Source organism: Streptomyces sp. NRRL F-6492 (genome assembly GCF_001280125.1).
Taxonomy (GTDB): domain Bacteria; phylum Actinomycetota; class Actinomycetes; order Streptomycetales; family Streptomycetaceae; genus Streptomyces.
Window position 1 is genome coordinate 1 of sequence record NZ_LGEG01000224.1, and the last position, 57,671, is coordinate 57,671.

Sequence of the window (57,671 nt, forward strand, 5' to 3'; positions counted from 1 at the left end):
GTCGCCCAGCTCATCCACGCCCACCCCACGCAGAACGAGGCACTCGGCGAGGCCCACCTGGCCCTGGCCGGCAAGCCCCTGCACTCCCACGACTGACGCCCGCACGCACGACGGCGCCCCCGCCCCGCACCGGGACGGGGGCGCCCCCGCACCCACCGGCCGGGATCGGCCGAGGACCGGCGTACTAGGGTCGGCGGCATGACCACACCCCTTGTCGGCAGTGCCTTCGACTCGCTCCGCCTCGACGCCGTGCCCGACCAGGAGGCGCTGCGCCGGGTCTACGAACTGCCCAAGGAAGCGGCCGTCCGGAAGGAGATGACCGAACTGACCGATCAGACCAAGCAGTTGATCGGCTGCTCCTCGCTGGTCCTGGTCGCCAGTGTGGACGCCGAGGGCAACTGCGACGTGTCCCCGCGCGGCGGCCCCGCCGGGTTCGTCGCCGTCCTGGACGCGCGAACCGTGGCGATACCGGACGCGACCGGCAACAAGCGCCTGGACACCCTGCGGAACGTCGTCGCCACCGGACGGGCCGGGCTGCTGTTCGTCGTTCCCGGACGCACCACGACGCTCCGGGTGAACGGCCGGGCCTGCGTCTCCACCCGCCCGGAACTGCTGTCACGACTGACCGCCGTGGGCAAGCCGCCGGCCGGCGCACTGGTGGTGGGGATCGAGGAGGTCTACCCGCACTGCCCCAAGTCGCTCCTGCGCGGCGGCGCCTGGAAGCCGGAGCAGTGGCTCCCGGCGGACGCCCAGCCGACCTCGGCCGAGGTGACCCTGGCCCAGCTGCGGATGCCGGAGCTGACGATCGCCGACATCGAGCGGGCGGAGGCGGATTCGCTGAAGTACCGGTACGAGTGACGCACCGGTCCCGCGACCGCCGGACCACCGGCCCGCCGGACCACCGGCCCCACACGTCTCAAGGTCGGTCCCGGGCCCGGTGCGCGGGTTGGCGAAGCGGGTGGTCTCCGAGGCGAGCGCGAAGCCGTCCGCCGTCCCGACGACGGCCTCCCGGAGCCCGAGGACGTCCAGGACCGAGGTGCGAACCGTACGCGGGGGCCCTCCGCGGCGAGAGGACGCTTTCGGTGAGCGACCCACCGCGCGGAGGTTCCTCCGCAAGAGCGAGGCCCCGACTCACGGAGGAGTCGGGGCCTCGCAGCGATCAGAGGGCCGGTTCACCCTCTGCGGTTAGCCGGTCAGTCGGTCAGCCGGTCAGCCGGTCAGTCGGTGAAGACGTGGACGCGGGGACGGGCGCTGGGCACGTCACGCGGGAGCCCCCGTCGCTCGACGGTGCCGTCGATCAGGCCGACCAGAAAGGCGATCAGCCCTCCCTCGAACTCCCACCAGTCTCCGTTGCGTCCTCCCACGACCACGGGCCACCGGTCCCCGTCGTCCGCCGTCACCTTCCAGAAGAAGGTGTCCCCGGACAGGGACGTCCCCCAGGGCAGGAGGCCGTTCTCGGCCGGATGAGGCGCGTAGCCGCCGCTCAGGTCGTCACCGCTCTCGTACAAGTCCCCGAGGATCTCCAGCTCCTCGCGGATCTCATCGACGAACCCCTCCTCCAGGCCGGGCACAGGAGCGAACACCCGGAGGAATCCGTCCAGCTCGATCGCGGGATACGCGAGGACGAACTCCCGGTAGTCGGACGGCAGGCGAACACCCAGCAGGCGGTCGATCATTTCGATGTCGACCGGCCTGGGACCTTCCGGCTTGGAGTCCTCAAGGCCGGGAACGACAGCTTCCAGACTTTCGATTCTCAACACGTTGTCTGCCAATCGGGGGTGTTTTGGATGACCGTATCGAACAACGGACCTTCCTTTGTGCGCGCCATCATGCGGATCGCATCCACGCCGCCGGGCCCGTTCCCCGGAATGATCTGGCCCGAATATTGCACCGGGTTCTGCGCCCTGAGCTGCTGCTCCATCTTGATTTCACAGCGCCGCATACCGCTCTTGTTCATCCGCGCGTAGCCGGTGAAGAGGTTTTCTTCCTTCCAGGCACCACCGACCTTGTCGCCGATGATGTGCGTGCGGTCGTAAATCGTACCGCGCCCACTCGGCTTCCTGTTTCCGTCGGAATCCGGGAATCCGTGGACGTCCACGGCACCACCGTCGTCGCGCTCCGCGCCGAGCGGCTTGAGGTCGCTCGGGCAGAGCAGTGCGGATGCGCCGGTCGCCCGCCCGTTCTGGAGGGGCTGGTAGTGGAACCGCTGCTCCTTCGATGCGCCGCAGGGGTTGTTGTCCCACCCCTGCCCGCCCTCACGGAACTCGTCGGCGGCGGGGTCGACCTGCGTGCCCGCCGCGTCGTTCGGCACGAACTGGGCGTCCCCGAGAAGCAGCGCCAGCAGGCTGCTCGCGTCGAAGGTCGCCTGCCAACCGTCGATCCGCGTCCATTCCGCCGCGCGGACCGCGTCCATCGCGACTTCGGGCTTGCGGTTCGGAACGACGACCGGCGGCGGTGCCCACGGGGTGATGTTGACGTCGACGCCGTCGTCGTCGACGGAGGACGGACCGGGGAAGTTGCCCCAGCTCGTGCGGCACCAGGAACGGCATCCGCCGCCGCCACCGCTGCCGGAGCTGCTGCCCTTCTTCGGCGGCGCGCCCTTCTTCCCTCCGCCGCACACGGCCAGCCACGGGTTGCGCTGGCAGTAGGTGCTCTTCGGCTGGGTCTGCGCCTGGGGCTGCGGCTGCTTCTTCCGCTGGTCCCGCATGTACCTCTTCTCGTCCCAGATGTCGAAGGGGCGAGGGCGGGGCTGCGGGTTCCAGCGGTCCTTCTGCTTGTCGTCCCGGCGCCAGTCCCAGTCCGTGTCGGTGTTCCAGTCGGCCTTGATCGCCGTATCGGCTGCCGCTCCGACCGCCACGGCGGCGGTCAGGGCGACGGCCACCTTCCACGCCGGGATGGCGAGGAACCAGACGAAGTGACCGTTCGGGTCCGTGCCGTTGAGCGGACTCGCGTTCGCGTAGGTGTAGCGGTTGGACTGGACCGACGGGTTCGGGTCGAGCTGCCAGGTGTCGCGGCTCGTGAAACCGCCGATGCCCGGCTGGTACCAGCGGGAGGCCATGTTGACCTCGCCGGTGGAGCTGTCCGTCCACCCGGACTGGTAGCCCACGGCCGGGTTGCCGCCGCTGGAGGCGGTGACGTTGCCGAACGGGTCGTAGGCACGCGACGACGCCACCGACTTGCCGTCCGGTGTCAGGCCGGCCACCAGGTCGGTGTGCCGGTCGGCGACGGTCAGGCGCGCCGAGCCCGCGGTGCCGGAGGCGGCACTGGCGAGCAGGGCTCCCCCGGGATCGCGGCTGTAGGTCGTCGTGCCGTCCTTGACCAGGTCGTTGGAGCCGCCGTCATAGGCGAACGACGCGCCGTTGTGGGTCATGACCCGGTCGAGCGAGTCGTACGTGAAGGTGCTCGTGCCGTTGGTGACCGTGCGCTCGAACGCGTCCGATCCGATCTGTCGGGTGACGCCTCCCTCGGTCACCGACTTCTCGGTGCCGCGGGCGCTGTAGGAGAAGGTCTGGGCTCCCCACGTCTCCAGCCGGTTGCGGGAGTCGTAGGTCGCGGTGATGTCCCCCTTCCTGGTCAGGTTCCCGGACTTGTCCCACTCGTACGGGGTGGTGGTGCCGCCCGCGGCCATCGAGATCATGCGGCCGGACTTGTCGTAGGCGTAGGTCTGCTCGCCCGCGCCCGCGGTGCCCGCCGTGGTCTTCTTCACCAGCAGGTCGGCCTGGTCGTACTCGTACGCCATGCTCTCGACCTCGGCACCGGTGTCGGTACGGGTCACCGCGTCCTTGGTCATCCGGCCGAGGCCGTCGTACGCGTACGAGCGCTTCGCGCCGACCGTGTACTGGCCTCCCCCGGTCGGCCTGGCGAACTCCCGCAGGGTCGGGCGGCCCGCGGCGTCGTAGTCGCTGCGGACCTGCGTGCCGGTCAGCGGGTCGGTCGTGGTGTCGAGCCGGCCGGCCTGGTCGTAGGAGAAGGCCGTCACGCCGGCGGCGTCCGTGCGGGAGGTCATGCGACCGTCCGCGTCGTACGCGTAGGACGCGCTCCCGCCGGGACCGTCGGCCGTCAGCAGCTGACCGCGGTCGTTGTACGTGTACGCGTTGCCGGCGAGGACCCCGTCCCCGCCCGCGCCGGTCAGACGGCCGGCGAGGTCGTACGACAGGGTGCGGGGCCGGGTGGCCACGGCGGTGCCGGACCCGGTCTCACCGGTCGGCCGGCCCAGGGCGTCGTACGTCTTCTGACGCTTGACGTTGCCCGGCAGCAGCTCGGTGACGAGCCGGCCGGCCGCGTCGTAGACGTTCGTCCAGGTGCGGACGTCCGCGGTCCAGTGCTGGCTGGTGGCCGGTTCGATCGTGGCCTCGGGCAGCCCCCAGGTGTTGAAGGTGTAGTAGGTCGCCTTTCCGCGGCCGTCGGTGAGGCGCGTGCGGTTGCCCGCGGCGTCGTAGCCGAAGGTCGTCGTGATCGAGTCCGTCGCGGTGACCGGCTCGACCTGCTTGGTCATCCGGCCGACGGCGTCGTAGGTGTGGGTACGGCGCGCGCCGGTGGGCGAGACGGACGCGGTGACGTTACCGTCCGCGTCGTACTCGGTGGCGGTCGACCGCAGGGCGGTCGCGCCCGTGCCGTAGTCCGTCGACGAGGTCGGGTTGCCGAGGACGTCGTAGGCCGTGACCGTTCTGCGGCCGGTGGCGTCCTTGGACTCGGTCAGGCGTCCGAGGCCGTCGTAGGAGGCCCGGGTGACGCCTCCGAGGGGGTCGGTGACCGTGAGCACCTGGCCCGCCGTGTCGTAGGACGCGGTGGTCCGGAGGCCTCCCGGAGTGACCGAGACGGTCCGGTTGTCCGCGTCGTCCCACGTGTAGCGGGAGACGAGGTTCTGGAGCGCGGGCCTGCGTTCGACGGTGGTGGCCGTGAGCCGGCGGCCCAGTTGGTCGTAGGTGGACTCGGTGCGTGCTCCTGTCGGGTCGGTCGCGGAGAGCGGCAGACCGGTCGGGGTCCAGGTGTAGGTGGAGACACCGCGGCCGGACAGGTCCGTGGACGTGCCGCCGAAGGTCGTGGCACCGGGGGCCCGGAGGCCCTGCGCGCCGGTGACCGCGGGGTCGGTCCTGCGGGTCGGGTTGCCCAGCTGGTCGTAGGCGTAGTGGGTCGTACGGCCCAGCGGGTCGGTCGTGGAGGCCGTGTTGCCGAGCTGGTCGTACGTGGTCCGCGTGATGGCCGTGACGGCCGTCGTCGCGCCCGGCGGGGTGTAGTCGGGCAGCGTGACCGCCGTCGGGCGGCCCAGCTTGTCGGTCTCCAGGCGGGTCACCAGACCGCGCGGGTCACGCGCCTCGGTGGCCTCGCCGAAGGTGTTGTAGCCCGTGGCCGCCTTCGGCGTGGCCGCCGTGGCCGCACCGCCGTTCTCCTCGACCTGGACCTGCGGCGCCGTCGTCTCGACCAGGCGGCCGAGCACGTCGTAGCGGCTGATCGAGGTGTGGCCACGGGGAGTGACCTGCGTCAGGGCGAGGCCCCGCTGGTCGAACGTCGCCGACGAGGTGCGGGTGCCGGTGCCGTCGGTGACGGTCGACTTCTTCGGGTTGCCGGCCGCGTCGTACTCGGTGGTCGAGGTGAGCTTCCTGCCGGATCCGTCGATCGACTGCGTCTGCTCGGTGACCCGGTCGTCGCCGTCGTAGGCGAGGGTGGTGACCCGGTTGAGGCCGTTCGGATCGAAGGCCGACCGCGTCGGGCGGCCCGTGGCGTCCACGGTCCTGACGGTCGTACGACCGCCGCTCGCCGTCTGCGAGGTGACGTTGCCCGCACCGTCGTAGACCAGCGACTCCCGCAGGACGTCCCGCCGGGAACCGTCCGCCTGCGTCACCTGCTTCGCCGTCGTCGTGGCGCTCAGGCCGTCGTCGAAGTAGGTGAACGCCGTCGTGGCCCCCAGGGCGTCCGTCGTCGAGGCCAGGCGGCCCGCCGGGTCGTACGCGTGGGAGACCATGACCAGGTCACGGGTCTGACCGGACGGGTCGCCCGTCCAGTCCTTCAGCACCGACTCGGCCAACTGCCCGCGCCTGGTGAACGCGTGCGTGACGACGTTGCCCGCGGGGTCCGTCTCGCGGACCACCCGGCCCAGCGCGTCGTGGCCGAAGGTCGATTCGTTGCCCGCCGCGTCCGTCACGCTCTCGTTGAGGCCGGCGGCGTCGTACCGGTAGGTCGTGGTGCGGGCGGCGTCGCCGCCGGTGGTGTCCTGTACGGACTCGGTGAGCAGCCGCCCGTCCGCGTCGTAGGTACGGCCGACCCTGGCGGTGTGCGTGACACCGGTGATCTCGTTCTTCACTCCCGGCCCGGTCTCCGACGAGACGCGGGACATCGCGTTGTAGGTGTACGTCGTGGTCACGCCGTCCGGAGTGGCGTCGGAGACCTGGGTCTCGGTCAGCTTCCGGCCGAGGCCGTCGTACGTGTACGAGGTGACGAGCCCGGACGGGGACGTGGACCTGGCCAGGTCGCCGCTCGCGAAGTACGCGTACGAGACGGTCGCGCCGCCGGTGCTCTTCTTGGTGGCGACCAGGCCCTTGGGAGTCGCTCCGCCGCCCACCGCGGGCTCGGCGCCCGTGGTGTAGGTGGTCGACGCCTTGCGGCCGTCCGGCAGGGTGACCGTGTCGGTCAGGCCGAGGGCGGTGTACGAGGTGGTCGTGCGGAACCGGTCGTCCGCCGGCCCGGAGGAACGGCCGTCGCGCACGGCGGTCTGCTTGCCGTTGCGCGGGTCCAGCTTGTCGGCCTCGTTGTAGTGGTGCTCCGCGAACGAGGTCCAGCAGGAGTTCGCGTCCCGGCAGGTCGTCGTGGAGACGGTGTTGCCGCGCTCGTCGTGACCGGTCACGACCGAGTGGCCGTTGGGATCGGTGACGGTGTGCAGGAAGCCGCCGGTGTCGTACGCGTACGTGGTGACGCCGCCGTCCGCGTTCGTCGACGCGACCCGGCGCTGGCCGCGGACCGCGTCGAAGGTGCTGGACGTCTTCGCGCCCGCCGGGTCGGTGACCGTCACCGTGGACGTGAGCGCGGAGACCGACGACGACGCGCGGGCCTCGTACTGCGCCGCCACCTCGTCGGCGGAGAGGCCGCGGCGGAAGACCGCGGCCTCGTCGAGCGCTCCGGTGAAGTAGCTGACGTTGCCGGGGGCGGAGGGCCAGAACTTGGCGAAGCCCGCGCCGAGGAACGTCCGGCTGTTGCCCTGGTGGCCGACCGGGGCGGCGGACTTCGTCGCGACCTGCGCGCCGTCCAGGTAGAGCGTCTGGGTGCCGCCCCTGGCCGTGATGGCGGCGTGGTGCCACTGGTTGTCGGTCACGGTGCCGGGCGACGCGTTGGAGGCCGTCACGCCGGCGGAGTAGTACTCGCCGTGCAGCTTGCCGTCGGCGCCGACGTACAGGACCGGGGTCCAGCTGCCGCTCGCGTCGGCGGCTCCCGCGACGGGTGCCGACTGGTCGGAGAGGATGACACCGGGCTTGTCGGTGCGGAACCACACGCTGGCGGAGACGTCCGTGGTGGCGGTTCCGACCGGCGGCAGCTCGGCGAAGCCGTCACCGCCGAACTGCACCGCGGAGCCGTCACCGGGGCCGAACGCGCCGGTGGTCCCGAGGGCCGCCCTGGTGTACGTGCCGGTGCCGTCGACGGACGCCACCCGGCTCTTCACGGTGGTGCCGGTGCTCTCGTCCAGGCGCCAGTAGCCCGCGGGACGGGCGGCCGTCACGACGCCGCGGTACTGGTCACCGCTGCCGCTGACCGCCTTGCCGCGGGCCTTGTAGTGGTCGGCGACCGTCTGGGCGTCGAGCTCCTCGGCGTAGAACGCGGCCTCGTCGAGCCGGCCGTCGAAGTAGCGGGTGGCACGGGCCTGTCCGTCCCACTCCTCGCTGGAGTAGCCGGCGCCGAGATAGGCGTGGACCAGGGTCTCGGGCTTGACGGCACCGGCCTTGGAGCCGATCTCGGCGCCGTCGAGGTAGAGCGACTGCCCGGTGGGTCCGCCGGTGATGACGACGTGGTGCCACTTGTTGTCGGTGACCTTCACGCCGCCCATGACCGGCCAGCCCGCGGACGGGCCGTCCCACAGGTGACCGCGCAGCCTGCCCTCGCCGTCGACGAGGAGACTCGCGTTCCACATCGTCGGAACGGTGCCGAGCTCGGCGTTCTGCAGACCCAGCAGGACACCGTTGGGCTTGTCGGTCCTGAACCACAGCTCCACCGAGAGCGAGGTGGCGTCGCTGAGGGACTCGGACGGGACGGAGACGACGCCCTTCGAACCGTCGAGGGTGATCGCGGCGTCGTCGCCGTCGAGGAAGGCCCCGACACCGCCGAGGGTGACACCGTCACGGTAGGAGCCGTTGCCACCGGCGGATATCTCGTCGGCCGCGGCCGCGCCGCCGCCGTCGCCCAGGCGCCAGTAGTTCACCGGAGCCGAGGCGTGCACGGCGTCCGCGTACGCCTGGGAACCCGACGCGTAGCGGGGCGCGGAGATCTGCCACGCACCGCCGTTCCCGTCGGTCACCTCGGTGGCGCGCCCGGTGTCGCCGTCGTACCAGGCCGTACCACCGGTCCGGCCCGAGGGCAGGGTCACCTTGGACAGCTTCGAGGTCCCGGTGCGGGCCGCGTAGTGCGCGCGGACCGACCCGGCGTCCAGGGCGCGGTGGTAGACCGCGACCTCGTCCATCGACCCCTTGAAGAAGCGGTTGCCGGTGGCGGCGATTCCGTCCCAGCTGCTGTTTCCGTAGCCCACGCCGAGGTAGGCGTGGGACTTCCCGGCGTGACCGACCGGGCCGGCCAGCGTCCCGACGGCCGTGCCGTCGAGGTAGAGCGTCTGGTTCGTCGCGGTGCTCGTGAGCACCGCGTGGTGCCAGACGTTGTCGTTCACCGCGGTAGCGGAGGTGATGGGCACCAGGCCGCCGTCCGCCTTCTCGAACGCCCCGCGGAGCCTGCCCGCGGCGTCGACGGCGAGCACCGGGTTGTAGCGGACCGGAGCGGTCGGCCCGACCGGCGCGTCCTGGAAGCCGACGAGCGCGCCGCCGGCCTTGTCGGTCTTGAACCACACCTCGACCGACAGGACGGTGGACGACGCGAGGGTCGACTCCGGGAGCTCCACGTAGGAGCTGGTGCCGTCGAAGGACGCCGAACCGTTGCCCGTGCCCGCGAGGACGCCGGCGCCGGAGAGGGTGACGTCGCGGTAGCGCCCGGCGTTCATGCCGGTGCGGGAGACCGCCTCGCTCTGCGCGAGCGACCCCTCGGCCTCGTTCAGCCGCCAGTACGCGACCGGGTTGGCGTCCTGCACCATGCTCCGGTAGTGCGACCCGCCGGTGTACTCGTAGACCGTGCAGGCGGTCGTGGACGCCGGCGGGCAGACCTTCGTCAGCAGGTCGCCCTGGTAGGTGTACGACCAGACGAGGGCCGGCGCGGACGGTCCGACGGCGTCGGTGGAGACGGACGCGACGTGCGCACCGCTCCACGTGAACGTCAACGACCGCTTCGACACGGCGTCGGTGGCCCTGGTCAGCCTGCCGCCCGTGTAGGTCAGCGACTGCTCGCGGTCGTGGCCGTCCTTGACCCTGGTCAGGAGACCGGTCGCGTCGAAGGTGTAGAGGGCCGCGTTCGCGTCCCGCAGGGTCCAGCCCCCGCCGGTGACGGCGGTCAGCAGACCCATCGAGCCGGACGGCGCGCTGTAGGTGCCGTCGTTGTTCCTGCCGAAGCGGACCTGGCTGCCGGTCGCGAGGGTGACCACGACGCTGCCGTCGGGTTCGGCCGTCGCCCGCATGTCCCAGCGGGTGGCCCAGCCGGCACCGAAGGCGCTGGTCGTGCGCGGGTCCTGGGAGTTGTACGTCCGCGTGACCGCGAGCTCGGGGCCGACCACGGGCACGGCGGTGTCCGTGGCGGAGGTGGCGTAGTTGCCGGAGCGCTCGCCGAAGCCGCGACCGCTGTCACCGCCGCCCAGGTGGGAGGTGATGACGGGCTGCGGGACCTGGGTGGTCAGGATCGACGGTGCGGTGCGCGCCGACTGGTCCTTGCCGTCGTTGGCGTACGCGTACCAGGCGTAGGTCTTCGCCCACGAGAGCCAGTCGCCCGGAACCGTCCAGCTCTCCGACGCCGCGTGCGTGTTGCCCCGGCAGTTCTTCCGGAGGTCCTTGCCCTCGACCTCACAGATCTCGAACTGGTACGTCAGCGGGCCCGGGGACTTGTCCACGTCGGTGGCCCGGGCCCACAGCGTCGGGGTGCGGGTGTCGACGACGGTGCCGCTCGGCGGGGCCGCGGAGGTGAGGTACGGCGGCACGTTGACCGCGTCGAACCTGACCGCCGGGCCGGGTACGCCCGCCGCGGTGAAGGAGCTGACGCCGTACTCGTCCATCGTCCACACGAGCGTGTAGGTCGCGGGGGCCAGCGGAGCGATCTTGGCGTCGAGCGTCACCGAGGCGCCCGGTGCGACGTCGTGGGGCATGGGCGTCCACCGGATCTTGCTCCAGTAGTCGCCGCCCACCTGGTTGCCGTTGGCGTCGTACAGGTCGTAGCGCAGCTTGTAGTTGCTGTTCTTGCCCCAGGTCTGCTGGCCCTGGTTCGTGACCGTGACCTTGAAGGTGCCCTCGGTGGTCGCCGTCATCGGCTGGACGAATCCGCCGAGGCCGTAGGTGGCCCCGTACTTCGTCCACGTGACGTCGAGGCTGGGCTTTCCGGTGGCCTCGTCCTCGGAGTGGAACTTCTTCCAGCTCTTGGAGTCGGAGGTGGACGCCTTCACGGCCAGGCCGTAGTTCGGCTTGCGGCCGTGCGTCCAGTCGTCGACGAGCTGCCGGCCCTCGGCCCCGAGGGGAACGGCCTCCCAGGCGGGAGCGCAGGCCCAGTTGGAGGCACCTTCCGGGAGCCAGCCGTGCGCGAAGGACTTCGAGCCCAGGGCCGGGCCGGTGGCCGGGCCGGGGTACGTCTTGGTGGTGCTCTCCGCCCAGTTCGACGTCACCGCGTGGACCGTCACCGGGCGCGCGGTGCACGAGGACGACCACGAGTTGAACAGCGCCAACCTGGCGTCGACGACCCACGCGTTCTTGAGGGTGTTCTCCAGACCGCCGAACTTCAGGAAGCTCGCGGCCTTGTGACCGCCCGCGTCGTACGTGCCCGCCTTGAGCACCTTGTCGCTGGAGAAGTTCTGGTTGTAGGGCGACTCGACGTAGGTGTCGGAGGTCGCGGTGGCGCTCTCGACCGAGGGGTCGACCTTCACCGGGAAGACGCGCTCGGGGGCGGACAGCCACTGCCTGTCCAGCGAGACGACGAGCACCTGGCGGTCGCCCCGGCCTTCGAGGCGGTAGGTCACGCCCGAGGAGATGACGCCCTCGTCGGAGTGGGGCGCCTTCGCGGAGTCCTCCATCCAGCCCGGCGGCATCCCCGCCCGCCGGCGGCCGGAGGCGTCCACGAAGGAGACGCCGCCGTGGCCGTCGAGCTCTGCGGTCAGTCCGTCCAGCGCCAGCGGGAAGCGCCATTCGGACGGCGCCTGCGCGTTCTTCAGGACCAGCGTCTCCTTGACGGAGTCACTGCCCGCGACGAGTTCCAGATCCGCGGAGGGCCGGATCTCGGGGTAGGTGATGACGCTGCCGGTGACACGTCCCCGGGAGCGGGCCGCGCCGTCGACCGCGTAGCCGATGGAGGCGTTCCCGCCGGCCGCGAGGCGCACCAGGACGTCGGCGTCCGCGTACTCGGCGAAGGAGACCGCGTCCTCGGTCGAGCGGGTTTCCCAGCCCGGTCCGGAGGTGCCGGTCATCGTCCGCGGGCCGGAGTCCTCGGCACGCGCCAGCCGCGTGTCGATGTTCTTCCACGTGCCGTCGGCGGCCTTGAAGTTGACCGGCTCGTTGTAGAAGCGCGTGGTGAAGGTGCCGTCCTCGTTGCGGAACGTACGACCCCGCTCGGTGCGCTTCTCCGGAAGCTCGGTGCTGGCCTTGGCGTCGAAACCCTTCGGGGCTTCGGTCTGGGGCGCCGGCACCTTGGTGTAGGGCGGCTTCGCCGGCGGCTCGGGTGCGTCACCGAGCCGGAGGGCGGAGGTACCCGAGTCCGGCGCGAGCTCGCCCGGTGCCTTCAGGGCGCCTCCGCGGCCGCCGGCCGCGGAGGCGTCGGTGGCGTCGCCGGTCGCGCTGTGCCCGCGTCCGCGGGCCGATCCCCAGCCCTGCTCGGGCAGTTCGCCGGCGCCCGGGCCGGCCTTGGCGGCGACCTGGCGGGCCACCGCCAGCGCGGCCCGCTCCGTACCTGCCAGAACAGCCATCATGAATGCCACTAGGAGTACCAGTGGTCGAGCTCTTCGCACGGAATTCCCCCACATAGATGATCAGTGGGGTTTTCCTATACTCCGCACAGCTCGCACACAAAATTCGGCCGAAGAGGGACCAGGACCCGGTGGCCGACAGCTCACCGCAACCTTCGCCCAGACGGGCGCTTAACATGTCAATTCGCCTCTACAGGCGGGGATTTGAGTGAGCCACCTCACGCCGAAACGGTTGCCGTGCGGCATCTTTTCGGCCTCCGCCCTCTCCGGTCCCTACGGCGCGGTCACGGCGGCGATCGGCGCCCTCAAGGCCCGCTGCACGGCGGGGCGCTGGGGTCCGGACGGAGGATCATGGGTTTCGGCCACCGAGTCGACGTGGGGATCCCGCCGACCGGGAGGGCGGCATCGCCGCCGAACGAACCGCGGAAGCGGGTGACGCCCGCGGGTCCGCCCGGCCCCGGCCCGGGCCGACGACGGCCTCTGGTCACCGCGCTGACGCGACCGTACTATTCGTCTGCCCGGCCCGCCCGGGCGAACAACTGAATGGTCGCGTGACCTGGGGGAAGCCGGTGGGAACCCGGCGCTGACCTGCAACCGTGTGGGGCGCTTCCGCGCCCCGAGTCGGACAACCCAGCACGCGGTCGTCCCGCTTCCCACTGTCATGGTCTGCAGCGCGAAGCCCCGAGCCGTCGGCCTGCCGGCAGCCGTTCCCGCCCTGCCGGAGCGGCCGTCGCGCGAGGCGATACGGCGTACAGGGCCGTGCTGCGCACTCGTCCTGTACGAAAGGCAACGCATGCGCCCGAACCTCGTACGTCACGCCCTCGTCACCACGGCCGCCCTGGGCCTCGCGCTCACCACGGCGCCGACCGTCGCCCACGCCAAGCCCCTTCCGCACACCAACGCCCCGGTGAAGGTCGGCCTCACGGTGCAGGGCCCGAACGGACTGCTGTTCAAGGGCAAGATCAAGACCAAGGGGCACGACGTGACCACGGTCACCGGCGGAACCCACAAGTGCGACGGCACCAACGGCTCGGCCAACCCGAGCGCCGTGCCCACCCCGACCGCCGCCCTGGACGACGCCGCCAAGAAGAAGCACTTCACCTGGGACGGCACCTGGTACGCCTCGTTCGACGACTTCTCCGTCGACACGATCAAGAACGTCAGTGGCGGTGGCTCGGCCTACTGGAGCATCTCCGTCAACGGCACCCCCACCCCGGTCGGCGGCTGCCAGTTCAAGCTGAACGCCGGCGACCAGGTGGCCTTCACCTGGACCGCGTTCTAGCGGCCGGGGCCGGGGTCCGGCGGCGGGACGACCGCCGCCGGACCCCGGCCGCCCGGATCAGGCTCCCCAGCGCAGGGCGATGGTGTCGCCCACGTTGATCACCTTCTCGCGCAGGGCTCCGGCGAAGGAGGAGCCGTCGACGCTGACCTTCCAGGTGTTCGAACCGCTGTTGGCCTTGCCGTTGAGGGCGGTGATCGCGCCGGTGCCGGACGAGGGGGTCACGCTCGTGACGCAGCCGGCGGGGGTGGCGCCGCTCGTCGCGGCGGCCAGGACGTCACCGAGGGTCGTCGTCGTGCCCGTCGGCGTGAAGGCCACCGAGCACACCTTGAGGTTCCCGGCACCGTCGTCGACGGTCAGCGCCAGCTTGGTGGCGGTGCCCGACGTGAAGCCGGACTGGGCGACCCACTGCGTGGCCCCGGACGTGACCGGGACCGGCGGGGCGGTCGTGAAGCCGCCGCCGGCCACCGCGCGCAAGGCGTCGATCGAGGAGTAGGCGGAAGGCGTGGTGTCGGCGGGCTTGTACTTGAAACCGCCGGCCGGGTTGTACTGGTTCGCGATCAGGAAGTCGATCGGGGTCTTGCCGAGGCCGGTGAGGAAGTCCCCGGTCTGCGGGTTGATGCCGCAGGCGTTGAGGCCGGAGACCCCCCAGCCGTTGGAGCTGGTGTTCACCCCGTACAGGGAGTTGAAGGCGCCGGAGTTGTTGACCAGCTTGCCCTTGAGGAAGTTCTTCGCCTGGACGACGTCGGCGTCGGTGTTCGGGACGCCGGACACGCACAGGGCGGCCATGGCGGCGCCCGTCATGTCGACGTCGCTCGCGGTGTTGAGGGCGGTGGGGTCGCCCTCGACCTTCTGGTACGTCCAGCCGCCGTCGTTGTGCTGGTTCGCGCGGATGCGGGCGACCACCGCGTCGGTGAGCGACTGGGGGACGCGGACGGCGCCGGCCTGGGTCCTGGCGCCGCGCAGCGCGAGGGCGGCGAAGACCGTGCCGTTGAAGTTCAAGGACGGGCCGAAGTAGCCCGGCTCGGCCGTCTGCCAGTACGAGTAGACGTGCGCGATCAGGTTCCGCGAGGCCGAGACGCGGGCCGGGTCGATGCCCGCCGCGTACGCGTTGAGGGTGCCGCGCTCGTAGTCGGTGACCAGCGGGGTCGCGGACGGCCAGCCGGACGTGGAGAGCAGGTTGCGGTAGACGGTCCGGGCGTTCTTGGTGGTGTCGCCGCCCGGGGCCACGTCGACGACGGCGGTGCCGGCGGCGGCGAAGGCGCTGAACGCCCACTCGTTGGAGAGGCCGGATCCGGCGTAGGAACCGTCGGCCGCCTGGAGGGACTTGAGGTAGGCGACCCCGTTGGTCTTGGACGTGGCCATCTGCGCGGGGGTCGAGGTCGCGAAGGCGGGCAGCGTGGCGAGGGCGAGGGCGCCGAAGGCCGCGGGGACCGCGAGCGCGAGGCGGCGTGACGTGCGGGGACGGGACATGGCCTGCTCCTGGAATCGGCGGACGCCGGCCGCTCCCGCGCATGCCGGGCGTCGCCGTGCGGAAGCACGGCCGGGCATGGCCGGGGGAGCCGCCGTCCGGAACGCGTGGTACGGCTTCCTGTGGTGCGTCGCCGTATGGGCATTCGGGCTCGGAGACGGCTCCGCCGTCCCATACCGCTGCGCGTCAGCTCCGGCTTCGCACCGGATTCCCCCATATGGCAGCCCAGGACGCTACCCGAGTGATCAGGGGTCCGCCAGCCACCCGGAGGCGAGGCCGGCCGTGTGCCGTCACGAGTCCGGGGTGAGACGCACACCATCTTGACGCCCCGCTCGGATCCGTGTTGCACTCCGCCTGATAAGCACTCAGCCCCAGGGGAAGCCGGTCGAATTCCGGCGCTGACCCGCAACCGTAGGCCCGGCTCGTCCCGGGTGAGTCGGAATGCCTGGGGCCGGGATCTCAGTACGAAGGAACGCCGTCGCGGACTACGGCGTGGTCGTCGCCGCCTCCCCACGGCATCGCAACCGTGCGGGGCGCATCACCACGCACGCAGCCGCCCGGCAGAGACGAGGGCCGCGGTGGGGACCGAACAGCAGGCGAAACGGAGGGCGGGAGCGGGGCAGCGGCTGCTGTCCCTCCTGACCGCCTCCTTGGTGACGCTCGGCGCCGGAGTGGCGTTCCTCACGAATGCCGCGCCCGCCGGGGCCGACCCGATCAAGCGGTGCACCCGTACGACCGGCGCCATCGTCGCCGTCGACTTCGGCCGCTGGGGCGGCCCGGTGGCGCGCGGCTGCGACACCACGCCCACGACCGGCTACGAACTGCTGCACACGGCCGGTTTCACCACGAAGGGAACGGGCCACGACGGACCCGCCTTCATCTGCCGCATAGGCACCGGCTCCTTCAACAAGGGCAAGCAGTACCCCACCCCCGCCGAGGAGGACTGCGTCCTCACTCCGCAGGCCACCGCCTACTGGTCGTACTGGATCGCCTCGCCCGGTCAGAAGAAGTGGACCTACAGCCCGCTGGGCGCCATGTCGCGCACCCTCAAGCCGGGCGACGTGGACGCCTGGGTCTTCGGCGCCACGGACATCGGGGGCACCAAGGGCAGGCCCTCGTTCACGCCCGACGAGGTCCGCGCGGAGGGCGGTGACCCGCCGGCCCCGGGCGACCCGGCCCCGCCGAAGGTGCCGCCGGGCACGGTCGACCTGCCCGCCGCGACCCGCTGGCTCGCCGACCGGCTGACGAACGGACAGCGCGTCGTCGACGAAGGCGCCACCGAGCCCGACTACCCCGCCACCACCGAGATCGCCTACGCCCTGGCCGCCGTCGACGGCGAGAACCCCACCGTCCGGCGGATCGCCGAATTCCTCGGCAGGCCCGGACACACCGAGGCGTACGCCTACCGGGCCGGGAAGGACCAGGCCCCGGACGCCACCGCCGCGGCCCGCCTCGCGCTCGTCGCCGAGGCCGCGGGCAAGGACCCCCGTGCCTTCGGCGGTCACGACCTGCTCGGCGACCTCGTGGCGAACGTCTGCCACAGCGGTGCCGACGCGCCGCAGCCCGTCCCCGGCTGCGCGACCAAGGGCGACTTCCGGACGACCGGACAGACCGAGGGCCAGGCCCTCGCCGTCATCGCCCTGTTGGGCGGCGGAGTGACCCCGCCCGCCGACTCCGTCACCCGCCTCGCCCAACTCCAGTGCGACGACGGCGGATTCCCCAGCTTCCTGATCCTCGACGGCCAGGTGTGCGAGAGCGAGCCCAACGTCACCGCCCTCGTCGCACTCGCCCTCCAGCGGGCCGGCGGCCACCTCCCCGTGGTGACCAGGGCCCGGTCCTCGCTCAAGAAGGCCCAGTTCCGGACGGGTGCCTGGCCCGCCGCCTCCTACAGCACCCCGGGCAGCGCCTACGCCACCGGCTGGGTCGCCCAGACGCTGCGGGCCCTGGGCGACCGGGGCCACGCGGACGCGGGCCTCTCCTGGCTCTCCCGGCAGCAACTCCCCGGTGGCGGCTTCGCCTTCGAGGAGGGCACCCCGGACCCGCTGCTCTACGCCACCACCGCGGTCGTCGTCGCGGCCGCGAAGAGCGACCTGGTGACGCTGACCACCAAGGAGCCCGAGCCGCCCGCGCCCACCACCCCGCCCACGACTCCTCCCGCCACGACCCCGCCGACCGGCCCCCCGGCCGGTGAGGGACCGGACCTGAAGAAGGGCTCGGCGTACCTCGCGGGCCGACTGGTCCAGGGCCGCTACTACGAGTCCAGTCCGGGCTTCGCGGAGTACGGCCTGACCATCGACGGCGCCTACGCGCTCGCCGCCACCGGCCACGACAACACCACCCTGCGCAACGTCGTCGACTTCCTCGACAAGGGCGGCAAGGACGGCACGGGCCGCGGTGTCCACGACTGGACCAACATCGGGACGAAGCACGCGGGCGGCGGGTTCATCGGCAAGACGGCCGTGCTCGCCGAAGCCGTGGGCCGAGACCCCCGCGACTTCGGCGGGCAGGACCTGATCGCCGCGCTCACCGAGGGCATCTGCCCGGCCGCGACCCCGACGCAGCCCAGGAAGTGCGCTGCCAGGGGCAACTACTCCCACGCGAACTCCGTCTTCTCCCAGTCCCTGGGCGTCATCGCCCAGGTCCGGGCGGGCGAGACGGCCGCCGCCGCCGAGCCGATCGGCTACCTCAAGAGCCTCCAGGACCCCTCGACGGGCGCCTGGCCCAGCCTGATCGGTGAGAAGAGCGCCCTCGAGGTCGACTCCACCGCCATGGCCGCGATGGCCGTGGACCTGCTCCCCGACGCCGCCTCGCAGGCGGCCGTGGACAAGGCCCTCGCCTGGCTGGCCGCTCAGCAGCTCCCCGACGGCGGCTTCCCCGGTGCCTCCGGCAACTCCGTCAACTCCGCGGCGCTCGCGATCCAGGGGCTGTCGCTGGACGCCGCCACGTACGCGGCCCCTCTCGCGAAGGCCCGCGCGTTCCTGCTCTCGCAGCAGAACAAGGACGGCGGCTTCAACGTCGCCAGGGGCGGCCAGCCCGGGTCCGACGTGCGCGCCTCCGCCCAGGCCGTCGGCGGAGCCACCGGGATCTCCTTCGGCGTGCTGACCCGCGACCTGAGCGGCACCACGGCCCAGCCGATCCCGAGCTCCTCCGCCGAGCCGACCGGATCCCCCTCCACCCCCGTCATCATCACCACGGGCGAGGAGGCCGGCGGCTCCGCCTCCACCGGTGGCGGCGGCTCGGCCTCCGGTACCGGCGGTGGCAGTCTCGCCGCCACCGGGTCCCGGGTCACCGGCCTCGCCGCCGCGGCCCTGGCGCTCGTCCTCGGCGGCTGGGGCACGGTCCGCCTCGCCCGCCGTCACCGCGAGACGACGGGAGGCCGGGCGTGAGCGTCCGCCGATTCGCCCGCGCCCTCGGCCGCGCGGCGGCCGCGCTGGGGCTGACGGTGGCGGCCCTCGCCGCCACCGCGGCCCCGGCCGGGGCCGCGCCGCAGCCGATGGGGCAGTGCACCACCTCCTCCGGGGTGGTCCTCGCCGTGGACTTCAGCCGCTGGAGCGGACCCGTCTACCGCTCGTGCGGCACGACGCCCACCACCGGGTACGAGCTCCTCAACCAGGGCGGCTGGGCCACGACCGGCACCGGACACGACGGTCCCGCCTTCATCTGCCGCATCGGCTACAGCGGTTACCAGGGCGGCAAGCAGTACCCGACGCCCCAGCAGGACGACTGCGTCCTCACCCCGCCGGCCTCCGCGTACTGGTCGTACTGGCACGCGGACCCGGGGCAGAACACCTGGACGTACAGCCAGCTCGGCGCGATGCTCTACAAGCCGAGGCCGGGCAGCGTCGACCTGTGGACCTTCGGCGCGACGAACATCGAGGGCACCCAGGGGCGCCCCACCGTCACCCCGGACCAGCTGCGCGCCCACAACGCCCGGCCGAAGGGCGGACCCGCCCCGAAGGACACCCGGACCGCGGCGCCGCTGCCGCCGGGCACCGACACGGGCCCCGCACCCGAGAACCCGCCCGCCCCCGACCCGGCGCCGCCCACGACGAGGGCACCGGCCGTCCCCCCGGTGTCGAAGAGCCCCACCGCTTCCAAGGCCCCCTCGCCGAGCGCGTCGCCGAGTGCGTCGAAGAGCGCCTCTCCGACACCCTCGACGACGACCGGTGCTCCGGCCGCGGCCGCCTCCGGGCCCGAGGTGGTCGACGCGGTGCCCGCCGCACCGGCCGCCCACGACGCCGGCTCGTACGTGCCCGCCGTCGTCACCGGAGTCCTGGGCCTGCTGATCGGCGCCGCCGCCGTGTTCGCGGCCAAGCGCCGCCGTCGTACGGAGTAGCCGCGTGTCCCGCACCACCGCGGCGGCGGCCCGGCCGCCCGCCTCCGGCACCGCGCCGGACGCGGGCGGCCGCCGCCTGCCCCGCACCCTGCACCCCGTCGCCTGGTGGATCTGGGCGCTCGCCCTGGCCACCGCCGTCAGCCGCACCAACAACCCGCTGCTGCTCTTCCTCGTCCTCGCGGTCCTCGGCTACGTCATCACCGTGCGCCGCACCGAGGCCCCCTGGGCGCGCGGCTTCAAGTACTACCTGTACCTCGCCCTGACCGTGGTGGCGATCCGGGTCACCTTCCGGGCGGTCTTCGCCACCGGCATCACGCCCCGCGACCACTTCCTCTTCTCCCTGCCGCACATCCCCACGCCCGACTGGTACGCGGGCATCCAGATCGGCGGCCCGGTCTCGCTGGAGGCGCTGCTCTCGGCCGCCACCGACGGACTGCGCCTCGCGTGCATGCTGTGCTGCATCGGCGCCGCCAACACCCTCGCCAATCCCAAACGGGCCCTGCGCGTGCTGCCGGGCGCCCTCCACGAACTCGGTGTGGCCGTCACCGTCTCCCTGAGCGTCGCGCCCCAACTGGTGCAGAGCGTCCAGCGCGTGCACCGGGCGCGCCGGCTGCGGGCCGGACGGTCCAAGGGCCTGCGCGCCCTGCGGGGCATCATCGTCCCCGTCCTCGAAGACGCCCTGGAACGCTCCCTGCGCCTCGCGTCCGCCATGGACTCCCGCGGCTACGGGCGCGCCGGAACGGCCACCCGCCGCTCGCGCCGCGTCACCGGCGCCCTGATGCTGCTCGGCATGTGCGGCCTGTGCGCGGGGGCGTACGGGCTCCTCGACGCCACGGCCCCCGTCCTGCTCGGCTTCCCGGCGCTGGCGGCCGGCGGTCTGCTGTGCGTGGCCGGCCTCCGCCTCGGCGGGCGCCGCGTCGTCCGCACCACCTACCGGCCCGACCCCTGGCGGGCCGCCGAGTGGGCGGTCGCCGGCTGCGGAGTCCTCTCGGCCGTGCTCCTCTTCAGCAACGCGGGCTTCGACGCGGCCGAACTCAACCCCTCCATCTACCCGCTGAGCTGGCCCACCCTGCCCCCGGTGCCGGCCGCCGCGATCCTCCTGGCGGGAACCGCGGGGTTCCTGTCCCCGCCCCCGGGCCGGCCCGTCCGCCCGGCCGTCCCGGCACAGCGCACCAAGGAAACCGAGTGATCACCTTCGACCAGGTCACCGTCCGGTACGAGGACACGGACGAGCCCGTCCTGCGGGACGTGGACCTCACCGTGGAGGAGGGCGAGCTCTGCCTCGTCGTCGGCCACACCGGTGTCGGCAAGTCGACCCTCCTCGGCGCGGTCAACGGCCTCGTCCCGCACTTCACCGGCGGCACCCTCCACGGCCGGGTGACGGTCGACGGCCGGGACACCGCCGACCACCCGCCGCGCGAACTCGCCGATGTGGTCGGCGTCGTCGGGCAGGACCCCCTCGACGGCTTCGTCACCGACACCGTCGAGGAGGAACTCGCCTACACGATGGAGCAGTTGGCGGTTCCTCCGGCGACCATGCGCAAGCGGGTGGAGGAGACCCTCGACCTGCTCGGCCTGGCCGATCTGCGCCACCGCGCCCTGCACGAGCTCTCCGGCGGACAGCAGCAGCGCGTCGCCATCGGCTCCGTCCTCACCGCCCACCCCCGCGTCCTCGTCCTCGACGAGCCCACCTCCGCGCTCGACCCGACCGCCGCCGAGGAGGTGCTCGCCGCCGTCACCCGGCTCGTCCACGACCTCGGCGTCACCGTGCTGCTCGCCGAACACCGCCTGGAGCGGGTGGTGCAGTACGCCGACCGGGTCCTCCACCTGCCCGGCGACGGACGGGTGGTCTCCGGGTCGCCCGCCGAGGTCTTCCGCACCACGTCCGTCGCCCCGCCCGTCGTCGAGCTCGGCCGCGCCGCCGGCTGGTCCCCGCTGCCCCTCTCCGTCCGCGACGCCCGCCGGGCGGCGGCTCCCCTCCGCACCCGGCTGAGCGGCGCCACCCCTCCGCCGGTGAGGCCCGCCCCCGGCGCCGACCGCGCCACCCTCCTCGCCGCTCGCGGCATCACCGTGACGTACCAGGGCGTCCCGGCCGTCCGCGAGGTCGACCTCGACCTGCGCGGCGGGGAGGTCACGGCGCTGATGGGCCGCAACGGCTCCGGGAAGTCCTCGCTGCTCTGGGCCCTGCAGGGCTCCGGACCCCGCAAGGCCGGCTCCGTCTCCGTCGGGGAGCCGGACGGAGACGCGAAGCGGGATCCCCGCAAGCTCCCGCCGGCCGAGGCCCGGCGGCTCGTCGGCCTGGTGCCGCAGACCCCCACGGACCTGCTCTACCTGGAAAGCGTCGAGCAGGAGCTCGACCAGGCCGACGCCGAGTCCGGGGTCGCGGCCGACGGCGTCCCGGCCCGGGCCCTCCTGGACCGGCTGGCGCCCGGCATCCCCGACACCACGCACCCCCGCGACCTGTCCGAGGGGCAGAAGCTGGCCCTCGTCCTGGCGATCCAGCTCGCCGCCGCCCCACGGGTGCTGCTGCTCGACGAGCCCACGCGCGGTCTCGACTACCGGGCCAAGGGCGAACTGGTCGACATCGTGGACGCCCTCGCGGCCGAGGGCCGCTCCGTCGTCGTCTCCACGCACGACGTGGAGTTCGTCGCCCGCGCCGCCGACCGGGTCGTCGTCATGGCCGAGGGCGACGTCGTCGCCGACGGCCCCACCACCGAGGTGATCGTGGCCTCGCCCGTCTTCGCCCCCCAGACCGCGAAGATCCTGGCCCCGCTGCCCTTCCTCACCGTGGGCCAGCTGACCGCCGTACTCGACGCCGACGGAACGGACCAGGACTCGTGAGCACGTACACCGCCGCCATCCGCATCCGCGCCCGGGCCGGAGTCGTCATCGCCATGGCGGCCCTCCTCGGCGTCGTCGCGTTCTTCTGGCCGTTCCTCGTCGCACCCGGGAAATTCGGCTCGAACTACGCGCCGCCCCTGATCTTCGGCGTGCTCCTGGTGATCGTGCTCTGCGTGGTGATCTCCGAGATCGCCGAGGGCGGCATCGACTCCAAGGCGCTGGCCATGCTGGGAGTCCTCTCCGCGGTCAACGCCGCCATCCGTCCCCTCGGCGCGGGCACGGCCGGCATCGAGACGGTGTTCTTCATCCTCGTGCTCGCGGGCCGGGTCTACGGCCCGGGCTTCGGCTTCACCCTGGGCTGCACCTCGCTCTTCGCCTCGGCCCTCATCACCGGCGGCGTCGGCCCCTGGATGCCGTACCAGATGTTCGGCTGCGCCTTCGTCGGCATGCTCGCCGGCTTCCTCCCGAAGGCCACGGGGCGCCGCGAGGTCGCTCTGCTCGCGGTGTACGGCTCGCTCTCCGGCTACCTCTTCGGCTTTCTCCTCAACCTCTCCTTCTGGCCTTTCTCGCTCGACCCGAACAGCTCCATCGCCTATCTCCCGGGGCTTCCGTTCACCGAGCAGTTCCAGCGGTACCTCGCCTTCGACCTGGCCACCTCCCTCGGCTGGGACACGGGCCGCGCCGTGACCAACTTCATCTGCGTCACCCTCGCGGGACCGGCGGTCCTCACGGTATTCCGTCGCGCCGCCCGCAAGGCCCGCTTCCACGCCCCGGTCCGTTTCTCCCCCCGGTCTCCCGGAAAGGAGGAGGAGTCCCCGAAGCCGCAGATCGGCAAGGTCCGGGACGCCCGCTAGCCGTCATCCCCCTCCGGCCACGACCGGCCAGTATTCATTGATCGTTTTGCTTCTTCTTTTGATAGGCTTCCGGCAGTCGGTCTGACCAACCGCTGTGTCGTGACGGGGCGTTGTGCTTTCTTCCGTCACGACGATGACCATTCAATGAATCTCGGGGGAATCCGGGCGACGGGACACCCATCTCTTCTCCATGCCGTCCCGTGTGTGACGGCACCCGCAATTCCCTCGTGTTCGCGCGGCCGTTCCGCAGTAACAGGCCGTTTTTCTTTTGTTTTCCCATGGGGGGATGCGCACCATCATGTACAGAGAGAATTCGTCACCCGGGACCCGCCGTGCCGTCACCCGTGCCGTGGTCGGGACCACCGCCATGGCCGCCGTCCTCGCGATGAGCGCCGAGACCACGGCGTCCGCGCTGCCGGCGCCTCCGCACCGGGCGGCGCGCGCGGTCGGCATCGGCACCACCGAGACCCAGCGCGTCGACGCGGCGGCCGTGGTGCGGCTGGACCCGACGCCGGACGTGCTGCTGCTCAGCGACTACGACTTCGTCCACGCCCTCTGGCAGCGGGCCGACGCCGCGGGGGAGAAGCTGGACGCGGTGCGCACGGCGGCCGAGAAGGCCATGGCGAGCACCCTGGAAGCCGACCAGGTCGCCTTCATCGTCACGGGCGTCCACGAGGCGCACCGGCTGGACCAGCAGCGCGAGCGGGACAAGGCGGAGCTCGAACGGGCGGCGCGGCTGGCCAGGCAGCAGACCCTGCAGGTGATCGGCATCCCGAGCACCCCGGAGCTGCTGGCGCTCAGCGACGACAACTTCATCCGGGCGGTCCTGCGGCACGAGGCGTCCGGCCCCGAGGTGCGCGCCGCCGCGACGAGGGCGCTGGTCGCGGACGAGGCGGCCCGGCGGGAGTTCATCGTCAACGGCGCGCGCGAGGCCCATGGGAAGGACGTGGCCAAGGAGCTCGAAGAACTGGAGGAGAAGAACCGCCAGGAGGCGGAGCGCCGCAGGAACCAGGCCGCGCGCAAGAACGTGGCCGCCCTGTTCCGCGTCCCGGTGGCACCGGGACTGCTCGACATGAGCGACGACAACTTCATCCGCGAGATGCTGCGCGTGGCGCCGGCGGACCTGAGGAGCTCCGAGCTGTACCTGGCCGCCCAGAAGGCGGTGCTCAGCTCCAAGGCGTCGGACTGGCTCGACTTCCTGTACACCGGCGCGGACGCGGCCTACAAGCGCGACGACGCGGCCCGGCGCGAGAAGCTCGCACAGGCCAACCGGATGCTGGCCCGGGAGATCCTCGACGCGGCCAGGAAGAGCCCGTTCACCCCCCACCTGGTGACGTCGGCGGAGAAGGCGCTGGCCGCCGGCGACCTGCAGATCGCGGAGTTCCTCTCGGAGGACGGTCAGCGACGGGCCCGGCGCCAGTCGCTGCAGATGAGGGTGCAGAACAGCCCGGAGAAGTGGCTGGTGGTGAGCCACTCGGGGGTGGCGGGCGGAGCCGTCACCGTCGGTCCGGCGCCCTCGCCCCAGAACGTTCCGCTGCGGCACAGCTCCACCTGGCTCGTGGTGCCGTCCCTGTCGGGACAGGCCGGCTGCTACTCGTTCGAGGCGGCCGCCAAACCCGGCCACTACCTCAAGGCCACCACGAGCCAGGGCCTGATCGTCCTGGGGGCGAACAACAACACCAAGGCCTTCAAGGACACCACCTCCTGGTGCCCCGACCTGATGGGCTACGTGCCGGGCAAGCCGGCGGCCGCCTGGTTCTCCTGGTTCGGCGCCGACCGCTACCAGGTGAAGGTGAACGCGCGGAACGAGCTGTTCACCGGCGGCCGGTACACCGAGTGGCGCGACCTGCTCCAGGGCTACCCGGCGTGGGAGGTCATTCCTCCCTACGCGTCGTGACGGGCGCCCGGCCCCGCCCGACGGGCGGGGCGGCCCGCACCGGAGCGGTCGCCTGCGCGATCGTCGCGGTGCTGGCACTGGAGGCCCTCACGGCAGGCACGGCCCACGGCCGGGGCTCCTCACCCGCGTGGACGGCTTCGGCGCCGGGGAGCGACCCGGCCCCGTCGGCACTCGTCGCGGCGGACGGACCGCAGGAGGCCCTGGCCGCGGCGGCGGCCGGTGCGCGCGAGCAGGTGCGGCGGATCGCCCTGTCGGGACTCCCTGCGGAGCTGCGGACCTCGGCGTGGAACGCGCTGCGCAGCACCGGGGGCGACGCGGCGATCGCCGCCTGGCTGGCGCCGGGCGGAGGTTACGACGCGGCCAGACAGCGCCTGCGGGACACCCGTACCCGCAACAGGCTGTTCTGCGAACGGGTCGTACGCACCCACCCGGCCGACTTCGCGCCGGGGACGCGCACCGCGGCGGAACGGGCCCTCAAGGGCACCGACGCCGACCGGGCCGCCTTCGTGAAGACCGGCTACGCCCAGGCGCAGCAGAGCGACCGGACCGCACGCGAGACGGTCGCCGGGGAACAGCGGGCGGTCCTGGAGCGGGACCACGCGTTCGTACGGACGCTGGCCGGGCGCGATCCGGGCGAGCAGGTCCGGGTGGCGGCGGCGTGGGCCGTGCGACCCGGCGCGACCGACGAGGACGTCCGGGAGTTCTACGGGTTCGGCTGGACGTCCGGGGCGGCCCTGGACCTGGAGGGCCACCGGCTGCGCACCGCGGAGTCCGAGGTCCTGCGCCACCGGACGCTGACGCTGCTGCTCAAGGCCGCGACCGGGGCCGAGGAGGCCCTGCGCACGGCGTCCGACGTCGCCGCGGCCCGCGCCGAGGCGGAACGCGCCTGGCAGGCCGTGGCCGCGCACGCCCGCGACTCCGGTACGGCCTGGCGGGCGGAACGGGAGCACGCGGCGCGTCAGGCGGAGGCCTGGCGGGACATCCACGCACTGGCCCTGGGCGCGACCGAGGAGATGTGGAAGCGCATCGCCGACCCGGCGGGCGCCAACCAGCGGTCCTGGACCGAGGAGGAACAGGGCGCGGCCGAGGTCGCCGCCTCCTGGCAGGAGATCCTCCGGCGGGCCCAGGACGGCGAGACCCGCGTGAGGGGCTGACCACCCCTCGCGCGTGACGGACCCGGACCGCCGGCCACTGCGCGGACGGAGGGTTCCGCCACACCACCGGGTGCTCCGCGCTCCTCGTACGCGCGTCGAGGGCGGAGCACCCGTTTCCCTGCTCGCCGTTCAGGCGATCTCACACATTTCGGGGGACAGTCCTCATGGAAAAGATGTTCCGGCCGAGGGCCGGAAGACGGCCCGGTCGTGTCCGGGCCGTCACGGCGAGGGCGGTATCCGGGGCGTTGGCCACGGCGCTGCTCCTCGGTCTGACCGGGCACGCGTCCGCGGCGTCCGCCGCCGGAGGACCGACCGGCGCGGTCCTGGACGCCCGTGCCCTCGACCTCGTACAGCGGGGGAACGCGGCGCTGGCCGCCGTGCGCGCCACGCCGCCGGCCCGGACCGGGCTGGACCGGATCAGCGACGAACGGGACCGGCAACTCGTCGAGGACTACGCGGAGTTCGACGAGGAGGAAGAAGTCCGCGAGGCCGCGCGGAAGGCCCTGGAGAGCACCGATCCGAACGCGATCCGGGACTTCCTGGAGCGGGGCGAGGCCGAGGCCCGCCAGCGGGCCAGGGACAAGCGGAACGCGGCCGACGTCGAGAACAGACAGAAGATCGAGGCGATGCGGGGCACGGGCGGCCCGTACTTCAACGCCGAGGCCGAGCGCGTCCTGAAGGGCACCGCCCGGGACCGCGCGGACTTCCTGGCCTTCGGCGCCGAGATCGCCCGGCAGCGGGACAGGGCCACCGAGCAGAACGAGCAGCAGCGCGCGGCCGAGAACCGCAGACGCGTGGAGATGCTCGCCGCGTTCGGCGGGCCCGAGGTCAAGCGGGCCGCACAGGTGGCGCTGGCCACCGGCGACGCCAAGACGATCGCCGACTTCCTGGAGAAGGGCTACCTGGTCGCGGCCCAGAAGGACGCCGACGACCGGGCCGCGCACGAGAAGGCGCAGAAGGAGGCTCTGGAAGCGGCGGAGCGGCTGCGCGAGCTGGCCGAGAACACCGCCCGTGCCGCCGGGGCCCGCACGAAGCTGATCACCGCGCACGGAGATGCGGTCCGGGCCCTCAAGAACGCCTCCAACGCCATGAGCCTGGCGGCCGCCGCCTCGCGCACCGCCGACCGGATGCTCTCGGCGGACCGGGCGGCCAGACGGACGTCGGACTACACCCAGGTGAAGGAAGACGTCGCCCGCCAGGTGGGCTTCGCCGACACCGCCGCCAAACAGGCCCAGGTCGCGGCGGGCCAGGCGAAGGTGCAGGCCGAGGTCCTGGTGGAGACCGGCCTGACGTACGGCACCCAGTGGGCCGACATCGCCGCCGGCATCCACGCGGCGTCCGACGCCGCGTCACGGGCCGCGCAGACCGCCCGGCACGCCGTCGACGCCACCGCCGCGGACTCCGCCGGCCTGAACTCCCAGAACCGGGCCGAACTGCACGAGAAGCAGGCCAAGGCATGGCGTGCCAACGCCGAACAGCACGCCAAGGCGGCCGCCGGCCTCGCGGCCTCGGCCGCCAAGCAGGCGAAGATCGCGGCGGACGCCGCGACCAGGAGCCGACAGGCCCGCGTCGACGCCGAAGCGGCCGAGAAGTCGGCCTGGACCCACGCGCAGCGCACCCGTGACGCACGGATCGAGGCGCAGCGGCAGGCGAAGGTGGCGGCCGAGCAGCGGGTGGTCGCGGAGCGGGAGCGGCAGGCGGCCGCGGCCGCCCGGGCCCGGGCGGACCAGGAACGGGACAAGGCGACCGCCGCCCGGGCGCGGGCGGAGGCCGAGCAGCGCACCGCGTCGGCCAAGCGCGCCGAGGCCACGGCCGCCGCCGCGACGGCCGCGGAGAAGCGGGCGTACGCGCAGGCCCGGGAAGGAGCGGCGGCCCAGGCGGACCGTCAGGCGCGAGGGGAGGAGACCAAGGCCCGTACCGCCCGCGACAGGGCGGCGGACGCCGAGCGGCTGCACAGGGCCGAAGAGGCCAGGGCCAAGGCCACCGAGGCGCTGGCCGCCGCCTCCGCCGGTACCGACCACGCCGAGACCGCGCGGGCGGCGGCCACCGAGGCCCGCGGCGCCGCCGACGCGGCGGGCACGGCGGCGGCGCGGGCGCGGACCGCCGCGGACGGGGCCTCGGCGGCGGCGACGCGCTCCCGTCAGGCGGCCGTCGAAGCGGACGGCGCGGCCGGCCGCGCCCGCGCGGCGGCACAGACGGCGAGCGCGCACGCCGCGCGGGCGAACGCGGCGGCCGACACCGCCGAAGCGGCCGCGCACGCGGCCGACGCGGCGGCGGACAGGGCCGGGTCGGAGGCGGCGGCCACGCACGCGGCGGCGAACCGGGCCGACGCCAAGGCGTCCGAGGCCACCGCGCAGGAAGCCCGTGCGGGCATCGCCGCACACGAGGCCTCGCGCCTCGCGGGCCTCGCGGCGATCCACGCCCATCAGGCGCTGCAGGCGGCGAACCGCACGCGCGAGGAGGCCGAGGGGGCGACCCGTGAGGCCGGCATGGCCCGGGTGCAGGCGGGCATCGCGCTCCAGGCCGCGGCCTCCGCCCGCAACACCGCCGCGGGCATCGCGGATCCGGCCGACACCGCCATCACCCTCGTCGCACCCTTCGTCGGCACCGACGTGAGCGCCGACTTCGCCGCCGAAGTGGCCAAGGCGGCCTTGCAGACGGGCCTGGAGGAAGCGGCCAAGGCCGAGGCGCGGGCCACCGAGGCCGTCAAGGCGGCCGAAGCCGCCGAGACGGCGGCCAAGAACGCCAACGCCCAGGTCGCCCCCGCCTTCAAGGCCTCCGCCGCGGCCGCGCGGTCCTCGGCCGACGCCGCTCGCTCCGCCGCCGCCGCGATCAGGTCCTCGGCGCAGGCCGCCGAGGACGGTGCCAAGGCCAGGGCCGCCGCCACCCGTGCCCACCAGGCCGACACCCAGGCCCAGGGCGACGCCGGGCTCGCCCGTCAGGCCGCCGACCAGGCCTTCGCGGACGCCGCGGCCGCCCGAACCGCCGCCACGCGGGCGGAGGCCGAGGCCCAGCGGGCGCGCAACGCCGCGACCGAGGCGGAGAACCAGGCCGTCGCGGCCGGCAACGCCGCCGCCCTGGCGGAGAAGGAGGCGGCCACCGCGCGGGCGGCGGCCGAGAAGGCGACCCGGGACGCCGCCGACGCCGCGAGACTCGCGGCGTCGGCGGAGGAGTACGCCACCTCGGCCGAAGCGGCCGCGAAAAACGCCGGCACCTACGCCAAGGAGGCCGGCGAGGCCGCCGAACGGGCCGAGGCGTACCAGCGCGAACAGGAGCGCAAGGCCCGCGAGGAGGCTGCCGGGGGCCGGACTTCGCCCCCGGTCGATGCCGACCCGGACACCATGAGGAAGGCGCTGGCCGAGGCGGGACTGAGCGAGGAGGAGTACCGGGCGGCCCTGGAGCTGTCGAAGCAGGACCTCCTCGACTACCTGATGGAGAACGGCGGCGAGCTGCTGGTCGAGATGTTCGCCGAGGACATCATGGCCTGCATCGACGATCCGGACATCCCCACCTGCCTGTGGGCGATCGTCTCCAGCCTGCCGGCCGGCAAGCTGCTCAAGCTCGGCTCGAAGGTCCCGAAGATCACCAAGGCGATCTGGGGGATCGGCGCGTTCCTCGACAAGGTCGCCGGGGCGAAGAAGAAGATCAAGAAGTTCGACAGGGCACTGGAGCGGATCGAGAAGGCCCCCAAGTGCCTGACCGACGACGGCAAGGGCGACGGCAAGGGCGACGGCAAGGGAGGCAAGACCCTCAGGAACGTCGCGGTCACCGGTGTCACGGGTGCCGGAATGCTGCGCACCGGCAGCGGCAGCTGGCTCCAGTCGGCCGCGGCGGACGACACCGACCTCGGCTGCGGCCCGTACGTGTGGGTGCCGTTCCGTCCGGGCGTCGACAAGGGGGTGCAGGGCGACATCCCGGCGGACATGGGCGAACCGTTCGGCGGGTTCCTGCGCCCCGGCGAGTACCTCTTCGTCGTCCGGCTGGACGGTTCACTGCGCGCCGTGCACGTCGACGACATGCGCGCCGAGAACCCGGACGCGGGCCACACCTCGCTGGGCGAGCGCAAGCCCGTCCTCATGGCGGGCGAGTTCGTCGTGGGCCCCGGCGGCGTGTTCACCCGGATCGAGAACTTCTCCGGTCACTACATGCCTCTGGACAGGGAGGGGTTCACCCCCCTGAAGGAGGTCACCCGCGCGGCCTTCCTGGCGCACGGCTGGGTGTTCCTCGACAAGGCCTGGGTGTACTACCCGGGACCGGGGAAGCACTGACCGTACGCGTGACCGCCGGGGACGGCCTCATGGAGGCCGTCCCCCGGCGGGACCGACCCGACCGCACACCCCTACCGAAGCCGTGGTGCCCATGGAACCCTCGACGTACCCCGAGCCCGACGTACGCCTGGCGCGTCTGGCGGACGCGGTCGGCCTCCCGCCCGTGTGGCCCCCGACCCGGGAGTTCCTCGACGGCCTCGCGGAGCGGACCGGGCTGCGCACCCCCGACCTCCTGCTCGTCGCGGACCTCCCCGTCCCCGGGGACACGTGGCTCTTCGACGAGACGGCCGGCGCCTCCAGCTCCCTGGTGGCGCGTTCCCTCGCCCTGCCCGCGTCCGCCCGGAGCCTGCTGCGCGCCCGCGCACGGTCCATGACCGCACCGGCGCACACGCTCGCCACCCGGGAACTCCGCCCGTACGAGCGGTACCCGCCGGGCTTCGGATCGCTCCTCCTCCGGATGCTCGCGCTCCGCAACCTGAACTGGTCGGGAGCGGCCAAGGCGATGTGTCTGATGTCCGGTGTGTGCAAGGCGGCCTCGACCATCGGCGCGGTGGGCCGGGGCGCCAAGCCGCTCGACGCCGAGATGCTCGACGGCTTCGCCGCCACGCTCGGCGCACCGGTCGCCGTGCTGGCCGGGCTGACCGGCGTCCGCCCGGCGGCCGAAAGCCGCGAACTCGCGCCCGAGGTGATCGACACCGCCGCACTGGTCTGGGAGGTCCGGCACGTGACCCGGGACCAGGAAGGCCGGCTCACCGAGTACGCGGAGGCGCTGGGCGAGGGATGAAACCCCCCGCGTCACACCCCCGACTCCTCACTCGCCGCCGTCGTCGCCGTCGCCGGAGTGGGGGCGCAGCAGGTAGGTGTCCATGATCCAGCCGTGGCGCTCCCTGGCCTCCGCCCGCGCGCGGCGGATCTCGTCGGCGACCTCGGACAGCAGACCCGAGATCAGGATCTCGTCCGGCGTGCCGATGTAGGCGCCCCAGTAGATCCACGTGCTGTCACCGGCGATGTGCCGGAAGGACTCGTGGGCGTCGAGCATCACGACGATGTCGCCGTCGGCGTTGCCGGCGGTCTCGGGGAGCCGTCGCCCGGGTGTGATGTGGACGGGCCGGCCGACCCGGTTCAGACCGATCCGGTGGCGTGCCGCGAGCGCGGAGACGCTGCTGATCCCCGGCACCACGTCATACGTGAACGTCACGTTCCCCCGGGCCGTGAGGTCCTCCAGGATCGCCAGAGTGCTGTCGTACAGGGAGGGGTCGCCCCACACGAGGAAGGCTCCGCGCTGCCCGGGGGCCATCTCGTCGCGGACCAGCCGCTCGCAGACGTCGGCGCGCCGCCGGCGCCAGTCGTGGACGGCGTCCCTGTACCGGACGGACTCGTCCTGCGAGCGGTCGCGCCACGGGTCCTCCGCCTCGACGACCCGGTAGGGCCCGGTGACGTGCTCGTCGAGCATGTCCCGCCGGAGCCGGACGAGGGAGGACTTCTCCCGGCCCTTGTCGAGGACGAAGAACACGTCGGTCTCGCGCATGGCCCTCACCGCCGCGAGTGTCAGCTGGCCGGGATCCCCGGATCCGATGCCGATGACCGTGAGATGCCTGGTCGTGTCGCTCAACGCCGTGATGCTCCTTGATCGTGTCTGTCGTGGAACGGGTCATCCGGGTCCGACGTGTCGAGGCCGGTGCGCGGGGACGCGAAGCCCCTTCCGGCAGGGGTCCGGTGGGTCAGCCCAGCGGGAAGGCCTCGGCCTCCGTCACCGGGTGCCCGGCCCGGACGTCGTGCAGGACGTGCGCGAGGATCTCCGCCCCGCGCACCACGCGGGGGCCGGGCCGGTTGAAGTGGGCGGGTCCGTCGAGCACCCAGACGGCTCCGGCGCGGACGGCGGGCAGGTCGCCCCAGCCGGGAAGGGAGGTGAGCAGTTCCCGCTCCCGGAGGGACCGCTCGGGCGGGAACCCGCACGGCAGTACCAGCAGCACGTCGGGGCGGGCGGCGCGGACGGCCTCCCAGGTCATCGGGCCGGTGTGCTCGCCCGGCGCGGCGAGGAGCGGCTCGCCCCCGGCGGCGTCGATCTGCTCGGGAACCCAGTGTCCGGCGGGCCACAGCGGGTCGAGCCATTCGACGGCCACCACCCGGGGCCGGGCCCGTCCCGCCGTGCGGTGCCGCACCTCCGCCAGCCGGCCCAGCAGTTCCGCACGCCGCCGTTCGGCCCGCTCCCGTACGCCGAGCAGTTCGCCCACCGTGACCAGGCAGTTCAGCACGTCGTCCAGGGTGCGGGGCTCCAGGCTGAGGACCCGGGGCCCGCCGTCGAGGACGCGTACCGCGCGGGAGACGCCCTCGTACGAGACCGCGCACACGTCGCACAGGTCCTGGGTGAGCACGATCTCGGGCGCGAGGGCCCCGAGCGCTTCGGCGTCCAGGGTGTAGAGCGAGGAGCCGCTGTGCGCGGCGCCGCCGACCGCGGCGGAGATCTCACGGCTGGTCAGGGCGTCCGGGGAGAACGCGGCGGAGGTCACCACCGGCACCCCGGCCACGCCCTCCGGAGGCCAGTCGCACTCGTGGGTCCTTCCCACCAGATCGGCGGTCAGGCCGAGTTCGGCCACGATGTCGGTCGCGGCGGGCAACAGGGAGACGATGCGCATGGTCCGAGCCTAGGGGGTGCCCTGCCGGCCGGGCCGCAGGGCGGGTGCCGGCCGTCGGGCGGCACCGTACTGGTGCGTTCCCCGTCCTTCACCGACGCGCCGACGAAGCCGTCCCGTCCACGGCCCCGACCTGTTCCGACGGCCGGGACCGTGGACGGGACGTGAGGTGGGCCGCTGTCCTCGACGGTCCGGTTACGGGCGGACGGGGGCGACGCGCGGCGCCGGGTTGGTCGTGGACGTCTTGTTCAGCGAGAACGACCAGCCCTCGAAGCCGCCCTGCGCGGGCTTGCGACCCGAGGCACCGGACTGCGACGCGGGCCACGGCGAATCCCACCGCGGTCAGCGCGGCCGCGGTGCCGCCGAGGACCAGGGCGCCGCCGCCGGTCGCGGCCAGCAGGCCGCCGCCCTGAGGGGAGGCGTTGTGCGCGGCCGTACCGGCCGGGGGCGGGGGCGTCGAGGCGGTCGGCCCACCGGACGAGGACACATCGTCGCTCGTGTCGATGACGGGTGTGACCGGCGGGGTGGCGCCGGTGGAGAGGGTGTTGGTGTACGTGAATCTGCCGAGTCCGGCCGGGGCGCTGACATCGCCGGGTGTCAGCGTGCCGAAGTCGACGGCCGGCAGGTTCACCGCCAGCGACAGGACATCGGGCGTCTTGGCGACCCGCACCGCCTGCAGTCGACACCGCCGCACCGGGAGAAGGCAGTGGATGCGGGCGTGCGGCCCGCCCGTTCGAACTCCTCGCCCTCGACGCCCGCCCGAACCCGGCCTTCTCCTTGCGCCCGTCGGCATTTCGAGGAGTGAGGGTCGCGCGAGGACGGTGAACGGCAGGGCCGTATCCTGAGGAAGGCGGTGCGGACACCGCCGATGCGTCGCAGCCGCGCACCATCCCATTCCGGGTACCCAGTACCCTTCGAACGACCGGGAGTTGACAGGTGATCAGTCTGGCCGCAGCGGGGGGAGTGGCCCTGGTCGAACTGGGCATGGCCCTGACTCCGGGACCGAACATGATCCACCTCGCCTCTCGCGCGATCACCCAGGGCCGCAGGGCGGGCCTGGTCAGCCTGAGCGGGACCGCGGTGGGATTCCTGTGCTATCTGCTGGCCGCGGCCGCCGGCCTGTCCGCGCTGTTCGCCGCCGTGCCACTGGCGTTCACGGTGGTCAAGCTCGCCGGCGCCGCCTATTTGGCCTACCTGGCCTGGGACATGCTCCGGCCGGGTGGCCGCTCACCCTTCGCTCCGGCTGACGACCTGCCGCCCGTCTCCGACGCCCGCCTGTTCTCGATGGGGCTCCTGACCAACCTCCTCAACCCCAAGATCGCTCTCCTGTACGCCGCCCTTCTGCCCCAGTTCATGGATCCGCAGGCAGGCCCGGAGTGGGCGCAACTGCTGCAACTCGGCGGGGTGCAGATCGTCGTGGGGATCTCCGTGAACGCCCTCGTCATGCTGAGCGCGGCACGGGTGTCGGGGTTCCTGGCCGCCCGCCCCCGCGTGATGGCCGCTCAGCGGTTCGCGTCAGGCGGCATGCTCGGCGTCTTCGCGCTGCGTACGGCCCTGTCCCGCACGCCGGTCTCGGCCTGAGCCACGCCCGCGTGCGGTTGTCACACGCACAACAGGTCGTCCTGCGCGAAGTGGGTGTACTTGAGTGCGCCCCGGTTTCGACCTCTCGACCCCGCCCCGCTCGCGAGTTCCACGCCGCCGAGGGGCCTCCGGCGGGTAGCCGGCGGATCGCCGCGAGCGGGGGCGGCGGACGGACGAGGAGTACGCGAAGCAGTGGCGGCCCCGGCGGCGGAAGATGACGGACTGTTCCACGGGGGAGCACGTCGACAGCTCGGTCAACGTGCACGTCGTCCCGCGCCCGGTGTCGCGGAAGCTGCACTCGGTCACACCGATCGTGGTCGAACGCTTCCTGGAGGAGATGGAGAACGACGGGGCGTAAGGTCCGGGAGTTCCGAGAGGTGCCCCTGCCCCGGTCGGTGCGGGAGGCGATCGAGCACTACGGGGCCAAGCACGGCACCACCGAGGACGGCCATCTCCTGCGCGGTCCGGGCGGCCACTTCGCCGAAGGCATGGAACGACGCCGCGTGAAGAAGCTCCTCATGGACCTCCCGCCGCAAGAAGGGGCCGGGATGTACGGCTTCCGGCGCCACTTCGCCTCGAACGCCCTCGGCAACGGGATCCCCATCACCGACGTTGCCGAACGGACGGGACGCAGGTCCATCGAGGAGACCTACCGCACCTGCCGACACCTGATGCCCGGCGGCATCACCAAGCCGCCCGGATCCTGGACGCCGGCCTCTGCCGGGCAGCCTGACCGCCCAAGAGGGCGTTGCGGCCGTGCGCGTGGCCGGGGTGCCGGTCCTCACCGGCATCGACTGGTCCTCCGGTCCCGAACCCCTGCCTGACCGGGGGGCTGGCCGGCCCGGGTCCTGGGCCGACCCGGTTCGCGAATCCGTCAGTGCTCCGCGGCGGAGTCTCCGGCGGCCTGGAGGCCGGTGTTGTGTTCGTGGATCAGCCGAAGCGCCTCGTCGCGGTCCCTCCGGTCCAGGGCGTCGACCAGGTCGCGGTGGAGTTCGTGCCGGTGCGCGACGTACTCGCTCAGCGGCTGCTCGCCGGTGGGCAGCACCGCCAGCGTGTGGCGCTCGATCAGATCGAGCAGATGGGTGTACAGCGAACTGAGCAGCGCGTTCGGGCTGATCGCGGCGATGGCGGCGTGCAGGCGCCAGTTGGCGTGCACGAAGGCCACGGGATCCGCGGCCTCCACGGCGTGCTCCATGGCGGCGATGTGGCGACGCAGTCCCGCGACATCGGCGGGTGAGGCGTGCCAGAGGGCGTCCTCGATCAGGAGCGGGTCGAGGGCGTCGCGGATGCGCACGGCGTCGGCGACGTCGTTCGCCCGCGCGTCCAGCGCGAGGACGGAGTTGCCGAGGCGGACCATCGGAGACTGCTCGGCGCTGAACAGACCGCCGCCCGGTCCGGGCTTCACGGTGACCAGGCCGCGCGCCTGCAGGAGGCGCAGCGCCTCGTTGAACGTGCCCACGGACACCCCGCACAAGGTCCGCAGGGTCTCCTTGGTGCCCAGGCGCGATCCGGGCGGCACGCTCTCGATCAGCTCCGTGACCTTCTCCGCCGCGTGCTCGGCCCGCCCCGAGGGCGTCTGCCGAGGGGGGGCGTCGAGGCCCCGGCCGCCGCGGGCCGAGGGCGGGCCCTCGCCGACGAGCCCGCCGGGGCGCGGATAGGCCCCGGCCCGGCCGCGGGCCGGAACCGCTTCCGGCGCCTTGTGCCGCGGGGCGCTGTCGGGGGTGGCGCTCATGTCATCTCCTCGGTCGCCCTATTCATCATGCTCATTTTGCCTGAACCTCTTGACGCTGTGGACACCCGAGCGCAATATCAGGGTAATCATCATGCTGAATTAATGACGAAGGGGCGAGGGCCTGCCGAAGCCGACGGGCGGCCCTCGCCGTCCCTTCGGCGGCCGAGCGGTCGTCCCCGCCGAAGAGGCGTCGGGGCTCCGCTCCCTTCCCTGTCCGGGAGACATCACATGCGCATCGCCAACCTCTCCGGCCGCCTGGCCCTCGTCGTCGACGGCCGTGCCGTGGACGTCGAGGAGGCCAGCGGCGGCCGCTTCTCCGCCGACCCGCAGGCCGTCTACGAGCGGTGGGAGGAGTTCCGTTCCTGGGCCGCCGGCACCGGCCTCCCCGCGGGAACGGCGCTCGACCCGGCCGAACTGGGCTCCCCCGCTCCGGCGCCGCGGCAGACGCTGGCGATCGGCCTGAACTATCGGGACCACGCCGCCGAATCCGGCTTCGCGGTGCCCGAGGGGCTGCCTCCGGTCTTCACCAAGTTCGTCACCAGCGTCACCGGGCCGGTCACCGAGGTGAGGCTGCCGACGGGCGGCGACACCGACTGGGAGGTCGAACTGGTCGCCGTCATCGGCCGCCGTGCCGAGGGCGTCGACGAGGCCGACGCCTGGAGTCACGTCGCCGGTCTCGCGGTCGGACAGGACATCTCCGAGCGCGTACTCCAACTGGCCGGACCCGCACCCCAGTTCAGCTTGGGCAAGTCCCACCCCGGCTTCGCCCCCATCGGGCCCTGGCTGGTCACGCCGGACGAGTTCGACGACCCCGACGACCTCGAACTGCGCTGCGCCGTCAACGGCGAGGAGGTCCAGAAGGGGCGCACCCGCGACCTGGTCTTCTCCGTGCCCGCCCTGATCGCCCGGTTGTCCGCGGTGCTGCCACTCCTGCCCGGAGACGTCGTCTTCACCGGCACCCCGGCCGGCGTCGGCATCGGACGCGACCCGCGGCGCTTCCTCACCGCCGGTGACGTGCTCGTCAGTTCCGTCGAGGGCATCGGCGAACTGCGGCAGACCTTCGTCGCCTGAGCAGACCGGACCGACGGACGAAGGAATCGAGAATTCCCATGGCACTGCACCGTCTGACCTCCCTCACCGTGGGGGTCCCCAACGTCGCCGAGACCGCCGCCTACTACACCGACTTCGGCCTCGCCCCGGACGGCGACGGCTGGTTCACCACCCGGGACGCCGGACGCCAGCTCCGCATCGTCCACGCGCCGACCCGCCGTCTGGTGGAGGTCCGCGTCGGCGTCGACACGCCCGACGACCTCGCGGCGGCGGCCTCTCGCCTGGAGCGACTCGGTGTCGAGAGCACCCTCGACGCGGGGACGCTCACCGCGTACGACAGGACCACCGCCGTCCGAGCCGTCCTGGAGATCACCCCCCGCGTGGTCCAGGACCCGGTGGCGGCCCCCGCCCACAACGGCCCCGGCCGGATCGAGCGCGCCGGCTCACGGGCACCCGGCGTCCTGCGCACCGAGCGGGTGCGGCCGCGCAAGCTGGGCCACGCGGTCGTCGGCACCACCGACTTCGACGCCACGACCGCGTTCTTCCGCGACGGCCTCGGATTCAAGGCGTCGGACTACATCAAGGACCACGGGGCGTTCCTGCGCTGTTCCACCGACCACCACAACATCCTGGTCCTCGCCGCGCCGGTCGCCTTCCTGCACCACTCCTCCTGGCAGGTGGACGACGTCGACGAGGTCGGCCGCGGCGCCGCCGCGATGCTGGAGGACCACCCCGAGCGGCACGTCTGGGGCCTGGGGCGCCACCACGCGGGCTCCAACTTCTTCTGGTACCTCAAGGACCCGGCCGGCAACTTCAGCGAGTACTACTCCGACATGGACTGCGTCGTCGACGACCAGCTGTGGACTCCGGAGGTTCTGGAGGGCGCCAAGGGCCTCTTCAACTGGGGCCCGCCGCCACCGCCCTCCTTCCTCGCCCCCGAGGACCTCGCCGCCCTGATGACCGGCACCCACGGCGAGTCGGGGCAGAGCCGTGAGCGATAGTCCTCCGAAGGCGCGCGACGGTTCCCCGAAGGTGCACGACGTCGCGATCGTCGGCTTCGGTCCCGTCGGCCAGACGCTGGCCCTGCTCCTGGGCCGGGCCGGACGCGACGTCGTCGCCCTGGAGCGCTGGCCCGACCCCTACCCCCTGCCGCGCGCCGCCCACTTCGACCACGAGGTCGGCCGCATCTTCCAGGCCGGGGGAGTGGGGGAGGAGGTGCGCGCGGTCACCGACCCGGTGCACGACCACTACGAGTGGCGCAACGCGGCCGGCGAACCCCTGGTATGCATCGACTGGTCCGGCGACGGCCCCTCCGGCTGGCCCACCGCCAACTTCTTCAGCCAGCCCCGGCTGGAAGCCGTCCTCGCCGGAGCCGCCGAGAGCCAGGCCACGGTCACCGTGCGCCGCGGCTGCGAGGTCGCCGGCCTGCGACCCGGCGACGAGTCGGTCCTGTTGACCACCAAGGGGGACGGCGGCGGTGAGGTCCGGGCCCGTTACGTCATCGGTGCCGACGGGGCCAACAGCTTCGTCCGCTCCGCCATGACCACCTCCGTCACCGACCTCGGCTTCTTCTACGACTGGCTGGTCGTCGACACGATCCCTCACGACCGGACCGAATGGTCGCCGAAGAACTGGCAGTTGTGCGACCCGCGGCGGCCGACCACGATCGTCTCGGGCGGTCCGGGCAGGCGCCGCTGGGAGTTCATGCGACTGCCGCACGAGAGCGTCGAGGAACTCGGGACGCCGGACGCGGCCTGGCGCCTGCTGGAACCCTGGGGACGCACTCCGGAGAACACCACCATCGAACGGCACGCGGTCTACACCTTCCAGGCCCGCTGGGTGGACCGTTGGCGCGAGGACCGGCTGGTCCTCGCCGGTGACGCCGCCCACCAGATGCCGCCGTTCGCCGGTCAGGGCATGTGCTCCGGCCTGCGCGACGCCGTCAATCTGGCCTGGAAGCTGGACCTCGTCCTCGACGGCCGGGCCGACCCCGCGCTGCTTGACACCTACACCTCCGAGCGCAGCGATCACGTCCAGCACGCCATCGGCATGTCCATGGCCCTCGGCCAGGTCATCTGCGTCCTCGACCCCGAAGCCGCCGCCTCACGCGACGCCCGCATGATCGCCGCCGGCGCCGACCCCCGGCACGCCCTCCCGCCCACTCCGCCTCCCGTCCTGGGCGACGGAATCCTCCAGCGCGGCCCCGACGGCAGCCGGGCGCCGGACACCGGCCACCTCACCCCGCAGTACGAGGTCACCCACCGGGGCCGTACCGCGCTCCTCGACGACCTCACCGGCGGCGGGTTCACGATCCTGGCGGACGGGCCGGGACCGCTCGACGCCCTGGAAGCCACCGACCACGACTTCCTCTCCGGCATCGGCGCGCGCCTCGTGCCGCTGTACTCGGAGGACGTCCCGCCCGAGGGCTACCTCGACGCGCCCGACGGCTACCTGGCCCACCTGCGCGAACGGGGGCACGTCGCCGCCCTGGTCCGGCCGGACTTCTACCTGTTCGGTGCCACCGCCGACGCGCGAGGGCTGCGCGAGCTGGTCGGCCAGCTGCGCGAGCAGTTGCGGCACCCCGTCGTCACCACCGAGCGGACCCTGCCCTCCGAACTGCTCACGGCCGCCGGTGAGCAGTGACCACCCACGCCCCACGGGCGCCCCGCCCGGACGGGCGCGGCGCCCACAGAAGAACAGGAACACCACCGACCACGGCGGACGGGCCCCGCGCGGGCCGACCCGCGCGAAACGCACCTCGCGAAGACTCCCAAGGACGTTCATGGACAAGACATCGCCCTCCGCGGCCGCGGCCGTGGCCGACATAGGCGACGGCGCCTCCCTCGCCGTCGGCGGATTCGGCCTGTGCGGCATCCCGAGCACCCTCATCTCGGCCCTGCACGCGCAGGGCGCCGGCAGGCTGCGGGTGGTCTCCAACAACTGCGGCACCGACGACCACGGCCTCGGCATCCTGCTGGGCGCCGGACGCATCGCCCGTGTCACCGGCTCGTACGTCGGCGAGAACAAGGAGTTCGCCCGCCAGTACCTCGGCGGTGAACTCGAAGTGGAACTCGTCCCCCAGGGCACCCTCGCCGAACGCCTGCGCGCCGGGGGCTGCGGCATCCCCGCGTTCTACACCCCCGCGGGCGTGGGCACGCCGCTCGCCGACGGCGGCATCCCCTGGCGCCACGACTCCGACGGCGGCGTCGCCGTCGCCTCGCCGGCCAAGGAGACCCGTACCTTCGGCGACCGCGACTTCGTCCTGGAGGAGGCCATCACCTGCGACTTCGCCCTGGTCCGGGCGGCACGCGGGGACCGGCACGGCAACCTCGCCTTCGACAAGTCCGCCCGCAACTTCAACCCGCTCGCCGCCATGGCCGGCCGCGTGACCGTCGCCGAGGTCGAAGAGCTCGTCGAACCCGGCGCCCTCGACCCGGACGAGATCCACCTGCCCGGCGTGTTCGTGCAGCGCGTCGTGGGCCTCACGTCCCGGCAGGCGGCCGACAAGCGGATCGAACGGCGTACGGTCCTCGCGCCCGCGACACGAGAGGCGGTGTCCGGCTGATGCCCTGGACCAGGAACGAGACGGCCGCCCGGGCGGCGGCCGAACTGAGCGACGGCGACTACGTCAACCTCGGCATCGGACTGCCCACCCTCGTCCCCGGCTTCGTGCCCGAGGGCGTGCACGTGGTCCTCCAGTCGGAGAACGGCATCCTGGGCACCGGCCCCTACCCGTCCGAGGAGGCCGTGGACCCGGACCTGATCAACGCCGGCAAGGAGACCGTGACGGTACGGGCGGGGGCGAGCTACTTCGACTCCGCGCTGTCCTTCGGCATGATCCGCGGCGGCCACATCGACACCGCGGTCCTCGGCGCCATGCAGGTCTCCGACCGCGGCGACCTCGCCAACTGGATGATCCCCGGCAAGACGGTGAAGGGCATGGGCGGGGCGATGGACCTCGTGCACGGAGCCCGCCGCGTCATCGTCCTCATGGAGCACACCGCGAGGGACGGCAGCCCGAAGATCCTCTCCGAGTGCACCCTTCCGCTGACCGGACGCTCCTGCGTCCACCGGATCATCACCGACCTCGCCGTCCTCGACGTCACCGACCGCGGACTCGTCCTGGTGGAGACGGCCCCCGGCGTCACCCCGGAACGGGTCGCCGCCGCCACCGCGGCGCCCGTCCACCTCCGCCGGGACGCTCCGACACGGTGAGCCCCGCCTCCGCCGGCCCCGTGATCCCGGACAGCCGCCGGGCCGGCGGCCGCCCCCGCCCCGCGCGGCGTCTGCGCGCGGGCACCGAGCGGGTCCCGGCCGTCCGGCGGCCGGGACCTCACCCGCTTCTCGGCGATCAGGCCGAGAGCGGGTACGTGCCGTCGCCGGCGAGTCGTTCGTAGGCGCGGCGCACCGCGGGCACCAGGCGGGCGGCGGCCTCCGGGTCGGCCTGCTCGGTCCGGAGCCGCAGGATGTTCCCGTTGCGCCGGTCCGCGGGGACGTCTTCACCACGGGCCGTGACGAGCGCGTGGAAGTGCGGATGGTTCTCGCCGAAGACCAGCAGGTAGGTCGCGGGCGCGCCGGTCGCCTCGGTGACCGCCGCGACCAGGTCGCGCGCACGGCGGGCGAACGAGGCCAGTTCGGCCTCGTCGAGCCCGGTGATGCGCTCGGCGTGCCGGCGGACCCGCAGGACGAACCAGCCGGGTACGTCGTAACCGGGGACCGTTTCTCCCGACCAGAGAGAGTCACGGAAGACGACGTTGGCCTCTTCGTTCCGTTCCAGGCCGCACATGAGGCAGCCGGCGTCGTCGTGATGGCTGGAGGTGCTCAAGGATTCCCCTGTGGGTGGATGTGGGCGGCCGGCCGGATGGAGCGACCGTTCTCGGACCGCCGGGTGGCGGCGCGCCGAGGGGGTGCCGGTCCCGTCCCGGCACCCCTGGTCCGACGTCTCGGTCCCGTTCCGTGCTCAGACGGCTCCGGTGAGGACCAGCATCGGATCGGGCAGGTCGCTCCTCAGGGCCCAGGACCGGTGGATCAGTTCCTCGACGGTCGCCCCGGAGCGGCGGGCGGTGAGCATGGCCTCGGGGTCGAAGGCGGGGCCGACGGCGTCGGCGCCGTACTCCGGCCCGTTCATGTAGCCGGTGGCCTCGTCCGGGTCGGCGAAGTTGTCGATCTGCATCTCGACGAAACCGCCGTCCGGGTCCTGGTAGTACATCGACGTGGTGACGCCGTGGGCGATGCACACCGCAGGCGTGACGCCCTTGCCGCGCAGCAGCTCGTAGCGGGCGAGGAGGTCGTCGAGGTGGTCGAAGGTGTAGGCGACGTGGTGGGCCGCGGCCGTCGTGGGCGACTTGCGCTCCAGGGGGACCGGCGGGGTGAGCAGGGCGACGCGGTGGTGCTCCTCGTCGTAGGTGATGAAGCACAGGTGGTCGTTCTGGAACACCACGTGCCCGTCGAGAACGGTGCAGTACCAGTCCCGCATGCCGGTGGGGTTGCTGGTCTGGAACACGACGTGGGCGAACTTCGGTGTGGCGGTCATCCGATCCTCCTCGATCGAATCCGCGGGCGTCCGGCCGTGGTGGTCCTCACGGCCGGTGGTCCGGTCCTGTGCCCGCGCTTTCGGCGTTCGACGGTTCATGGGGGTGGCTGTGCGCGACCCCTGGGCACGAGGTCGCCGGGACGTCAGGTCTGTGCGACGAAGCGCTGGCGCAGTTCTCCGATGCCCTCGATGGTGCTGACCAGTTCGTCCCCGGGGGCGAGCCAGCGCTGTGGGTCACGGCCCAGGCCGACGCCGGCCGGGGTGCCGGTGAACACGAGGTCGCCGGGCAGCAGGGGGATCACCGAGGACAGGCGGGAGAGCAGCTCGGGTACGGAGAAGATCAGGTCACTGGTGCGGCCCTTCTGGACCTCCTCGCCGTTCACGGTGCAGCGCAGTCCCAGGTCGTCGGGGTCGTCGAACGCGTCGGGCGTGACCAGCCAGGGCCCGATGGGGGCGAAGCCGGGGAAGGACTTGCCGAGGCTGAACTGCGGTGACGGCCCTTCGAGTTGCGTGATGCGCTCGGAGATGTCCTGGCCCACGGTCAGCCCGGCGACGTGGTCCCAGGCGGTCTCCGCGGAGACACGGTGCGCGCGGACGCCGATGACGACGACGAGTTCGATCTCCCAGTCGGTGTGGCCGCCGGGCGGGAGGGCGACCTCGGTGACGGGGCCGGTGATGCTGGTGGCGAACTTGGTGAAGACCGGCGGCATCGTCTCGGGCAGGGCGAACCCGGATTCGGCCGCGTGGTCGCGGTAGTTCAGGCCGGCGGCGACGATCTGCCGCGGGGCGGGCGCGGGGGCGCCCAGGAGGGCGGGATCCACGGGGCCGCCCTCGGGCAGGCGGGCCTGCGCCGCCCACCGGCGGAACTCCTCCCACCGCTCGTAGACGGCCTGCGGGTCCGCGGTGAAGCGGCCACCGCTGGCCTCCTCGACGTCGACGGCGAGACCGTCGACGACGAGGGCCAGGCGGCCGGAGAGGTTGGCAATGCGCACGGAGCTGCTCCTGTGTCCTCGCGTGGTGGGTTGTGGCCGGGCGGCCGGGCCGGTGGCTCGGACCGGGGGGGGCTTCTCGGCGATGTCGAGCCGCGTCGCCTTACACCTCGTGGCCGACGGGGGCGGGGCGACCGGGTGGCGGACGCCGTCGACGGAATCACGCCGGCTGTCGGGTCCGCCGGCACCGCTCGCGATGCCCACCCGACTCCCGTCGACTGCGACGCCGATCACACAGTAAGGCGCTATATGTGATAACAGCAAGAAGCCGGGCTGATGAATCTCCTCTGAACGGGCTGTCGGCGGGGCTCAGGCGTTCCTGTCGGCCTCGTCCGCGGCCGCGTCCACGTCATGGCCGCACCGGCTCCGTCCTGCCCGGAAGCCGTGCTCCATGACGGCGTGACCGGGCCGATCCGCCCGCGACGGACCGGAGCCGGGGAGGCGCCGACGACGGCCGGTGGACTTGCTCGGGGGAGGCCGGCGGAACCGGCCCCGGAGGAGGGAGGACGCTGAGCACCCGAAGCGGTGGAGGGGCTCGTGACCCCCTCGGGGGCCCGCCGTGTCGCCCGCGATCAGCGCGCGGCGGACCGGCGCAGCAGCGGGGCGATCCGGTAGCCGACCAACTGGCGCATGACGAGTGCCGTACTGGTGCGCTCCACTCCGGGGATGTCGAGGATCCGGCTCGCCACGCGGTACAGGTCCTCGGCGTCGGTCGCGACCACGTGGACCAGCAGATCGGTGTCCCCGGTCAGCCCGTGCACTTGGAGGACCTCGGGAATCGCCGCGAGTTCGTGCCCGACCTCGTCCAGCCTGCGCTGCGCGACCCGGGTCGTCACGAACGCGGTCAGCGGATAGCCGAGGGCCGCCGGGTCGACGCGCCGCTCGAAGGAGTCCACGGCACCCGTGCGGTCCAGCGACGCCAGACGCGCCTGGACGGTGTTGCGGCTCAACCCGCTCGCCTCGGCCAGCGCCACCGTGGTGGCCCGGGGATGAGCCGTCAGCGCCAGGAGGAGGCGCGCGTCGGTGGGGTCGATCCGCTCGGAGCTGGGCACGGTGCGCACCTTCCGGGGCTGGGAAGAGGGGTGATTGGGCATTCTGCTCAATTTCCTTGCGAGTTCTTGTACGCCATCCTGACCTGGTGGTTTCCTCGACGCAACGATCCCGCCCCCGGCACCGCGCCGCCGACCGTGTCCGGTCGTGAGCCGGCCCGACGTGCCCCGGAGCACATCCGGCGCGCCCTCCGCGCCGCCGTGATACGTCCCAAGTCACAGCCGGCCGCACGTCTGCGCGCCGGATGTGCCGATCGAGGAGACCGTTTCGCCATGACCACCGCACCAGCAGCCCCCCGGCGGCCCGCGGCCGACGACCTCGACGTGCTGCACGAGATCCAGGACCGCGTGCTGTGGCTGTCCAGCGCGATCGTGCACCACGCCAACCGCGTGCGCCCCAACCCGTCGGGACTCAAGGTCGGCGGCCACCAGGCGTCCTGCGCCTCGATGGTGTCCATCATGACGGCCCTGTGGTTCCGTCATCTGCGTCCCGAGGACAGGGTCTCGGTCAAGCCGCACGCCTCGCCGGTCCTGCACGCCGTCAACCACCTGCTCGGCGAGCTGGACACCCCCCACCTGTCCACCCTGCGCGCCTTCGGCGGCCTCCAGAGCTACCCGAGCCGCTCCAAGGACCCCGATCCGGTCGACTACTCCACCGGGTCGGTGGGCATCGGCGCCACGGCGACGATCTGGGGCGCCCTGGCCCGTCGTTACACGGACGGGAGCGCCGACGGCGGCTTCACCGGCCGGCAGTACGCGCTGGTGGGAGACGCGGAGCTGGACGAGGGCGCGGTGTGGGAGGCGGTCCTCGACCCGCAGGTCGCCGAACTCGGCGAACTGGTCTGGATCGTCGACCTGAACCGGCAGTCCCTCGACCGCGTCGTGCCGAACATCGCCGCCGGCCGCCTGCACGGCATGTTCGCCGCGGCGGGATGGCAGGTGCTCACCCTCAAGTACGGCACGCTCCTCGAGGAGCTGTTCGCGCGCCCCGGGGGGCACGCACTGCGGGCCCGCATCGACGACATGCCCAATCCCGAGTACCAGCGGCTGCTGCGCTGTCCGGTCGACGAGTTGCGCGATCGGCTGCCCGGCTCCGGTCCCGAAGCTCCGGCGATCGTCCGACTGCTCGCGGAGGTCGACGACGCCACCCTCATGGAGTCGGTCCGCAACCTGGGCGGCCACGACCTGTCCGCCCTCGACGCCGCGCTGTCCGAGGTGGACGACCACCGGCCCACGGTGATCTTCGCGTACACCGTCAAGGGGCACGGCCTGCCCACGCAGGGCCACCCGCAGAACCACTCCTCGCTGCTGACGGAGGATCAGATGCGGCAGCTGGCGGACGAGGTGGGCGCCGACGCCGACCATCCGTGGGAGGGCTTCGCCCCGGACTCGGCGGCGGCCCGCCTCTGCGCGCGGATTGGGGCGCGGCTGCGCCGGGACGCCGTCGCCGGGACGGCGCCCCCCGCGGTCCCCGTGGACATCGGCCGCACCCCGACGGGCGTCGCCACCACCCAGGCGGCCCTCGGCCGCACGCTGCTCGACCTGACCCGCAGCGCTCCCGAGGCGGCCCGCCGGGTGGTCACGGTCAGCCCCGACGTCAGCTCGTCGACCAACCTGGGCGGCTGGGTCAACAAGGTCGGCGTCTGGTCGCCCGTCGAGCGCGTGAACTGGTTCGCCGACGACGCGGAGACCATCCTGCACTGGCGGGAGCGCCCGACCGGCCAGCACATCGAACTGGGCATCGCCGAGACCAACCTCGTCGGCCTGCTCGGCGAGCTGGGCGCGACCTGGAGCCGGTGGGGGAAGCCGCTGCTGCCCATCGGCGTGGTGTACGACCCCTTCGTCAACCGAGCCCTGGAACCCTGGTCCTTCGGCATGTACGCCGGCGGGCAGTCGATCCTGGTGGGCACTCCCTCCGGCGTCACCCTGGCGCCCGAGGGCGGCGCGCACCAGTCCGTCACCACGCCGTCCCTCGGCATCGAGCAGCCCGGCTGCACGACCTGGGAGCCCGCCTTCGCCCTCGACACCGAGTGGACGCTGCTTGCCGCCCTGGCCCGCCTCGGCAGGCCCGACGGAGGCTCGGCCTACCTGCGGCTGTCCACCCGCCCCGTCGACCAGACCCTGGCCCGGGTCCCGACCGACCCGGCGGCCCGGGAACGCCGTCGCCGCCAGGTCGTGGCCGGTGCCTACCCGCTGCGCCGTCAGGACGGCGCCGAGGTCACCATCGCCGCCATGGGCGCCATGGTCACCGAGGCCCTGGCCGCCGCGGACCGCCTCCAGAACCTCGGCGTCCCGGCCGACGTGATCTGCGTGACCAGCCCCGGCCTGCTCTACAAGGCCCTGGACGCCCGCGCCGGCAACGACGACGCGCCCGACTGGATCCTGGACCAGGTCTTCCCCGCGGAGCGGGCCACGCCGCTGGTCACCGTCCTGGACGGGCACCCGCACACGCTGGCCTTCCTGTCCAACATCCACCGGGTGCCGATCCGCAGACTGGGCGTCACCCGCTTCGGCCAGTCCGGCTCCCTGGACGAGGTCTACCGCTACCACCGCATCGACACCGACAGCATCGTCGGCGCCGCACTCGACCTCACCGAGTGAGGCGAAGTGCCGTGCGGGGGTGGGCGTCGAAGCTTCGACGCCCACCCCCGCACGGCACGCGGTCAGTTCTCCGGAGGAGTCCACACGAGGTCCTCGGCCTCGGGCAAGGAGCCGTGGACCTGCCCCGACGACGCCATGGCCTCGATCCAGGGTGCCAGTGCCTCCGGCGTGACGGACGTGTCCCAGTCGGGCAGCGAAGCCGCCGCCCCTCGGCGCGGCACCTCCAGCGCGGACGACAAGAAGGTCCGTACGTCCTTCTCGTGGGACGACGCCCAGCGGTCGGCGGAGTTCAGAGCCGCGACGAACGAGGAGATCGTCCGTGGATTCCTCTCCGCCCACGTGCGCTTCGCGATCCACACGCCGGCGACCACGGGGGAGTCGATCGACAGGAACGGGTCCCCGAGTGGACGGTGCCCGGCGGCCTCGACCGCGCCCATGTACGGCTGGACGGTCGCGACGGCGTCGACCCCGCCGGAGCCGAGTTCGCCGAGCATGCTGGAGAAGGGCATCTGGACGAAACGCACGTCATCGGTGTCCACTCCCGCCCTCTTCAGGGACGTCAGCACCGCCAGGAACAGCGCGCCCGACAGGGAGGGCACCGCCACCCGCTTCCCCCGCAGATCGGTCGCGGAGCCGACCGCGCCCGACTCGGCGGCGTACATCTGGCCCTGCTGGTTATCGTCGCGGTCGGTGTAGGAGCCGGCGATCACGGTGATGTCGTGCCCCTGCCAGGCGGAGGCGATGACGTCGGCGGGCGTGCCCCAGGCGATGTCGTACTCCCAGCCGAGAGAGGCGGCGAAGGACGCGATGCGCGTGCTCGGGTGCGAGGAGATCTCCACGTCGAGGCCCTGATCGGCGAAGTCGCCGTTCCTCTCGGCCAGGAGGGGCAGGCTCGGCGGTGCCGCGTCGACGAGCGCCACGCGCACGGTGCCGTCCTCGGCCTCCCCGCCCCCGGTCGACGCCGAACAGCCCGCGACGGTGGCCGTCGTCAGCGTGAGGACGGTGAGCAGGGCGGTGACACCTCTCGGCCGGTGCGCGGGACGGGTCGGAGCTGGGAAAGTCATGGCGCCGTTCCTCGGCTGGATGTACGGGAAGCGCCCGAAAGCGCTCGTCGGCCTTTGCCGTGCTCCACGGCAACGGCGTACCGGGTCCGGGGCGCACCGCGTCGTGCCGGACCCCGGCATCGTCTCCCGGCCGGGAGGCGATGCCGGTCGCGGTGGCGGGCAAGCGGGTCAGGCGGTGGCGGGGACGTACTCCGCGCCACCGACCCAGACGCGCCGGACGGCGCGGGTCGCGGTGATGTCGGCGAGCGGGTCGCCGTCGATCAGGACGAGGTCGGCGCGGTTCCCGACGCGGACGGCGCCGCGGTCACGCAGGCCGAACGCCTGGGCGGGCAGGCTCGTCGCGGCCCGCAGGGCCTCCCGCCCGGTGAGCCCCGCGCGGACCAGGAGCTCCAGCTCGTGGTGCAGGCTGGTGCCGTACGGCGGTTGCACCGGGATCCCCGGAGTGAGGTTCGCGTCCGTGCCCGCCAGGATCCGCGCTCCCGCGCGACGCAGCGCGGCGACGCTGCCCTCGGCGGCCGCGTAGTCCATGCCGGGTATCCCGAGCTTCCCGAAGCCCTCCATCATGGTCAGGGTGGGCACCGCGAAGGTGCCGGACGAGGCGTACCGCGCGGCCACCGACGCCGGCAGGGCGCTGTCCATCGGCACGTGGTGGATCATGTCGACGTTCGCGTCCAGCGCCCTGACCACCATGGCCGTGGTGGTCGCGTGGGCCATGACGAGCCTGCCGGCGGAGTGCGCGGACGTCGTCACCGCCTTGACGGTCTCCGGCGAGAGCCCCGGCTCATCGATGATGATCTTGATGTAGTCCGAGCCTTCGGCGATCCGGGAGCGGACGAACCGGGCGGCCTGTTCGGGGCCGGTCAGTACCGCGTCCGCGGGGAAGGTCGGGATCCGGCTCTGCGGGCTTCCGGGCGCCACCGCCGGCGCGCCCGCGCTGCGGATGTCGGTCAGGCCGGGCAGTCCGCGCAGCGAATCGACGAGCGAGGGCGGGAAGGAGGCCATGTCGAGGCCGGTGGTCACACCGGAACCGGCCAGCGCGTGCAGGGTGTTGACGTCCCGCAGGTGAAGGTGGGCGTCGGTCAGTCCCGGAAGCAGCACCGCGCCCCCGCAGTCGATCCGACGCGCGCCGAGGGAGCTGATGCCGATCCGTCCGTTGTCGATGACCACGGTGCGCGGGGAGGTCACCTGGTCGCCGTCGAAGATCCTGACGTTCGTCAGCGCGACCTTGTCGAGCGGGACGGCGTGCGCGTGTGCGGAGGCGGGCGCGGCCAGTGCCGACACCCCCGCGACGGCGATGCCGGCCGCCGCGGCCGTCTTGATGAAGTCACGCCGGTTCGTGTGATCGATGCACATCGTTGTGTCCTTCTGCCGGGCGGGTGAGGAAAGTGCGGCGTTCGTGCCCCGGCCTCCGTGGAGGACCGAGGGCGGCCTGCCGTCGGCGCGGTGTTCCGAGGAGGCGCGACCGCCGCCGTGGCGCCCCGAGTGCTGCGGACGCGGGCGGACAGTCCGGGTGGCGGCGCCGAGGGGCGTGCCGGGCGGTACGGGGCCGGAGAGGGCCGGTACCGGGAAGACGGACCGACCGTAGCCGCTATATGTGATAACAACAACCCTCCGGCGCCGAATCGGGATCCCGGCCACCGCCGTCGGACCGCGGATTCGAGCCCGGTCTCCCACGGGCATTGACACACGCCCGTGGCGGGCTCCAGCATCACACCCGGTTCCCCGCGGCGTGACCGAGACGGGACGGCTCCTCGCCGCTCCCGTATCCGTGCCGCGGCACGTCCGTGACGTCCGGCGACGCGACGTCCCGCGTGCCGCACGGTCCCGGCCTCACCGGGCGGTCCTTCCGAGCGGCCCCCCGCGGCACCTCCTGCCCACGGCGGGAACGCACGGTCGCCGACGGACGCTCCCCTCCCGGTCCCCCGGCGCCGACGGACAGCCCCCCGCGATCACCCCGATCCTCCGCCACGCCCTCATCGGCGTCGCCGTGGCCCTCCCACTCGCGCAGTCCCTCCTGAGGAGTACGGACATGAACCCCACCCCCGGCAAGTCCCCGACCGGGCCCCGTCCCGGCCCCGCGGTGGCCCTCGGGCTCGTCATCCTGTGCATCGAGGGGTACGACCTGTTCATCCTGGGCGCGGTCGGCCCCTCCCTGCTGTCCCACCCCGACTGGGACGCCACCAAGTCGACACTGGGCCTGCTGGGCAGCCTCACGGCGCTCGGCATGCCGCTCGGCTCCGTCGCCGCCGGCTGGGCCGGTGACCTCCACGGCCGCCGCCTCCCCATGACGGTCAGCCTGGCCTGGCTCTCCGTGAGCATGCTGCTGAGCGCCGCGGCCGGCGACCTCGCCCTCTTCGGCGCGACCCGCTTCCTCACCGGCATGGGCATCGGCGCCCTGATCCCCCTCGTCACCGCGTACGTCAGCGAAGCTGCCGACCCCGCCCGGCACTCCCTCCAGGTGGGCACCGCCACGACGGGACTGGCCGTCGGCGGCATCGTCACCGGCGTCGTCAGCCGCGCCCTGCTGCCCGAGTGGGACTTCCGCACGCTCTTCCTCTTCGGAGCGGTCCCCCTGGTGCTGATTCCCGTGGTGTGGCGCCTGGTGCCCGCCGTGGTGCGGGACCGCCCGGCGCAGACCCTGCCGGAGGCCGCCGGGACGGAGACCGCCACGGCCGGGCCGGACGAGTCCGCCAACCGCCTGCGCCGGCTGCTCGCCCCGCGGTACCGCCGCTCCACGCTGCTGTTCTGGGCGGCCACGTTCACCGGACTCGTCATCGTCTACGGCGCCGGCACCTGGCTGCCCACGCTGATGGTCGACAACGGATACGACCTCGGCTCCTCGCTGGAGTTCTCCATCGCCTTCAACGCGGGCGCCGTCATCGGCACCCTCGGCGCCGCCCTGGTCGCCGACCGGGGGCTGCTGAAGGCCGCCACGATCGCCGGCTTCCTCCTCGCCGCCGTCGCCATGATCGTCCTGAGCACGCCGCAGCCCCGGCCCCTGCTCCTCCTGGTCTCCGCCGTCGCCGGTTTCGGCGCCCTCGGAACCCAGGCGCTCGTCAACATCCACGTCGCCCACGCCCACCCGGCACGGCTGCGCGGCACCGCCCTGGGCTTCAGCCTCGGCGTCGGGCGCGTCGGCGCCATCGTCGGCCCCGGCTACCTGGCCGCCGTCACCGTGCTGATCGGCTCGCCCAAGGCCGGCTTCTACGCCTTCGTGGTCCCGGCGGTCCTGGGCGCGGTCCTGATCGGCCTGCTGCGGCCGGGCCGGAGTGCGCCCGCCCCCGCACCGGCCGACGGCCCCTCCGAGACGGAGACGCCCCTTGCCCGGTGACGCGGAGCCCGCCTTACGCAAGGAAAAGCCCCCGACGGCGTCCGCCCGGAGATCCGGGTCGGACGCCGTCGGGGGCTGTCGTCCTCAGGACAGGGCCGAGAAGGCCATCCTCTCGTTGCGGGCGAGGTGCTTCTCGACGGCGGCGCCGACCGTGGCCGGGTCGCGGGTGCGGAACGCCTCCACGAGGTCCATGTGGGCCTTGCCCCGCCGCTCGTGCTCGCCGGGGTCGGGGTCGAGCCGGCCGAAGCCGATGCGGATGTAGCGCTCCGCAGCCCGCCACAGGGTGGTCAGGACCCGGATGTCCCAGACGGTGGCGGCAGGCGCCAGGAGGGCGAGGTGGAAGGCGTGGTGGTCGTCGTAGATGTCGGCCATGCCGTGCTCCCGGGCGCCGAAGTCGGCGGCGTGGGACTCCAGACGGTCCAGTTCCTCGTCCGTCAGCAGGGTGCACGAACGCCGGGCGATCTCCGGCTCCAGGGCGCGCCGCAGGCGGTAGATGCCGTGCAGGTCGTCGAGGTCGAGCGGGGCGACGACGGCGCTGCGGCCGGGCCGCATGATGACCAGACCCTCGCTCTCCAGGCTGCGCAGCGCCTCGCGGATGGGGATGAAGCTGATGCCGAGCATCCCGGCCAGCTCGCGCAGCGAGTACTCCGTACCGGGGGCCAGGTGGCCGGCCAGGATCGCGCGCCGCAGTTCTTCGGTGGCCTGCTCCACCACGGACCGCGACGTGATGGGCTGGACCGCCCCCCGGGGTGTCGCCACGGTGTGTTCCTCGTTTCGGCCGTCCGGTGGTGGACACCAACTATAACTACGCCCCTGTGGGTGGACGGCGTGCATGACAAGGGCTGCGCGGGGGCGCACCGCCGACGACGCCCCGCACCGCGGGGGCACGGCACGGGGCGCGGGGGAGACGCGGCGGCGGGGCGATCAGAGCTTCAGGATGCGCTCGGCGTTGCCGCCGGCGATCTTCCGGCGGTGGGAGGGGGACAGGTTCGCGCCGCGCAGGAACCCGACGGCCTGCTCGCTCTTCTCGAAGGGGTAGTCGATGGCGAACAGCACGTTGTCGATGCCCACCGACTTGATGGCGGCCTGGAGCATGGTGTCGTCCATCACGCCCGAGGTGGTGATGGCGATGTTCTGCCTGAGGTACTCGGAGGGCTTCTTCTTCAACGGCACCTTGGTGTTGATGTTCTTGATCTGCACGTCGAGGCGGGGAGCGTGGTACGGCAGGAACTCGCCCATGTGGCCCACGATGAGCCTGGCCCCCGGGAAGTCGTCGAAGACGCCGCCGAGGATGACCCGCAGGGCGTGCCCGCCGGTCTCGGCCGCCCAGCTGTAGAGGGGGCCGACCAGTTCGGGACGGTCCTTCAGCAGTCCCCATTCGCCGGCCGGGGCCGGGGTGGGGTGGAGGTAGAGGGCGGCGCCCAGTTCTTCGAGCGCGGCCCACACGGGCCGGAACTGCGGCTCGTCCAGGTAGTGGCCGTTGGTGTGGCCGTTGACCAGGAACCCGGCCATCCTCAGGTCGAGTACGGCGCGCCTGGCCTCGCGCACGGCTGCCCGCGGGTCCTGGAGGGGCAGCGCGGCCAGGCCTCCGAAGCGGGTGGGGTGGGCGTCGACGACGGCGGCCAGGGCGTCGTTGGCGACCTGCGCGTCCCGCACGGCGATGGCCGCGTCGGGCTGCGTCTGCACTCCGGGCGGGGTGAGGGAGAGCACCTGCATGGCGACGCCGTTGGCGTCCATGTCGGCGAGCCGGTACTGCGTGACGTCCGGCAGCCGCTTGAACCACTCGGCGGTGACCTCGGGCTTGAAGGGGATCGCGCCGTTCAGCGCCGTGCCCTGGGTGATGAGACCCGGCAGGATGACGGCTTCCTCGATGGCGATGATCCGCAGCCTGCCGTGCGGGTCGGGCTTGCCGCCGTGGGCCTGGGCGACGCCGGGCGTCATCAGCGTGGACGCGCCGGCGAGCGCGGCCGTACCCGCCGCGGTGTTCAGGATCCGTCGTCTGGTCCATTGGTCAGCGCTCATGCGTGCTGCCTTCCTTGAGGAAAGGGGGTGTTCCCCGATGGGGCGTGTTCCTGGTGCGGGGAAGCGGGACCGGCCGGTTGCTCCGTGCTGAAGCCGTCGGCACCGGCGAGGTCGCCGATGGCGCGGGCCATCGGTCTCTCTTCTCCCTTTGGGTGCTGGTCCGCCCCGGCCGCGAGGCAGGTGCCTCGGACAGGGCGCGGCCGGGGCGGGGTCTGGTGGGCGGCGCGCGCACGCGCCGGCCGGCGGGGCCGTATGGCCTACGCGCCGACGGAGCAGAGGTGGTCTTCTTCCGCAGGGCGTACGGAGACGCTCAGGAGCTGCGGAGTGCCGCCCTCCCGTTCCGGCGGGCGTTGCCGCTCAGGATGTCGACGAGGGCGAGGGGGTCCTCGGGGACCTCGTCGCCGAGCCAGGCCACCACCTGGTCCGGGCGGACCAGGACGAGGCGGGCGCCCAGCAGTCCGGCGTGCCCGGCGGCCACCGGCTCCGGCAGACGTACCACGGTGAGCGGGACGCCCCGCAGGTCCGCGGCCTCCTCGACGGCCGTCACCGACGCGTCCCGCCCGAGGGCGAGCAGCGTCAGGCCGTCACCGAGCAGGTCGTACAGGGAGCGGCCGTCCTCCAGGAACAGGTGGGGCAGCCGGGACCCGATCCACGGGGAGCCCTCTCGCCCCTCCGGCTCGGCGATGAGGATCGGCGACGCGGCGACACGGAGGCCGAGGACCAGGTCGAGGGAGTGGAACTCCGCCTTCTTGGTCTCCTGGATCCGCGCGCCCGCGGCCCGCCGGGCCCGGATGCCCGCCTCGTCGTCCGCGTCGAGGCCGTCGGCGAGCAACTCGGTGGAGAGCACCCGCATGTTGGCGGTCGCCTCGCGGATGACACGTTCCTGTACCGGGCGGCGCTCGCGCTCGTAGCTGTCGAGCACGTCAGGGCCGCCCCAGCCGGCGAGCACGGCCGCGAGCTTCCAGCCCAGGTCGACCGCGTCCCCGATACCGGTGTTGAGCCCGTGGCCGCCGAACGGCGGGTTGAGGTGCGCGGCGTCACCGGCGAGGAAGACCCGGCCGTCGCGCATGCGGTCGACGATCTGCATCCGCGCGGTCCACGGGTCGGTGGACAGCACCTCGGCCTCCACCGGGCGGCCCGCCACGGCGTCGATGATCCGCCGCGCCTCGCGCTCACCGGTCGCCCGGTCGACGCCGAAGGCGATCGCCCACCAGGTGTCCGCCCGGTCCAGCGGCCCGACCAGGGCCGGGGCCGTCGCGTTGACGACCCAGTACTGCACGGCCGGCCCGTGCGCCACGTGCTTCCCCAGGCCGGGGCTCCGGAAGACCATGCCGAAGTTCGGGCGCAGGGCCTCCCCGCCCACGTACCGGGCGCCGATCTCGTCCCGTACGACGCTGCGCGGACCGTCGCAGCCGATCATGTAGTCGGCGGTGACGACGGTGCGACCACCGGCGCCGTCCTCGACGGCCACGGTCACCAGGTCGTCGTCCTGGCGCACACCGACGACCTTCGAGCCGAGGGCGAGCCGCCCCGGGGCCAGCTCCTCGACCGCCTCGCGCAGCACCTCCTCCAGGACGTACTGCGGCGCCTGCTGGCCGGTCTCCGGGAAGCGGTCGCCCTCCGGGGCGAGCCCCAGGACGCCGGTGAAGCGGGACAGTTCCCTGCCCGTCAGCGAGGTGCAGAACACCACGTCCTGTGACCAGGAGGCGGGCAGCGGGGCGCGCTCGCGCAGCCGCTCGGCCAGGCCCCAGCGGCGCAGGTGCTCCATCGTGCGCACGTTGAGGGTCTTGCAGCGGGGACGTGCCCGGGACACCGTGGCGCGCGGCTCGACGACCAGGCAGTCGACGCCGCGCCGGCACAGCTCGACGGCGGCGGCCAGGCCGACCGGTCCGCCGCCGGCGACGAGGACCTGCACGTGCCGCGGGAGGTGCTTGTTGTCGACGGAGGGCATCAGTTCTCGTTCTCGGCCTTCTGCTGCGCGGCCCAGTGCGCGCACTCCTCGGCGAACGCGAGCTGCCGCAGGTGCGTGGCGAAACCGAGCGTGTGGTGATCGATGCAGTGCCCCGTCCCGCGGGCGACGCTCGCGTCCACGAACGGCGCCGCGGTGAAGAGGGCGGCGAACCGGGCGACGTCCTCCGGGCCGCTGCTCCAGAGGGCGTCGAACTCGGCGAGCGCGTTGTGCACGGGGACGCGGACCTTGGGGGCGAGCACGGGCAGGTGCTCCTTCGGCCAACGCGGCGCCTGGACCAACTCCCGCACCGGCACGGGCGCGTACGAGCCGTGTGCCTGGCGCACCCCCTCCGCCCGGAAGGTGTGATCGGGGCCGAACATCACCTTGTCCCGCTCCTCGTGGGGCAGGTCCACGGTCGCGTCCGCCGGGAGGGATCCGAGGGCCTCGGCCGCTCCGCCGCTCGGGATGACGGCACCCATGCCGGTCGCCGAGACGCCGATCAGGGGTATGTCCGGCTCGGAGGCGGCGATCATCAGGGCGATCATGCCGCCGATCGAGTGGCCGACGAGGAACACGTCGTCCGCCCCGAGGCGTTCGACGGCCTGCGCCAGGGCGCCGTTGAGCAGTTCCGTGTGCCGGGTGAAGGTGTTGGCGTCCGGCTCCAGCGCGGTGCTGCCGCCGTAACCGGGGCGGTCGAAGGCCACCACCGGATGGCCGTGCGCGACGGCGACGTCCAGGAAGGACCCCTCGTCGGCGCCCGCGACGTCGAAGTACCGCGCGGTGTACGTGCCGCCGTGGAGAGCGGCGATCAGGGGTTTGCCGGTGGGCTCGGCGGGCCCCGCGGCGAGCGCCGTGATCTTGTGTCCGTCGACCTCGAAGGTCAGAAGGTCGCGCTGCTTGGCCATCTGTGGCCTCCTGCCAGGAGTGGGTGCCGGCGTGCCGCACGGATGGGGGGCGTCCTGCGGCGAACGACAGCGCGTAGCTCGCGGGTCGAGCCGACCGCCCCGGATCCATGGGTTCGAAGACCGTGTTCCGGGCGCCGTCAGGGCTCTGTGAGACTAAGCGCTATATGTAATAACAGCAAGGGTTTCGGGGGCCGTCGGCCGTCGGCCCGGTACTTTCCCGGATCGTGCGGCCCATGGGGTCGAAGCCGGGGCGGGTCCACCGTCGGTCCTGATGGTCCGACCGGTGACGGATGCCCGGCAGGGCGGAGCGGGTCGGACGGACACGCCCCTCCTTCTCCTTCGGCGAGGCGTCCGTCAGTGGTGCCGCGGTGCGTAGTCCTGGGTGATCTGCTTGTACTCCAGGAAGTCCTCCACGGACGCCGGGCCGCCGAGCCGGCCCACGCCACTGGACTTGAAGCCGCCCTCCTCGAACTCGACCGTGAGGTTCGCCCAGCTGTTGATGGAGATCAGGCCGGCGTCGAGCTGCCGCGCGACCCGCATCGGACGGTCCGCGTCCCGACTCCAGACGCAGGCGCTCAGGCCGTACTCGGTGTCGTTGGCGAGGGCGATCGCCTCCTCCTCGGTGTCGAAGACCTGGACGGTCTGCACCGGGCCGAAGGTCTCCTCCTGGACGATGGGGAGCGAGGAGTCGGTGACCGCGAGCAGGGTCGGATGGTAGAAGGCGCCGCCGGCCAGTTCGGGGCGGGTGCTCGGGCCGCCGCGGACGATCGGCTCGGCGCCGGCCGCGACGGCCGCCTCCACGGCGGCGTCGACGCGGGCGACCGCCGCCTTGTCGATCAGAGGGCCGATCTGGCTGGCCGGGTCGGAGGCCGGGCCCGGCCGCACGCTCTCCAGG

At 72.9% G+C, this 57,671-nt stretch carries 38 protein-coding genes and 3 riboswitches (1 of these 41 running past the window's edge); of the genes, 20 read left to right on the top strand and 18 right to left on the bottom strand.

Annotation, left to right across the window (positions count from 1 at the left end; all coding sequences use genetic code 11):
• The first annotated feature begins 198 nt into the window (after nt 1-198).
• Nucleotides 199-858: an MSMEG_1061 family FMN-dependent PPOX-type flavoprotein gene (locus ADL08_RS20855; protein WP_053645195.1), complete on the top strand. Its 660-nt coding sequence runs from the start codon at nt 199-201 to the stop codon at nt 856-858.
• 359 nt (nt 859-1,217) lie between these two features.
• Here ADL08_RS20855 and ADL08_RS20860 read toward each other — a convergent pair whose 3' ends face one another.
• Both ADL08_RS20860 and ADL08_RS20865 read right to left on the bottom strand, forming a co-directional pair.
• The gene (locus ADL08_RS20860) at nt 1,218-1,676 is read right to left on the bottom strand and encodes an SMI1/KNR4 family protein (protein WP_107092071.1); all 459 of its coding nucleotides are present in this window, start codon (nt 1,674-1,676) and stop codon (nt 1,218-1,220) included.
• A gap of 77 nt (nt 1,677-1,753) precedes the next feature.
• Nucleotides 1,754-12,238 carry a LamG-like jellyroll fold domain-containing protein gene (locus tag ADL08_RS20865; RefSeq protein WP_234352213.1) on the bottom strand — a complete coding sequence of 3,495 codons (10,485 nt, stop codon included), beginning with the start codon at nt 12,236-12,238 and terminating at the stop codon, nt 1,754-1,756.
• A 556-nt stretch (nt 12,239-12,794) separates the two neighbouring features.
• Nucleotides 12,795-12,867: riboswitch (cobalamin riboswitch) on the top strand.
• Nucleotides 12,868-13,028: 161 nt separating this feature from the next.
• Between ADL08_RS20865 and ADL08_RS20870 the strand changes: the two genes are divergently transcribed.
• Complete coding sequence (locus tag ADL08_RS20870; protein ID WP_053645197.1) at nt 13,029-13,517, top strand: DUF4430 domain-containing protein; 489 nt, start codon at nt 13,029-13,031, stop codon at nt 13,515-13,517.
• Between the two features lie 57 nt (nt 13,518-13,574).
• Here the strand turns inward: ADL08_RS20870 and ADL08_RS20875 are convergent, their stop codons facing one another.
• Nucleotides 13,575-14,987: a hypothetical protein gene (locus tag ADL08_RS20875; RefSeq protein ID WP_053645199.1), complete on the bottom strand. Its 1,413-nt coding sequence runs from the start codon at nt 14,985-14,987 to the stop codon at nt 13,575-13,577.
• Nucleotides 14,988-15,124: 137 nt separating this feature from the next.
• Nucleotides 15,125-15,199: riboswitch (cobalamin riboswitch) on the bottom strand.
• 161 nt (nt 15,200-15,360) lie between these two features.
• Nucleotides 15,361-15,431: riboswitch (cobalamin riboswitch) on the top strand.
• A 132-nt stretch (nt 15,432-15,563) separates the two neighbouring features.
• On the opposite strand from ADL08_RS20875, the gene ADL08_RS20880 reads away from it, so the two are divergent.
• The 9 genes from ADL08_RS20880 to ADL08_RS20920 all read left to right on the top strand — a co-directional run bounded on the left by ADL08_RS20880 (nt 15,564) and on the right by ADL08_RS20920 (nt 31,119).
• A complete protein-coding gene (locus ADL08_RS20880; RefSeq protein WP_053645201.1) occupies nt 15,564-18,371 on the top strand; it encodes a prenyltransferase/squalene oxidase repeat-containing protein in 2,808 nt (935 codons plus the stop codon).
• Nucleotides 18,368-19,321, top strand: a complete 954-nt coding sequence (locus ADL08_RS20885) for a hypothetical protein (protein ID WP_053645203.1) — start codon at nt 18,368-18,370, stop codon at nt 19,319-19,321. The genes ADL08_RS20880 and ADL08_RS20885 overlap by 4 nt, the downstream gene beginning before the upstream one ends.
• Before the next feature lie 4 nt (nt 19,322-19,325).
• Nucleotides 19,326-20,510, top strand: coding sequence for an energy-coupling factor transporter transmembrane component T (locus tag ADL08_RS20890; RefSeq protein WP_053645205.1), 1,185 nt, complete (start codon nt 19,326-19,328; stop codon nt 20,508-20,510).
• On the top strand, nt 20,507-22,162 hold the full coding sequence (locus ADL08_RS20895; RefSeq protein ID WP_053645207.1) for an ABC transporter ATP-binding protein: 1,656 nt from the start codon (nt 20,507-20,509) through the stop codon (nt 22,160-22,162). Before ADL08_RS20890 ends, ADL08_RS20895 begins: the two co-directional genes overlap by 4 nt.
• Nucleotides 22,159-23,016: an ECF transporter S component gene (locus ADL08_RS20900; protein WP_053645209.1), complete on the top strand. Its 858-nt coding sequence runs from the start codon at nt 22,159-22,161 to the stop codon at nt 23,014-23,016. The genes ADL08_RS20895 and ADL08_RS20900 overlap by 4 nt, the downstream gene beginning before the upstream one ends.
• 298 nt (nt 23,017-23,314) lie before the next feature.
• Nucleotides 23,315-24,913: an AbfB domain-containing protein gene (locus tag ADL08_RS20905; protein ID WP_159043106.1), complete on the top strand. Its 1,599-nt coding sequence runs from the start codon at nt 23,315-23,317 to the stop codon at nt 24,911-24,913.
• Nucleotides 24,910-26,067: a hypothetical protein gene (locus ADL08_RS20910; protein ID WP_078968316.1), complete on the top strand. Its 1,158-nt coding sequence runs from the start codon at nt 24,910-24,912 to the stop codon at nt 26,065-26,067. The genes ADL08_RS20905 and ADL08_RS20910 overlap by 4 nt, the downstream gene beginning before the upstream one ends.
• Before the next feature lie 245 nt (nt 26,068-26,312).
• Nucleotides 26,313-30,335: a hypothetical protein gene (locus ADL08_RS37275; protein ID WP_199837047.1), complete on the top strand. Its 4,023-nt coding sequence runs from the start codon at nt 26,313-26,315 to the stop codon at nt 30,333-30,335.
• A gap of 91 nt (nt 30,336-30,426) precedes the next feature.
• Nucleotides 30,427-31,119, top strand: coding sequence for a hypothetical protein (locus ADL08_RS20920; protein ID WP_053645213.1), 693 nt, complete (start codon nt 30,427-30,429; stop codon nt 31,117-31,119).
• 27 nt (nt 31,120-31,146) lie between these two features.
• Here ADL08_RS20920 and cobF read toward each other — a convergent pair whose 3' ends face one another.
• From cobF to ADL08_RS37280, 3 genes are all read right to left on the bottom strand, one after another.
• On the bottom strand, nt 31,147-31,947 hold the full coding sequence (gene cobF / locus ADL08_RS20925; protein ID WP_053645215.1) for a precorrin-6A synthase (deacetylating): 801 nt from the start codon (nt 31,945-31,947) through the stop codon (nt 31,147-31,149).
• A gap of 109 nt (nt 31,948-32,056) precedes the next feature.
• Nucleotides 32,057-32,971, bottom strand: coding sequence for a cobalamin-binding protein (locus ADL08_RS20930; RefSeq protein ID WP_053645217.1), 915 nt, complete (start codon nt 32,969-32,971; stop codon nt 32,057-32,059).
• Nucleotides 32,972-33,059: 88 nt separating this feature from the next.
• Entirely contained in the window at nt 33,060-33,638 is a 579-nt protein-coding gene (locus ADL08_RS37280) for a hypothetical protein (protein WP_053645219.1), read from the bottom strand.
• 266 nt (nt 33,639-33,904) lie between these two features.
• Here ADL08_RS37280 and ADL08_RS20940 point away from each other — a divergent pair, with 266 nt between their 5' ends.
• Nucleotides 33,905-34,549 carry a LysE family translocator gene (locus ADL08_RS20940; RefSeq protein ID WP_053645221.1) on the top strand — a complete coding sequence of 215 codons (645 nt, stop codon included), beginning with the start codon at nt 33,905-33,907 and terminating at the stop codon, nt 34,547-34,549.
• A 214-nt stretch (nt 34,550-34,763) separates the two neighbouring features.
• Nucleotides 34,764-34,907, top strand: a complete 144-nt coding sequence (locus ADL08_RS38300; RefSeq protein ID WP_234352214.1) for a hypothetical protein — start codon at nt 34,764-34,766, stop codon at nt 34,905-34,907.
• Nucleotides 34,908-35,423: 516 nt separating this feature from the next.
• On the opposite strand, the gene ADL08_RS20950 is transcribed toward ADL08_RS38300, so the two are convergent.
• Nucleotides 35,424-36,281 carry a FadR/GntR family transcriptional regulator gene (locus ADL08_RS20950; RefSeq protein WP_234352215.1) on the bottom strand — a complete coding sequence of 286 codons (858 nt, stop codon included), beginning with the start codon at nt 36,279-36,281 and terminating at the stop codon, nt 35,424-35,426.
• Nucleotides 36,282-36,509: 228 nt separating this feature from the next.
• On the opposite strand from ADL08_RS20950, the gene ADL08_RS20955 reads away from it, so the two are divergent.
• From ADL08_RS20955 to ADL08_RS20975, 5 genes are all read left to right on the top strand, one after another.
• Nucleotides 36,510-37,352 (top strand): fumarylacetoacetate hydrolase family protein, encoded by an 843-nt coding sequence (locus tag ADL08_RS20955; RefSeq protein WP_053645225.1) that lies wholly within the window; start codon nt 36,510-36,512, stop codon nt 37,350-37,352.
• A 38-nt stretch (nt 37,353-37,390) separates the two neighbouring features.
• Nucleotides 37,391-38,332, top strand: coding sequence for a VOC family protein (locus ADL08_RS20960; RefSeq protein WP_053645226.1), 942 nt, complete (start codon nt 37,391-37,393; stop codon nt 38,330-38,332).
• Nucleotides 38,322-39,974, top strand: coding sequence for a bifunctional 3-(3-hydroxy-phenyl)propionate/3-hydroxycinnamic acid hydroxylase (locus ADL08_RS20965; RefSeq protein WP_107092072.1), 1,653 nt, complete (start codon nt 38,322-38,324; stop codon nt 39,972-39,974). Before ADL08_RS20960 ends, ADL08_RS20965 begins: the two co-directional genes overlap by 11 nt.
• A 139-nt stretch (nt 39,975-40,113) precedes the next feature.
• On the top strand, nt 40,114-40,896 hold the full coding sequence (locus tag ADL08_RS20970) for a CoA transferase subunit A (RefSeq protein ID WP_053645230.1): 783 nt from the start codon (nt 40,114-40,116) through the stop codon (nt 40,894-40,896).
• Nucleotides 40,896-41,546 carry a CoA transferase subunit B gene (locus ADL08_RS20975; protein WP_053645232.1) on the top strand — a complete coding sequence of 217 codons (651 nt, stop codon included), beginning with the start codon at nt 40,896-40,898 and terminating at the stop codon, nt 41,544-41,546. Before ADL08_RS20970 ends, ADL08_RS20975 begins: the two co-directional genes overlap by 1 nt.
• Before the next feature lie 136 nt (nt 41,547-41,682).
• On the opposite strand, the gene ADL08_RS20980 is transcribed toward ADL08_RS20975, so the two are convergent.
• From ADL08_RS20980 to ADL08_RS20995, 4 genes are all read right to left on the bottom strand, one after another.
• Nucleotides 41,683-42,156, bottom strand: a complete 474-nt coding sequence (locus ADL08_RS20980; protein ID WP_234352216.1) for a hypothetical protein — start codon at nt 42,154-42,156, stop codon at nt 41,683-41,685.
• Between the two features lie 135 nt (nt 42,157-42,291).
• Nucleotides 42,292-42,864: a VOC family protein gene (locus ADL08_RS20985; protein ID WP_053645234.1), complete on the bottom strand. Its 573-nt coding sequence runs from the start codon at nt 42,862-42,864 to the stop codon at nt 42,292-42,294.
• Nucleotides 42,865-43,007: 143 nt separating this feature from the next.
• Complete coding sequence (locus tag ADL08_RS20990) at nt 43,008-43,856, bottom strand: fumarylacetoacetate hydrolase family protein (RefSeq protein WP_053645236.1); 849 nt, start codon at nt 43,854-43,856, stop codon at nt 43,008-43,010.
• A gap of 569 nt (nt 43,857-44,425) precedes the next feature.
• Nucleotides 44,426-44,905, bottom strand: coding sequence for an Lrp/AsnC family transcriptional regulator (locus tag ADL08_RS20995; RefSeq protein WP_053645261.1), 480 nt, complete (start codon nt 44,903-44,905; stop codon nt 44,426-44,428).
• Nucleotides 44,906-45,175: 270 nt separating this feature from the next.
• Here ADL08_RS20995 and ADL08_RS21000 point away from each other — a divergent pair, with 270 nt between their 5' ends.
• Nucleotides 45,176-47,503 carry a transketolase-like TK C-terminal-containing protein gene (locus ADL08_RS21000; RefSeq protein ID WP_053645238.1) on the top strand — a complete coding sequence of 776 codons (2,328 nt, stop codon included), beginning with the start codon at nt 45,176-45,178 and terminating at the stop codon, nt 47,501-47,503.
• A gap of 62 nt (nt 47,504-47,565) precedes the next feature.
• Here the strand turns inward: ADL08_RS21000 and ADL08_RS21005 are convergent, their stop codons facing one another.
• Both ADL08_RS21005 and ADL08_RS21010 read right to left on the bottom strand, forming a co-directional pair.
• Nucleotides 47,566-48,567: an ABC transporter substrate-binding protein gene (locus tag ADL08_RS21005; RefSeq protein ID WP_053645240.1), complete on the bottom strand. Its 1,002-nt coding sequence runs from the start codon at nt 48,565-48,567 to the stop codon at nt 47,566-47,568.
• Nucleotides 48,568-48,735: 168 nt separating this feature from the next.
• Nucleotides 48,736-49,920 carry an amidohydrolase family protein gene (locus ADL08_RS21010; protein ID WP_078968318.1) on the bottom strand — a complete coding sequence of 395 codons (1,185 nt, stop codon included), beginning with the start codon at nt 49,918-49,920 and terminating at the stop codon, nt 48,736-48,738.
• 676 nt (nt 49,921-50,596) lie between these two features.
• On the opposite strand from ADL08_RS21010, the gene ADL08_RS21015 reads away from it, so the two are divergent.
• Entirely contained in the window at nt 50,597-51,898 is a 1,302-nt protein-coding gene (locus tag ADL08_RS21015) for an MFS transporter (protein ID WP_053645242.1), read from the top strand.
• 84 nt (nt 51,899-51,982) lie between these two features.
• Here the strand turns inward: ADL08_RS21015 and ADL08_RS21020 are convergent, their stop codons facing one another.
• The 5 genes from ADL08_RS21020 to ADL08_RS21040 form a co-directional block, all read right to left on the bottom strand.
• Nucleotides 51,983-52,657, bottom strand: coding sequence for a GntR family transcriptional regulator (locus ADL08_RS21020; RefSeq protein ID WP_053645244.1), 675 nt, complete (start codon nt 52,655-52,657; stop codon nt 51,983-51,985).
• A gap of 165 nt (nt 52,658-52,822) precedes the next feature.
• A complete protein-coding gene (locus tag ADL08_RS21025) occupies nt 52,823-53,920 on the bottom strand; it encodes an amidohydrolase family protein (RefSeq protein ID WP_078968320.1) in 1,098 nt (365 codons plus the stop codon).
• Nucleotides 53,921-54,230: 310 nt separating this feature from the next.
• Nucleotides 54,231-55,871, bottom strand: coding sequence for an FAD-dependent monooxygenase (locus tag ADL08_RS21030; protein ID WP_053645246.1), 1,641 nt, complete (start codon nt 55,869-55,871; stop codon nt 54,231-54,233).
• Complete coding sequence (locus ADL08_RS21035) at nt 55,871-56,776, bottom strand: alpha/beta hydrolase (RefSeq protein WP_053645248.1); 906 nt, start codon at nt 56,774-56,776, stop codon at nt 55,871-55,873. Before ADL08_RS21035 ends, ADL08_RS21030 begins: the two co-directional genes overlap by 1 nt.
• 354 nt (nt 56,777-57,130) lie before the next feature.
• Nucleotides 57,131-57,671 carry the 3' end of an aldehyde dehydrogenase family protein gene (locus ADL08_RS21040; protein WP_053645251.1) on the bottom strand. Its footprint extends 920 nt past the window's final position, so 541 of the gene's 1,461 nt are visible here — the last part of the coding sequence; the start codon falls outside the window, past its right edge; it ends in the stop codon at nt 57,131-57,133.

Bases quoted from the DNA above. Each gene is read 5' to 3' on its own strand.
- ADL08_RS20855 (WP_053645195.1), top strand. From the start codon at position 199: ATGACCACACCCCTTGTCGGCAGTGCCTTCGACTCGCTCCGCCTCGAC.
- ADL08_RS20860 (WP_107092071.1), bottom strand. From the start codon at position 1,676: ATGATCGACCGCCTGCTGGGTGTTCGCCTGCCGTCCGACTACCGGGAG.
- ADL08_RS20865 (WP_234352213.1), bottom strand. From the start codon at position 12,238: ATGATGGCTGTTCTGGCAGGTACGGAGCGGGCCGCGCTGGCGGTGGCC.
- ADL08_RS20870 (WP_053645197.1), top strand. From the start codon at position 13,029: ATGCGCCCGAACCTCGTACGTCACGCCCTCGTCACCACGGCCGCCCTG.
- ADL08_RS20875 (WP_053645199.1), bottom strand. From the start codon at position 14,987: ATGTCCCGTCCCCGCACGTCACGCCGCCTCGCGCTCGCGGTCCCCGCG.
- ADL08_RS20905 (WP_159043106.1), top strand. From the start codon at position 23,315: ATGTACAGAGAGAATTCGTCACCCGGGACCCGCCGTGCCGTCACCCGT.
- ADL08_RS20920 (WP_053645213.1), top strand. From the start codon at position 30,427: ATGGAACCCTCGACGTACCCCGAGCCCGACGTACGCCTGGCGCGTCTG.
- ADL08_RS20930 (WP_053645217.1), bottom strand. From the start codon at position 32,971: ATGCGCATCGTCTCCCTGTTGCCCGCCGCGACCGACATCGTGGCCGAA.
- ADL08_RS38300 (WP_234352214.1), top strand. From the start codon at position 34,764: ATGACGGACTGTTCCACGGGGGAGCACGTCGACAGCTCGGTCAACGTG.
- ADL08_RS20950 (WP_234352215.1), bottom strand. From the start codon at position 36,281: ATGAGCGCCACCCCCGACAGCGCCCCGCGGCACAAGGCGCCGGAAGCG.
- ADL08_RS20955 (WP_053645225.1), top strand. From the start codon at position 36,510: ATGCGCATCGCCAACCTCTCCGGCCGCCTGGCCCTCGTCGTCGACGGC.
- ADL08_RS20960 (WP_053645226.1), top strand. From the start codon at position 37,391: ATGGCACTGCACCGTCTGACCTCCCTCACCGTGGGGGTCCCCAACGTC.
- ADL08_RS20970 (WP_053645230.1), top strand. From the start codon at position 40,114: ATGGACAAGACATCGCCCTCCGCGGCCGCGGCCGTGGCCGACATAGGC.
- ADL08_RS20975 (WP_053645232.1), top strand. From the start codon at position 40,896: ATGCCCTGGACCAGGAACGAGACGGCCGCCCGGGCGGCGGCCGAACTG.
- ADL08_RS20985 (WP_053645234.1), bottom strand. From the start codon at position 42,864: ATGACCGCCACACCGAAGTTCGCCCACGTCGTGTTCCAGACCAGCAAC.
- ADL08_RS21000 (WP_053645238.1), top strand. From the start codon at position 45,176: ATGACCACCGCACCAGCAGCCCCCCGGCGGCCCGCGGCCGACGACCTC.
- ADL08_RS21005 (WP_053645240.1), bottom strand. From the start codon at position 48,567: ATGACTTTCCCAGCTCCGACCCGTCCCGCGCACCGGCCGAGAGGTGTC.
- ADL08_RS21010 (WP_078968318.1), bottom strand. From the start codon at position 49,920: ATGTGCATCGATCACACGAACCGGCGTGACTTCATCAAGACGGCCGCG.
- ADL08_RS21015 (WP_053645242.1), top strand. From the start codon at position 50,597: ATGAACCCCACCCCCGGCAAGTCCCCGACCGGGCCCCGTCCCGGCCCC.
- ADL08_RS21025 (WP_078968320.1), bottom strand. From the start codon at position 53,920: ATGAGCGCTGACCAATGGACCAGACGACGGATCCTGAACACCGCGGCG.
- ADL08_RS21030 (WP_053645246.1), bottom strand. From the start codon at position 55,871: ATGCCCTCCGTCGACAACAAGCACCTCCCGCGGCACGTGCAGGTCCTC.
- ADL08_RS21035 (WP_053645248.1), bottom strand. From the start codon at position 56,776: ATGGCCAAGCAGCGCGACCTTCTGACCTTCGAGGTCGACGGACACAAG.